General features: G+C 63.0%; 50 protein-coding genes and 1 pseudogene (1 of these 51 cut by a window edge). 31 read left to right on the top strand and 20 right to left on the bottom strand.

Translation table 11 applies throughout. The annotated features are described in order from the left end of the window. Positions 1-42: 42 nt before the first annotated feature. The 7 genes and pseudogenes from V7Q53_RS01025 to V7Q53_RS01055 all read right to left on the bottom strand — a co-directional run. Positions 43-1032 (bottom strand): TRAP transporter substrate-binding protein, encoded by a 990-nt coding sequence (locus V7Q53_RS01025; protein ID WP_333826502.1) that lies wholly within the window; start codon positions 1030-1032, stop codon positions 43-45. Positions 1033-1128: 96 nt separating this feature from the next. After that, entirely contained in the window at positions 1129-2220 is a 1092-nt protein-coding gene (locus V7Q53_RS01030) for a glycerol dehydrogenase (RefSeq protein ID WP_333826503.1), read from the bottom strand. Continuing rightward, positions 2220-3737, bottom strand: a complete 1518-nt coding sequence (locus V7Q53_RS01035; RefSeq protein WP_333826504.1) for a xylulokinase — start codon at positions 3735-3737, stop codon at positions 2220-2222. The genes V7Q53_RS01030 and V7Q53_RS01035 overlap by 1 nt, the downstream gene beginning before the upstream one ends. Before the next feature lie 123 nt (positions 3738-3860). Further along, entirely contained in the window at positions 3861-4628 is a 768-nt protein-coding gene (locus tag V7Q53_RS01040; RefSeq protein WP_333826505.1) for an SDR family NAD(P)-dependent oxidoreductase, read from the bottom strand. A gap of 15 nt (positions 4629-4643) precedes the next feature. Further along, on the bottom strand, positions 4644-6125 hold the full coding sequence (locus V7Q53_RS01045) for an FAD-binding oxidoreductase (protein ID WP_333826506.1): 1482 nt from the start codon (positions 6123-6125) through the stop codon (positions 4644-4646). 306 nt (positions 6126-6431) lie between these two features. Continuing rightward, positions 6432-7472 (bottom strand): LacI family DNA-binding transcriptional regulator, encoded by a 1041-nt coding sequence (locus V7Q53_RS01050; protein ID WP_333826507.1) that lies wholly within the window; start codon positions 7470-7472, stop codon positions 6432-6434. A gap of 227 nt (positions 7473-7699) precedes the next feature. After that, a pseudogene (locus V7Q53_RS01055) lies at positions 7700-7815 on the bottom strand (IS5/IS1182 family transposase); the annotation flags it as partial. Positions 7816-8169: 354 nt separating this feature from the next. Here V7Q53_RS01055 and V7Q53_RS01060 point away from each other — a divergent pair. Further along, positions 8170-8640 carry a hypothetical protein gene (locus V7Q53_RS01060; protein ID WP_333826508.1) on the top strand — a complete coding sequence of 157 codons (471 nt, stop codon included), beginning with the start codon at positions 8170-8172 and terminating at the stop codon, positions 8638-8640. 185 nt (positions 8641-8825) lie between these two features. Here the strand turns inward: V7Q53_RS01060 and V7Q53_RS01065 are convergent, their stop codons facing one another. Further along, a complete protein-coding gene (locus V7Q53_RS01065) occupies positions 8826-10184 on the bottom strand; it encodes a GntR family transcriptional regulator (RefSeq protein WP_333826509.1) in 1359 nt (452 codons plus the stop codon). Between the two features lie 185 nt (positions 10185-10369). On the opposite strand from V7Q53_RS01065, the gene dctP reads away from it, so the two are divergent. From dctP to V7Q53_RS01095, 6 genes are all read left to right on the top strand, one after another. After that, the gene (gene dctP / locus V7Q53_RS01070) at positions 10370-11365 is read left to right on the top strand and encodes a TRAP transporter substrate-binding protein DctP (RefSeq protein WP_333826510.1); all 996 of its coding nucleotides are present in this window, start codon (positions 10370-10372) and stop codon (positions 11363-11365) included. Positions 11366-11455: 90 nt separating this feature from the next. Next, entirely contained in the window at positions 11456-11971 is a 516-nt protein-coding gene (locus V7Q53_RS01075; RefSeq protein ID WP_333826511.1) for a TRAP transporter small permease, read from the top strand. Between the two features lies 1 nt (position 11972). Then, the gene (locus V7Q53_RS01080) at positions 11973-13265 is read left to right on the top strand and encodes a TRAP transporter large permease (RefSeq protein WP_333826512.1); all 1293 of its coding nucleotides are present in this window, start codon (positions 11973-11975) and stop codon (positions 13263-13265) included. A gap of 20 nt (positions 13266-13285) precedes the next feature. Continuing rightward, positions 13286-13720, top strand: a complete 435-nt coding sequence (locus V7Q53_RS01085) for a type II 3-dehydroquinate dehydratase (protein WP_333826513.1) — start codon at positions 13286-13288, stop codon at positions 13718-13720. Positions 13721-13723: 3 nt separating this feature from the next. Beyond that, entirely contained in the window at positions 13724-14560 is an 837-nt protein-coding gene (locus tag V7Q53_RS01090) for a shikimate dehydrogenase family protein (RefSeq protein ID WP_333826514.1), read from the top strand. Next, a complete protein-coding gene (locus tag V7Q53_RS01095) occupies positions 14557-16464 on the top strand; it encodes a bifunctional sugar phosphate isomerase/epimerase/4-hydroxyphenylpyruvate dioxygenase family protein (RefSeq protein ID WP_333826515.1) in 1908 nt (635 codons plus the stop codon). Before V7Q53_RS01090 ends, V7Q53_RS01095 begins: the two co-directional genes overlap by 4 nt. Positions 16465-16591: 127 nt before the next feature. On the opposite strand, the gene V7Q53_RS01100 is transcribed toward V7Q53_RS01095, so the two are convergent. Genes V7Q53_RS01100 through V7Q53_RS01115 form a run of 4 tightly spaced genes read right to left on the bottom strand, consistent with a single transcriptional unit; the run spans position 16592 to position 20808 of the window. Further along, the gene (locus V7Q53_RS01100; protein WP_333826516.1) at positions 16592-17563 is read right to left on the bottom strand and encodes a sugar-binding transcriptional regulator; all 972 of its coding nucleotides are present in this window, start codon (positions 17561-17563) and stop codon (positions 16592-16594) included. Between the two features lies 1 nt (position 17564). After that, entirely contained in the window at positions 17565-18230 is a 666-nt protein-coding gene (locus tag V7Q53_RS01105; protein ID WP_333826517.1) for a class II aldolase/adducin family protein, read from the bottom strand. Continuing rightward, positions 18230-19282 (bottom strand): zinc-binding dehydrogenase, encoded by a 1053-nt coding sequence (locus V7Q53_RS01110; protein ID WP_333826518.1) that lies wholly within the window; start codon positions 19280-19282, stop codon positions 18230-18232. Before V7Q53_RS01110 ends, V7Q53_RS01105 begins: the two co-directional genes overlap by 1 nt. Further along, on the bottom strand, positions 19279-20808 hold the full coding sequence (locus V7Q53_RS01115; protein ID WP_333826519.1) for an FGGY-family carbohydrate kinase: 1530 nt from the start codon (positions 20806-20808) through the stop codon (positions 19279-19281). The genes V7Q53_RS01110 and V7Q53_RS01115 overlap by 4 nt, the downstream gene beginning before the upstream one ends. A 102-nt stretch (positions 20809-20910) precedes the next feature. Between V7Q53_RS01115 and V7Q53_RS01120 the strand changes: the two genes are divergently transcribed. The 4 genes from V7Q53_RS01120 (at position 20911) to V7Q53_RS01135 (ending at position 25522) form a co-directional block, all read left to right on the top strand. Next, positions 20911-21885: a sugar ABC transporter substrate-binding protein gene (locus V7Q53_RS01120; RefSeq protein WP_333826520.1), complete on the top strand. Its 975-nt coding sequence runs from the start codon at positions 20911-20913 to the stop codon at positions 21883-21885. 165 nt (positions 21886-22050) lie between these two features. Next, entirely contained in the window at positions 22051-23574 is a 1524-nt protein-coding gene (locus V7Q53_RS01125; RefSeq protein WP_333826521.1) for a sugar ABC transporter ATP-binding protein, read from the top strand. Beyond that, positions 23571-24551, top strand: coding sequence for an ABC transporter permease (locus V7Q53_RS01130; RefSeq protein ID WP_333826522.1), 981 nt, complete (start codon positions 23571-23573; stop codon positions 24549-24551). Before V7Q53_RS01125 ends, V7Q53_RS01130 begins: the two co-directional genes overlap by 4 nt. Next, positions 24548-25522 (top strand): ABC transporter permease, encoded by a 975-nt coding sequence (locus V7Q53_RS01135; protein ID WP_333826523.1) that lies wholly within the window; start codon positions 24548-24550, stop codon positions 25520-25522. Before V7Q53_RS01130 ends, V7Q53_RS01135 begins: the two co-directional genes overlap by 4 nt. Before the next feature lie 86 nt (positions 25523-25608). Here V7Q53_RS01135 and V7Q53_RS01140 read toward each other — a convergent pair whose 3' ends face one another. Then, a complete protein-coding gene (locus V7Q53_RS01140) occupies positions 25609-27864 on the bottom strand; it encodes a molybdopterin-dependent oxidoreductase (RefSeq protein WP_333826524.1) in 2256 nt (751 codons plus the stop codon). Positions 27865-27908: 44 nt separating this feature from the next. Further along, entirely contained in the window at positions 27909-28964 is a 1056-nt protein-coding gene (locus tag V7Q53_RS01145) for a zinc-binding dehydrogenase (protein WP_333826525.1), read from the bottom strand. 114 nt (positions 28965-29078) lie between these two features. Here V7Q53_RS01145 and V7Q53_RS01150 point away from each other — a divergent pair, with 114 nt between their 5' ends. From V7Q53_RS01150 to V7Q53_RS01170, 5 genes are all read left to right on the top strand, one after another. Continuing rightward, positions 29079-30005, top strand: coding sequence for a transketolase (locus V7Q53_RS01150; RefSeq protein ID WP_333826526.1), 927 nt, complete (start codon positions 29079-29081; stop codon positions 30003-30005). Positions 30006-30029: 24 nt separating this feature from the next. Beyond that, positions 30030-31034: a transketolase family protein gene (locus tag V7Q53_RS01155; RefSeq protein WP_333826527.1), complete on the top strand. Its 1005-nt coding sequence runs from the start codon at positions 30030-30032 to the stop codon at positions 31032-31034. Between the two features lie 533 nt (positions 31035-31567). Then, positions 31568-32572, top strand: coding sequence for an AraC family transcriptional regulator (locus tag V7Q53_RS01160; RefSeq protein WP_333826528.1), 1005 nt, complete (start codon positions 31568-31570; stop codon positions 32570-32572). A 106-nt stretch (positions 32573-32678) separates the two neighbouring features. Next, positions 32679-33872 (top strand): serine hydrolase domain-containing protein, encoded by a 1194-nt coding sequence (locus V7Q53_RS01165; protein WP_333826529.1) that lies wholly within the window; start codon positions 32679-32681, stop codon positions 33870-33872. Positions 33873-33950: 78 nt separating this feature from the next. Then, positions 33951-34832, top strand: a complete 882-nt coding sequence (locus V7Q53_RS01170) for an AraC family transcriptional regulator (RefSeq protein WP_333826530.1) — start codon at positions 33951-33953, stop codon at positions 34830-34832. 49 nt (positions 34833-34881) lie between these two features. On the opposite strand, the gene V7Q53_RS01175 is transcribed toward V7Q53_RS01170, so the two are convergent. The 3 genes from V7Q53_RS01175 to V7Q53_RS01185 form a co-directional block, all read right to left on the bottom strand. Next, positions 34882-36531: a flavin-containing monooxygenase gene (locus V7Q53_RS01175; RefSeq protein WP_333826531.1), complete on the bottom strand. Its 1650-nt coding sequence runs from the start codon at positions 36529-36531 to the stop codon at positions 34882-34884. A 239-nt stretch (positions 36532-36770) separates the two neighbouring features. After that, the gene (locus tag V7Q53_RS01180) at positions 36771-38087 is read right to left on the bottom strand and encodes a glutamine synthetase family protein (RefSeq protein ID WP_333826532.1); all 1317 of its coding nucleotides are present in this window, start codon (positions 38085-38087) and stop codon (positions 36771-36773) included. 22 nt (positions 38088-38109) lie between these two features. Further along, a complete protein-coding gene (locus V7Q53_RS01185) occupies positions 38110-38973 on the bottom strand; it encodes a MurR/RpiR family transcriptional regulator (protein ID WP_333826533.1) in 864 nt (287 codons plus the stop codon). Between the two features lie 229 nt (positions 38974-39202). Here V7Q53_RS01185 and V7Q53_RS01190 point away from each other — a divergent pair, with 229 nt between their 5' ends. The 8 genes from V7Q53_RS01190 to V7Q53_RS01225 all read left to right on the top strand — a co-directional run bounded on the left by V7Q53_RS01190 (position 39203) and on the right by V7Q53_RS01225 (position 47178). Then, positions 39203-40012, top strand: a complete 810-nt coding sequence (locus V7Q53_RS01190; RefSeq protein ID WP_333826534.1) for an N-formylglutamate amidohydrolase — start codon at positions 39203-39205, stop codon at positions 40010-40012. Beyond that, positions 40009-40686, top strand: a complete 678-nt coding sequence (locus V7Q53_RS01195; RefSeq protein WP_333826535.1) for an isochorismatase family cysteine hydrolase — start codon at positions 40009-40011, stop codon at positions 40684-40686. The genes V7Q53_RS01190 and V7Q53_RS01195 overlap by 4 nt, the downstream gene beginning before the upstream one ends. A 399-nt stretch (positions 40687-41085) precedes the next feature. Further along, positions 41086-42531 (top strand): M20 family metallopeptidase, encoded by a 1446-nt coding sequence (locus V7Q53_RS01200; protein ID WP_333826536.1) that lies wholly within the window; start codon positions 41086-41088, stop codon positions 42529-42531. A gap of 48 nt (positions 42532-42579) precedes the next feature. After that, the gene (locus tag V7Q53_RS01205; protein ID WP_333826537.1) at positions 42580-43815 is read left to right on the top strand and encodes an ABC transporter substrate-binding protein; all 1236 of its coding nucleotides are present in this window, start codon (positions 42580-42582) and stop codon (positions 43813-43815) included. 51 nt (positions 43816-43866) lie between these two features. Continuing rightward, positions 43867-44598 carry an ABC transporter ATP-binding protein gene (locus V7Q53_RS01210; RefSeq protein ID WP_333826538.1) on the top strand — a complete coding sequence of 244 codons (732 nt, stop codon included), beginning with the start codon at positions 43867-43869 and terminating at the stop codon, positions 44596-44598. Then, on the top strand, positions 44595-45320 hold the full coding sequence (locus tag V7Q53_RS01215) for an ABC transporter ATP-binding protein (RefSeq protein WP_333826539.1): 726 nt from the start codon (positions 44595-44597) through the stop codon (positions 45318-45320). The genes V7Q53_RS01210 and V7Q53_RS01215 overlap by 4 nt, the downstream gene beginning before the upstream one ends. Beyond that, positions 45317-46189 (top strand): branched-chain amino acid ABC transporter permease, encoded by an 873-nt coding sequence (locus tag V7Q53_RS01220; RefSeq protein WP_333826540.1) that lies wholly within the window; start codon positions 45317-45319, stop codon positions 46187-46189. The genes V7Q53_RS01215 and V7Q53_RS01220 overlap by 4 nt, the downstream gene beginning before the upstream one ends. Further along, positions 46186-47178: a branched-chain amino acid ABC transporter permease gene (locus V7Q53_RS01225; RefSeq protein ID WP_333826541.1), complete on the top strand. Its 993-nt coding sequence runs from the start codon at positions 46186-46188 to the stop codon at positions 47176-47178. Before V7Q53_RS01220 ends, V7Q53_RS01225 begins: the two co-directional genes overlap by 4 nt. 78 nt (positions 47179-47256) lie before the next feature. On the opposite strand, the gene V7Q53_RS01230 is transcribed toward V7Q53_RS01225, so the two are convergent. Continuing rightward, positions 47257-48741 (bottom strand): MDR family MFS transporter, encoded by a 1485-nt coding sequence (locus tag V7Q53_RS01230; RefSeq protein ID WP_333826542.1) that lies wholly within the window; start codon positions 48739-48741, stop codon positions 47257-47259. A 179-nt stretch (positions 48742-48920) separates the two neighbouring features. Beyond that, positions 48921-49736: a cyclase family protein gene (locus V7Q53_RS01235; RefSeq protein WP_333826543.1), complete on the bottom strand. Its 816-nt coding sequence runs from the start codon at positions 49734-49736 to the stop codon at positions 48921-48923. A gap of 184 nt (positions 49737-49920) precedes the next feature. On the opposite strand from V7Q53_RS01235, the gene V7Q53_RS01240 reads away from it, so the two are divergent. Next, positions 49921-50931 carry an aminopeptidase gene (locus tag V7Q53_RS01240; protein WP_333826544.1) on the top strand — a complete coding sequence of 337 codons (1011 nt, stop codon included), beginning with the start codon at positions 49921-49923 and terminating at the stop codon, positions 50929-50931. Positions 50932-50935: 4 nt separating this feature from the next. Here V7Q53_RS01240 and V7Q53_RS01245 read toward each other — a convergent pair whose 3' ends face one another. Then, entirely contained in the window at positions 50936-52099 is a 1164-nt protein-coding gene (locus V7Q53_RS01245) for a CaiB/BaiF CoA transferase family protein (RefSeq protein WP_333826545.1), read from the bottom strand. A gap of 180 nt (positions 52100-52279) precedes the next feature. Between V7Q53_RS01245 and V7Q53_RS01250 the strand changes: the two genes are divergently transcribed. The 6 genes in view from V7Q53_RS01250 to V7Q53_RS01275 are tightly spaced (at most 19 nt apart) and all read left to right on the top strand, a layout consistent with a single transcriptional unit that may run on beyond the window. Beyond that, the gene (locus V7Q53_RS01250; protein WP_333826546.1) at positions 52280-53137 is read left to right on the top strand and encodes a MaoC/PaaZ C-terminal domain-containing protein; all 858 of its coding nucleotides are present in this window, start codon (positions 52280-52282) and stop codon (positions 53135-53137) included. 1 nt (position 53138) lies between these two features. Continuing rightward, entirely contained in the window at positions 53139-53552 is a 414-nt protein-coding gene (locus V7Q53_RS01255; RefSeq protein WP_333826547.1) for a Zn-ribbon domain-containing OB-fold protein, read from the top strand. After that, the gene (locus V7Q53_RS01260; protein WP_333826548.1) at positions 53549-54733 is read left to right on the top strand and encodes a thiolase C-terminal domain-containing protein; all 1185 of its coding nucleotides are present in this window, start codon (positions 53549-53551) and stop codon (positions 54731-54733) included. The genes V7Q53_RS01255 and V7Q53_RS01260 overlap by 4 nt, the downstream gene beginning before the upstream one ends. Next, positions 54726-56174, top strand: a complete 1449-nt coding sequence (locus V7Q53_RS01265) for an NAD-dependent succinate-semialdehyde dehydrogenase (protein WP_333826549.1) — start codon at positions 54726-54728, stop codon at positions 56172-56174. The genes V7Q53_RS01260 and V7Q53_RS01265 overlap by 8 nt, the downstream gene beginning before the upstream one ends. A gap of 19 nt (positions 56175-56193) precedes the next feature. Then, positions 56194-57120: an SDR family NAD(P)-dependent oxidoreductase gene (locus V7Q53_RS01270; protein WP_333826550.1), complete on the top strand. Its 927-nt coding sequence runs from the start codon at positions 56194-56196 to the stop codon at positions 57118-57120. 16 nt (positions 57121-57136) lie between these two features. Continuing rightward, positions 57137-57454, top strand: the 5' portion of a protein-coding gene (locus V7Q53_RS01275; protein ID WP_333826551.1) for an acyl-CoA dehydrogenase family protein. 822 nt of this gene lie beyond the right edge of the window; the window shows 318 of its 1140 coding nt (coding positions 1-318); the start codon lies at positions 57137-57139; the stop codon falls past the right edge of the window.

The raw sequence follows: 57454 nt of genomic DNA on the forward strand, positions 1-57454 counted from the left end.
CCCCGGTGGGCGCCGCCACAGGGCCGATTGCCGCCTTCGGCCTTATTTGCCCAGCTCCGACCGGATTCGCTGCACCCAGTCCGCGATCCCGCGCTGTTCGGCGTATGCTTGCGCCATGGCGGCATAGGTCGCGGCCAGTTCTTCGCGGTCCAGTTCAACGAAGGTGAAGCCGTGGTTCTCAATCAGGTATTGCCGCGCGTTGGCTTCGGCAGCTTCTCCGGTCTGCGGACGGAACCATGTTCCGGCCTCGCGGGCCGCCTCTATGAAAATCTCCTGGTGATCCTCCGGCAGTGACTGGAAGAAGCGGTCACTGATTTCCCATAGCGCGGACTGATAGAGATGTTCGGTAATGACACCAACATTCTCGATCTCGTAAAAGCGCATGGCGATGACGCCGGGCGTTTCCTGCTCATGGCCGGAGACAACGCCGGTGCGCACCCCGGTGTAGATTTCGTCAAAGCCCATCGGTGTGGGGTTCATTCCCAGCGCACGCAGCACGCTGATATAGAGAGGTGAGTCCGGCGAGCGAAGGCGCACACCCTCCAGATCGGCCATCGATTCTACCTGCACGTTATTGAGGAAGACATTGCGATAAGCCTGATCGATGAACCACAGGTTGCGCACGCCGGTGGTCGCGCGGAACTCCTCTGCCAGCGCTTCACCAATCTCGCCGTTGAGGATCTGGTGCACCTCGTCGAAGTCGCTCAGCAGGCCCGGCAGGCCGATCACCTCCATCGCTGGCAGCCAGTTGCCGCGGATGGCCGAATAGCCGAGCATCATCTGCAGGGTTCCGGCCTGAAGCTGCTCAAACATCGCGGTCTCGTTGCCGAGAGTGCTGTTGTAGAACATGCGGAAATCGTAGGCATTGTCGGTGCGCTCGTTCACGATTTCAAAGAACTTCTCCATGAAAGGGTTCATGTAGAAAGTCTCGGACTGGATGCTGCCGACCCGCACGACGGTCTGCGCGGCAACGGCGGTGGCGGTCGATCCGACCAGCGCGAGCGACAGCGCCACGCTTCTAAGAAATTTCATGACATTCTCCTCCCTTGTGTTGCACCGTCCTGAAGAGACGGCAGTTTGGGATGCCGCGGTTGGCAAACCAGGTAGTGTCTCAGGGCAGCGCACTCCTCAATGCGCCGTCCCGAAGAGGGTTTGCGCCTCTCGCAGGGCGGCCTCCAGCCGGTCCTGTGTGATCCTTGAGGCAAAGTTGTGGATGTAGGGTGCGCGCTCCATCGTTACCTGAGCAATCTGAGGGATTACCGGCGCGGGATCGCCCGGATAGCCCATATCGGTCAGCGACAGCGGCAGGCCCATCGCCCGATAGAGCGGCACCAATCGGTCAAGATACTTGGAATTACCGCCTTCGAGCAGCAAATGCACAATCAGGCCAAAGGCGACTTGTTCACCATGGAGGGCGCCGGACAGCTCCTGCACCGTCGCAAGACCACGCGTGAGCGAATGTGGCACAGAGAGCCCACCGCTTTCAAATGCCAGGCCGGACATCAGAATGGTGGCCTCGATCGTTCTCTCGAAGCTCTCATCGGCGCGCTGCGCGCGCACCGCAGCGAGTGCGGCCTCACCATGCGAGAGAATTGTCGCAAAACACTGCTCGGCAAGATGCAGCGCCAGCATTGGCGGGCGGAAGCCGTGGAAATTCAACCTGCCTGCATCAAAGCACTGAGCGGCCTCGAATTTCTTTGATAGCGCGTCGCCAATTCCAGCGGCAAAGAACCGGACCGGCGCCTGCACCAACACCTCGGTGTCGACCAGCACGACGGCGGGATTGGTCGTCATCTTGCGCACTTCGCTGGGGGCGTGATCGGCCGTGTAAATCACGCAAAGCCGGCTGGTGGGGGCATCGGTCGAGGCAATGGTGGGCACCACGATCAATGGCCTTCCGGTGGTGATCTGCACCCCCTTGGCCGCATCAATTGCCTTGCCCCCACCGATGCCGAGAATGACGTCGGCGGCGTCCTGGGCGTACTGTGCGACCAGCCGTTCGATTTCGGCTGCGGTGCATTCGCCGCCGAAGACCGCCATCGTCACGGAACAACCTGCACTGGCCAGTTGCGCCTCAACACTGGCACCAATGCGCTCGGCTGCTACCGGATCGATCACCACAAAGGCACGCCGTCCGAGGGGCGACATGACCTCAGCGAGCCGGTTCAAGGCGCCCGGTCCCTGCAGATACAGCCCCGGAAATCCGAATGCGCGCTGCATCAGTTACCCTCCGCGAGCTGACCAAGCCGGTGGCTGATCGGTTGCATGGCGCGTGCCGCGTCGCGATAGACAGCGTGCATCTCGGCATAGAATGCGCTGCGCGCGCGGTCGGGTTCATGTCGATATTCAATATGCACCGTGCGCCCCACTGCCTCGGTGGCATCGGCAAACACCCCCGCGCCGATGCCTGCCACCAGCGCCGCGCCGAAAGACGCATCGGCCACCCGTGGCACACAGATCGGCATGGCCAGCACGTCAGCCACGATCTGACGCCACAGAAGGCTTCTGGAGCCACCGCCGATGATCGTCGCCTCGCGCATGGTGAGCCCCTTGTCCTGCAATTGCCCAAGCACGTCGCGTAGCGAAAAGGCGACCCCCTCGTAGAGCGCGCGAACGAAATGACGCCGGTCATGGCCGAAGGTGATGCCGATAAAATCAGCCCGCAATCTGGGATCCCAGTGCGGTGATCGTTCGCCCTGCAGATAGGGGTGGAAAATCAGCCCGCTCGCCCCTGCCGGCACCTCGTCCGCCATCGCATCCATGACGGCGAACTGCTCAGACGCAGTGCCCGCGGCATCGGCGTAAAATGTCTCGGCCAGCCAGCGATGCGCAGAGGCACATGAATTGGTGGCCCCCATTGTGTACCACAGCTTGGGCACGGCGAAGGGGTAGTTAATGAGTGTAGCATCGATCAAGGGTGCCGTGCCGACGACGCTGACGGTCGCAGCTGTCGCCAGTTTGACGGTGCCATCGCCTGCATGGATTGCCCCTGCACCAAAGGTTTCGACCGAGGTGTCCGAACTGCCGCAGATCACTGGCGTGCCCTCGGCAAGTCCGGTGGCCTCGGCCGCATCGCGGCGCACGCGCCCGACGACGTCAGTCGGAAGCACCACCGGTGGCAGCAGCGCCATGTCGAGCCCGATCATTTCACAAAGCCGCGGAGACCAGGCACCCGCGCGACCGTCAAACAGCAGTGTACCCACCGCCTCGGTATGATCGGTCTCCCAGCTGCCGGTCAGGCGACCGCGCAGCCAGTCTTTGGCAACATACAGGCGGGCCGCTTTTTCCATTACCTCAGGTTCATGGCGCATCAGCCAGAGTAACTGGGATTGCGTCCAGGTCGGCTGTGGATGGTTCAGTCCGAGGCGCAAGATCTCCTCGCCGTGCCGGGACGCAAGTTCGGCGGCCTCGGCACCACTGCGCACGTCGCTCCACAGAATTGCCGGACGGAGCACCACGCCGGAACGATCGGTCAGCACCGGAGTGTGAGCACCGGCGCTGAAGGCGATACCGGCAATCTGGTCACTCCGGATACCGGCCTCACGCAGCGCGGCCGGGGCGGTTCTGCAAAGTGCGGCCCACCAGTCCTCGGGGTCTTGCTCGCTCCAGCCCGGCTTCGGCGCGTGCGTCCGCACCGGCCAGGCTGCCGTCCCACGGACATTGCCATCCGAGTCGATGATCGTAGTCTTCTGGCTGCCGGCGCCTACGTCAACGCCCATCAGGAAGCTTTCACTCATGATACCCTCTGCCCGCTGTTTCTGGCACTGCCATGCAGGATGCACTTCCGCCCCGGATTGTTGCGCCAAGACCGGCCGCGACTCGGCCCGCGATCACCGCTCCGATCCCTCCCCGCAGTGCGCTCAGCTCCAGTAGAAATCACGCCGCCCTCCGTCGATGCAAATGCATTCGCCATTGATAAAGGCCGCCTGCGCAGAACAAAGGAAGGTCACTGCGGCGGCGACCTCTTCAGGCGCGCACAGGCGCCCGATCGGATTCTGGGCGCACAAGAGCGCGCGTGTCGCCGCGTCGAACCCGGCGATCAGTTCGGTGGCAACATAGCCTGGCGCCACCGCGTTGACGGTGATCCCGTCGCGGCCGACTTCCTTGGCGAGGGTCTGTGTCATGCCGACGATCCCGGCCTTGGCGGCGGCGTAATGCGCCACGCCGACGCGGCCGCCGCCAGTGAAGTTCATGGAAGACATGCTGACAATGCGGCCAAATCCGTTGACGCGCATCGGCGCGATGACGCCCCGCGACCACAGGAAGGCGCTGCGCATATGAACATGGATCATCCGGTCCCACGCTTCAGCCGGCATTTCGGCGACGGGATACGCGGGTTTCACGCCGATGCCGGCGTTGTTGATAAGGATATCGATCCGGCCTTCGGTTTCGAGGACGCTCGCAATGGTGTCAGCCACTGTCTGCTCATCAGTGGCATCGCCGGGCAGGGCGATGGCGTGGACCCCAGCGTTGCGCAACGTTGCGGCCGCAGTGTTGCAGGCAGGGCCGTCGATGTCGGTGATCGCCACGCGCGCCCCCTCTGCACCGAGGGCGCGCGCGTGGGCAAGGCCGATGCCACGGGCCCCGCCAGTGATAATCGCGATGCGTCCCGTCAACCCGAGGTCCATTCGTCCGCTCCGTCACTAAAGTAGGTTGAGCTTTCCCGGGCAGAGCGTGTTCTGCGGATCGATGCCGCGCTTGATCGCCTGCAGAAGCCGCATGCCTTCCGGACCGAACTGGTCCGCCATGAAGGGGGCAAGCCGCATACCCACGCCATGGTGATCGTTGATCAACCCACCGGCCTTCAGTGCCGCCACCGATGCGGCACGTACGATGCTATCGTGCAGGGCCACGGCGGTTTCCAGGTCCGCTGGTCCGTTGGGGATGGTAATGCGGGGATAGATCATCGCGCCCCATTCGAACCAGTGTGACAAATGGGTCTTCAAGCCAAGCGACCACTCCGGACCCACCGCACCGCGTATCGCGTCAGTCACCCCGGTATAAAGTTGCTCGATATGTGCATAGTCAGCGACTGCATCCATCGTGCACCAGATCTGTGGGAGCGACGGTGCAAAGGGCGGGTGCGACAGTGCATAGCGGTTCGCCCACCAGGCTTCGCCGATAGCCGACCCCAGCGGGCGCCCTCCATGTGCCGCACAAACCTCGGCACAGAGGGCGGCTTCCAGATCGACAAGAGCGGCGTGGTCTCCGTCAGTCATGATGATCATCACCGGACCGGTCAGTTCGTTCTCGACCATCCGGGCCAGGCTGTGGTGTGTGGCGTCCTGATCATAGAGGCGCATAACCGGGGGTCTCAGACCGCTGACCATGATTTCGCGGCCAGCGGCGATGCCCTCTGACAGGGTTTCAAACGCGAATGCTGCAAAGGAGCGCTTGGCAGGCTGACGCCGGATCTTTACGCGGACCGCTGTGATGACACCCAGCGTGCCCTCGCTGCCGACGAAGAGCTGCGTCAGCTCGGGGCCGACACCATGCTTTGGCACCGCCGGAAGGCTGACGACGTCGCCGTCGGGCATCACCACCTCCAGCGACAGCACATGATCCTGGATGTTGCCGTATTTCGACGACAAAACGCCCGAGCCACGCGCCGCCACCGCACCTCCGACGCTCGCCCATTCCGCCGAAGCGGGGTCGTGAGTGAATGTCCAGCCGCGCTCCGTCAGCCAGCTTTCAAAGGTTCTGATGATCAGTCCTGCCTCGACTGTGCAGGTCTGCGAAAGCGGATCAAGATGGCGGATCCGGTCCATCCGCCGCAAATCGATCTGCAGGCCCCCGCAATTGGCGTTCGCGGCGCCCTGCACGCCCGACGCGCCGGCGATCGGCGTTACCGGCACCCCGGCCCGATGCGCCAGACGCATCACAGCGGCCACCTGCTCGGTCGAGGTTGGTGCGACAACGATATCGGGCCGGTTGAGCGGTCGGTCATGTGCTGCGAAAGCGATTGTCAGCCAGCTTTGGTCGCCGGGATAGCGCTGGCGTGCCGCAGCGCCGACCACGATCTGATCGGGCTTGAGGATGGCACCGAGATCCGCCACGAGCCGGTCGAGGCGATCGCTCGGAATCCCGGCATCAACAACGGGATAATTTGCGAAAAGCGCTTCCATGCTTTGCGTCGCCTCCATGTTGCCTTTGAAACGTCTTGCCCGGCGTCATTCGCCTGAAGCTTTCCACCGACATGTGAACAATCGATTGTTCAAGCCTATCCGACGCTAAATCGTCGTGTCAATACCCTGTTTTGCACGAAGTCAACTGAACCGCTTGAGCTTATGTAGCGCCGTAAGAAATTCATTTTTCAGGACTGCCTGCCGCTTGCTTCGCGGCGGGCAGGCAGTCCGGCGTCGCTACGTCAGAGCGTCACTCTAACGGGCAGAGCCTTTGATTTCCTGGCGGTGGATGCGTGGGGAATTCGGTCAGGCGTTCCCGAATCTGCCCCTGGGTGCTGCGGTCGAAGCGCGCAGCACCAGACCACGAGGGGGAAGCGGTGCAACCCGGGCGGGCGTATTTCCGGCAATGATCTCCAGCAGAATCTCCACGCCGATACGGCCCATGTCGTTGGTCGGCGTGGCCACCGTGGTCAGCGGCGGCTGCATGACATCGGCTACCGGTGTATCGTGGATGGCGACCAATGACATCTGCCCCGGCACCGAGATGCCGCGGCGATGAAGTTCACTCAGCGCGCCAGTGGCACTTACAAGGCTTGCCGCGAAGATTGCCGTGGGCTGAGAATTACCAGACCAGGACTGTTGCAGCAGCCGGTCCAATGCCATGATTCCGCCCGCGGCAGTGTAGCCGGCCGGCACCACCAGATCAGGATCAAAAGCTATCCCATGTGCCGCCAGCGCCTCGCGGTAGCCAAGAATCCGTTCGCCAGCATTGAACCCTGTCGGCCGACCGGCAAGATGCGCGATACGGCGATGCCCCAGCGATATCAGATGCTCGACCGCGATGTGCGCCGCTGTGCGGGTGTCCAGCGCCACCGAAAAGGCTGCGCCGGGCAAAGAGCGGTTCAGCACGACGCAGGGCACACCGGCCGCCTCGACCTCTTCAAGAACCCGCTCATTGGCATCGAGGCTGGCGACCAGAAGCCCTTCCAGCCGATGCGCGCGCGCCAGTTGCTTCAGCCCCCCGGGCGCCTCGCATTCCTCCGGCCGGTAAGAGATCAGCAGCGAAAACCCTGCCATGCGCGCGGCTTCCTCAGCACCACGGATCGCCTCGGAAAAGACGGGGTTGTCGATCTGAGGGATCGCGATGGCAAGGCTGTGGGTGCGCGCGGTGCGCAGCGCACGCGCGAGCGGATCTGGCGCATAGTCCAGTTCCTGCGCTGCCTGCAGGATGCGCGCGCGCATTTCGGGCCTGATACGCTGGCTTTGCTCGCCACGCAGCGCGCGCGAGACTGTCGAGACATCGACGCCTGCACGTCTGGCAACGTCGGCCAAGGTGATCTTGGTCATGATAGGAGCCAATCGTGCGTATGCTGTTTCAGGTGCCGCAGGATTCTCGCTTAAAATCGCGTAGAAATCAACATCGCGGCTTACACGCATCCCTACCTCAATGTGAGGCGGTGACCCAGCGGACCTGACGCCTGAACTCAAGTAACTTCACCTCCTGACCTGCGGTCATTAAGAAGCGGATCGGGCGGCGGTCGCGGTCTTTGGAACCGGCGCCTCGGAGGCCAGGATTTCATCCTCCGCGCGAAGACACCCTTGTCCCCCCATCGCTTCCGACGAGTGAAGAGCGTCTTCGGAGGGTCATGTTCCTTGAGATATCACACCTCCGCAAACCATTGCGGTTGATGTCAGACTATTAGAGATGCTCTGCGCGGTGCGGGCCGCGACGGCGACAACCCATAGGAAGAATGGGCCTACGCACTCGAGGATGTACGCGACCGAGCGGGGTTCGGGACGCTTGCACAGAACTGGAGGACCTGAGCGCACAGGTTCTTGATGAATGGCGGGCAATTCCTGCTCAACTGTCGGTCCGGGCCGAGCAAAGACCGAGGGACCGGAGCGGACAAATTCACTCCTTCCTCCTATCCACCCTTTTTCCGCCCCTATATGGACATGATTGATAAACAAAAGCTTGGCATATGATGAGCGATGCTTCCGTTGGTGCGCGCTTGGGTTTTAACGATGTCAGGGTGTATCAGTTTTGGTTATTTTGTTTCTATTGGCACTTCTTCTTGCATGGCCAACATTTGGCCTGTCCCTTGTCGCCTACATCATATTCGTGATGTTCCAGAGCCATCTGGCCGCCAGAAGCCGCATTCATTACGCCAACCAGCAATCCGCTTCCCGCGCCATCGCGGCCGGAGAAGAGCGCATGCCGTCATGGGCAAGGGACAGGAATGAAAGGGAAATATTTGTTAAAACCATTCATTATGGAGCAATGCGCAGCGGCGTTCCAAAAGAGTTCCTTGGGACATTTCTGACAGATGAAGACGCCTTTGGTGTGCTTGTACATTTTGCCGGTGCGATGGAACACCGGGGCGCGACGTTCATTGAGCAACAAGTTGCGGTGACCGAGAAGCTTGTAGAAATCTGGAAAAGTATTCAGGGTCAGGAAAGACCGATTGCCAAAAAGCACGCCCATTCGGATCCCGATGATGATATTCCTTGGTGAGTTCCGATCGTATTCTCCGGTTCTGCCGCTCTCGCAATAATGAGTTGCGGCCAAGGGGGTCAGGGTTTTTGAATATCGTGCAGCGCAGACCTTTGCCCTCGTGCAGCTGACAGGCTCCCTGCGCAATCGCCTCGCCTGAACAGAGCGTCAAGACCAACGCATCAGCGCCGTCGTGACATCGCCGGTCAGATGGTTTCGCTTTTCAGTGCATGTTCGACACCGCCCAGCAGATGCGCTTTCAGGATCCTGTTGGCCGAGTCGTGGTCGCGCTCCAGAGCGGCGTCGAGCAGTGCGCGATGCTCGGCGGCGGCAATGCGGCCCCTGAAGGAAAGCGCGATCATCTGGTATCGCAGATATTTGTCGAAGACCCCCCCATGCAGATGCATCAGGACATCCGAGCCGCAGGCGGAAATCAGCGCCTGATGGAAACCCCAGTCCCGGCGCTTCCACAGATCAATCTGCGAATGGTCGCCCCGGTCCATCTGCTCTTCCATCGCGGCCAGCTTGTGGTGGGCCGCGATCACGCGGGCCTCCCACTCGACATCGCCATTGCGGAAGGAATCGGCCAGCGCGCGTTCTTCCAGCAATAGGCGCAATTCGGCCAGCTCGCGCAGATTGTCGGGCGAGACCGGCGCCACCTCAAAGCCGCGCTGACCCTCTGCGATCACCAGACCCTCGGTCGCCAGCCGGTTCAGCACTTCGCGCAGAATACTGACGGAAGCGCCGTAATCGGTGCGCAGCCGTTCAAGTTTCAGCTTGCGGCCGGGTGCAAGCCTGCCGCTCAGGATATCGCCGCGCACTTGCTGCCAGGTTGTGGCCGAAACAGAGTCGCGTGCAGGGGAAAAGCTGGCCGCTGCATCGCCCCGGGCAAGCATCCCCCCGGCGGCTGTATGTTCAACGCAGGCCGCGATATGGCCCGAGAGAACCCGCGCCGCGCGCCCGGCGTCCCGCTCCACCGCGCAATCGCGCAGGAGCTGGTGTTCACAGGCGGCTTCCGCCCCGCGAAAGATCACCGCAATGATCTGGTAGCGCAGATAGCGGTCGAATACGCTGGCATGTGCCTTCAGCAGCTCGTCCGAGCCGCAGGCGGCGATCAGACGGTGATGGAACTCCTTGTCATAGTGCTTCCACAGCTCGGACTGGCTGTGCTCGCCCTGCAGCATCCGCGCTTCGATTCGCCCCAGCTTGTGATACGCGCCGACAACCTGGCCTTCCCACTCCAGATCACCTTTGTCGAAGGCTTGCTGAAGCGCATGCACCTCCAGCAGTTCACGCAGCGAGGCCAGATCACCAAATTCTTCCTGCGTGACAGGCGCGACCGCAAAGCCGCGCTGTCCCTCGGCCACCACCAGCCGCTCGCCCGTCAGCCGGTTCAGCACTTCGCGCAGTGTGCTGACGGATGCGCCATAGCTTTCTCGCAGGCGTTCAAGGCGCAGGCGTGCCGTCGGTTCAAGCTTTCCAAGAATGATATCCCGCCGCACTGCGCGATAGCAGGCTTCACTGGCGGTATCGATCATTGCGTCAACGACGGGTGCTTGCTCCATGGTTCTCTCTTGATAGTCAGTTCGACGGTTATCGGCAACGCGCCACTTATATATGAGATAACAAAAAGCATCATCTGAAATGTAAAAAATATGCTGAAAACGATAAACGGTGATGTAAGGTCAGCCGTGCAGTGCGCGGGGGGATGGAGCTTGCCGCGCCCGGGGACACGTTCAGGGAGGATAAGATGAGAAACGGAATTACGCGCCGCGGTCTTTTCGCGGCTGGTGCGGTTGCGCTCGCCATGGCGACGACGCCGTTGAGCGGCGCACTGGCGCAAGATACCACGAACCTGCGCTTTTCGGCGGTCTTCTCGGATCAGGATATCCGGGCGCGCATGATGGAGCGCCTTGCAGAGGCGGTCGCCGAGGATTTCACGCTGGAAGTGCATCACGGCGGCACCCTTTTCGGGCAGGGAACTGAGCTAGTCGCGCTCCAGCGCGGCAATCTGGAAATGGGTAATATCGCGCCGCAGGATATCTCAAACCAGATCCCGGCGTGGTCGATCCTTACCTCGGCCTACATCTTCCGCGATGCTGATCATCTTGCGGCCTTCTTTGCATCCGACGCGGGTGCCGAGATGAAGGCCCTGGCTGAAGAGCAGTTGGGCATTCACATTCTTGGCCCCACCTTCTTTGGCACCCGCTATGTCGGCCTGCGCCCTGACCGGCGCATCGATACCCCCGCCGACATGGCCGGCATCCGGCTGCGTATGCCGCCGGGCGAGTCATGGCAGTTTCTGGGTGAGGCGCTTGGCGCGAACCCGACAGCGATGGCCTATGCCGAAGTTTACACCGGCCTTCAGACCGGCGCGATCGATGGTCAGGACAACCCGCTGCCGAACGTGCAGAACATGAAATTCTATGAGGTGATGAGCCAGATCGTGCTGACCTCGCATCTGGTGGCGTTCGATCTGCTGACAATCTCGTCCAGCGCATGGAACGAAATGTCGCCCGAGCAGCAGGCAGAGTTTCAGGCAGCGGCGGATGACGCCATGGCCTGGAGCGCCGCTGAACATCAGAGCAGCGAAGCCGCGCTGGTTGAGTATTTCACCGGGCAGGGTGTCGAAATCTACACCCCGGATCTGGACGCCTTCCGCGCCTATGCGCAGGAGCGGTATCTGGCGTCGCCCCTGTCGGCGGATTGGCCTGAAGGCATGCTTGAGCGTATCAACGCCCTCTGACATGCCGGGCGCGGCGGCTATCGGGGTAGCCGCCGCGCTGTTTTCAACATTTTCCATTCGCAACAACGGGGAACGGGTCCGGTGCAGGCATTGCGCAAACTTGCCTTCTGGCTGAGCCGGGGCGCGGAGGCGTTGGCGGCACTGATGCTGGCGGTCATGTTCGGCGCCTTCCTCGTCACCATCCTGTTTCGCTATGTGCTCAACTGGCCTTCCGGCAGCGCCTCTGAGCTGAGCTCGGTCATGTGGGTCTGGCTGGTGCTGTTCGGCGCGGGTTTCGTGCTGCGCGAACGGGAAGAAATCCGCTTTGACATCGTCTATGGCTCGGTGCCGCCCTGGCTGCGCCGGATTTTTCTGGTGATCACGGCGGTGGGTATTGTGGGCTTGTTCCTGCTCTCGCTGCCTGCGGTCTGGGATTACGTCACCTTCATGAAGGTGCAGCGCACCGCCTATCTGCGCATCCGCTACGACTGGCTCTTCTCGGTTTATGTGCTTTTCGCGGTGGCGGTCATCTGTCGGTACCTCTGGCTCGCCGGACGCGCGATTGCGGGGCATGACCCGATGTCCCCGGAACCGGAAGAGCCGCAAACGCGCGCCAAAGGAGACTAGGATGGACCCTTTCACCGCCGCCCTTCTGGTGATCTGCGGCCTTGCCGTGCTGGGCTTGCCGATAGGGCTGTCGATGATCTCCGGCTCGGTGCTGTATCTCTACATGCGCGGGCAGGATATGGGGCTGGTGGCCGAACGCCTTCTGAACAGCATGTTCACGGGCTATGTCATCCTCGCCGTGCCGCTGTTCATTCTGGCGGCGGAACTGATGAACACGGGTTCCATGACCGACCGGCTTTTGCGGTTCTGCAATGCCTTTGTCGGGCGCTTCCGGGGCGGGCTGGCGCAGGTCAATGTGGTGCAATCGCTGATCTTTTCGGGCATGTCAGGCTCGGCCTTTGCCGATGCGGCGGGCACCGGAAGGATCATCGCCAACATGATGACCCGCGATGGCCGCTACACCAAAAGCTTCGCCGCCGCGCTGACCGCCAGTGCCGCCGTGATCGGGCCGATCATCCCGCCCTCAATCCCGATGGTGCTGTATGCGTTGGTCTCGAATGCATCTATCGGTTACCTGTTTCTGGCCGGTATCCTGCCCGGTGTCCTGATGGCGCTGGTGATGATGGTGCTTGTCGCCGTCCAGTCACGCCGCCTGAAATTCCCGGTCGAGCCGCCGGTCCCGGTGCGCGAGTTGCCGGGCATCACCTTCCGTGCCTTTCCCGCGCTGATGATGCCGGTGGTTCTGCTGGGCGGCATCTATTCCGGCGCGATGACTCCGACTGAGGCCGCCGCCGTCGCCGCCGCCTATGCGCTGCTGGTGTCGTCACTGCTTTACCGCTCCATTTCGGTGGGGCAGCTTTACCGTGCGCTTGTCTCGGGTGCGCGTTCGTCCACCTCCATCGGCATGCTGATCGCCGGTGCGCTGGTTTTCAACTATGTCGTCACCGCCGAGAACATACCCCAGACCCTGCGCATCTATCTGGCGGGCTGGGACCTGACGCCGCTTCAGTTCCTGATCCTCGTCAATATCGTGCTGCTGTTGGTCGGCGCGATGCTGGAGGGCACCGCGATCCTGCTGATCATCGTGCCTGTGTTCATCCCCACAGCCGTCGCGCTGGGGATCGACCCGGTGCATTTCGGCGTGGTGGCGGTGGTCAATATCATGATCGGGCTGGTGACGCCGCCCTATGGCCTGCTGATCTTCATCATGCAGTCGATCACCGGCGCCAAGCTGCGCCATATCATCCGCGATCTAGTGCCGTTCATCGGCGTGCTTCTGCTGGCACTGGCGGCGATCACTGCGTTCCCCGATTTTGTGCTCTGGCTGCCCCGGCAGTTTGGTTATCAGGGCTGACTTAAAGAAAGGTTTTCCACATGTCCGGCGCCATCCACGTTCTGAACGGTCCCAACCTCAACCGCCTCGGCACCCGCGAGCCAGAGATCTATGGCGCGACTACCTTGGCCGAGGTCGAAGCGATGGCGCGCGCCGCCGCCGGGTCGCGTGCGCTGGTGTTTCACCAGTCGAACGCTGAATACCAGCTGATCGACTGGATCCATCAGGCGATTGACGAAAGCGCTTGCGCCATCATCATCAACCCCGCCGGGCTGACCTTCACCTCGGTGCCGATCATGGACGCGCTCAAGATGTTCCCCGGCCCGGTGATCGAGCTGCACATCACCAACATTCACCGGCGTGAGGCGGTCTATCACCACTCGTTGGTGTCCAAGGTCGCCACGGCGGTGATCGCAGGGCTGGGGCCGCAGGGCTACCGCACCGCGGTCGAGGCGGCCTGCCGTATGGTGGGCTGAGAGATGACGCTGAAACTGGGGCTGATCGGTGACAATATCGGCGCCTCACGCGCGCCCCGGTTTCATGTGCTCGCGGGCCGTCAGAACGGACAGGAGGTGACCTATGACCGCCTTGTGCCGCAGGAGATGGGGCGCGATTTTGATACGCTGTTCGATCATGTGAAGGCGGCGGGCTATCGCGGGATCAACATCACCTATCCTTACAAGGAACGCGCCGCCGCCCGGGTGCGTATAGATGACCCCGGGGTGCGCGCGCTGGGGGCGGTGAATACCGTGCTGTTCGACGGTGACATGCCGCGCGGCTTCAACACCGATCATTCCGGCTTCATTGCGGCCTGGCGCAAGGCGCGAGGCGATGCGGTGCCCGGCGTGGTTCTGGTGATCGGCGCAGGCGGCGTCGGCCGCGCGATCGGCTTCGCCCTCGCCTCGCTCGACGCTGAAGAGATACGGCTTGCCGATACTGACCTGCACCGCGCCGACGCGCTGGCCACCGCCCTGCGCGCAAGCTTTTCAGGCCTGAGGTTGCGCACCGGAACCGATGTCGCGGAATTGGCCGCTGGTGCCACGGGCCTCGTGAACGCCACGCCGGTCGGCATGGTCGGCCATGACGGCACACCGCTGCCGCCCGCCATGATGCGCGGGGCGCAATGGGCGTTCGATGCGGTCTATACGCCCGTAGAGACCCGCTTTCTGCGCAACGCCCAAGCCGCCGGGCTGCAAACCATCTCGGGGTTCGAGCTGTTCATCGGGCAGGCCGTCGATGCCTGGCAGCTCTTCTCCGGCCTGCCGCTGGATGAGGCGCGCCTGCGTGCCGACCTTGCCGCCGAGGAAGTGACATGAAAACCTCGATCGCCACAGTCTCGGTCGCCGGAACGCTACAGGAAAAGCTGGAAGCCATCGCTGCGGCGGGTTTCGACGGCGTCGAGATATTCGAGCAGGATTTCATCGCCTCCGACATCGCCCCGGCAGATCTGGGGCGCATGGTGCGCGACCACGGGCTGGAAATAACCCTGTTCCAGCCCTTCCGCGATTTTGAAGGGCTGCCCGCGCCGTTGCGCGACCGCGCCTTCGCCCGCGCAAGGCGCAAGTTCGATCTGATGTGCGAGATTGGCGCGGATCTGGTGCTGGTCTGTTCCTCGGTGCATCCGGAATCCATGGGCGGCATTGACCGGCTGGCCGATGACTTCGCCGAGCTTGGCACGATTGCCGCCGCGCAGGGCCTGCGCGTGGGGTTCGAGGCGCTCGCCTGGGGCCGCCACATCAATGACCACCGCGATGCATGGGAGGTGGTGCGCCGCGCGGATCACCCCGCTGTCGGGCTGATCCTTGACAGCTTCCATACCCTTGGGCGCGGAATTGCCCCTGATACGATCCGCGCCATCCCCGGCGACCGCATCTTCTTTGTCCAGCTGGCCGATGCGCCGAAAATCGAGATGGACCTGCTCTACTGGTCCCGCCACTTCCGCAACATGCCCGGCGAGGGTGATCTGGACGTGACGGGCTTCATGCGGGCGGTTGCGGCGACGGGATACAAGGGGCCGCTCAGTCTGGAAGTGTTCAACGATGAATTCCGCGCGGGCCTGCCGCGGCTGGTAGCACTTGATGGCCACCGTTCGCTTGTCGCGCTGATGGACCGGGTGCGGCGCGCGGAACCCGCGCTGAGCGTCGATCTGCCCGCTTTTCCGCCGCCTGAGCCGGTCAAACGGGTGGCCTTTGTCGAATTCGCCACCTCCGCTGATGAGGCGCCCCAGCTTGCCACCTTGCTGGAAACGCTGGGCTTTGCCGAGGCAGGAAACCACCGCTCAAAGCCGGTGCGGCGGTTCCGGCAGGGGGATATCAACATTCTGATGAACACCGCCACCGACGGCTTTGCCCATACGGCCTATGTCAATCATGGCACCTGCGTCAGTGAAATCGCCCTTGCCGTGCCCGATGCCAAAGCGGTTTTCGCCCGTGGTGTGGCGCTGCGGGCTGACCCTTTCGGTGACGGGCCGGGGCCGGGTGAATTGTCCATCCCCGGGCTGCGCGGTGTCGGGGGAAGCCTGCTGCGCCTTGTCGATACCGGCGACAGCGCCGCCAGCCTGTGGAAGGTTGATTTTCTGACCGCCGGTCTCGTCGAGACAGAAGGCGAGGGGCCGATGGGTGCGGGTCTGACCGCCATCGACCATATCGCCCAGACCATGCCCTACGATGAGATGCTGAGCTGGACGCTTTTCTACAGCACGCTGTTTGAGGCCGAAAAGATGCCGATGCTTGATGTGGCAGACCCTGACGGGCTGGTGCGCAGTCAGGCCGTGCGTGCCGGGGCGCTGCGGGTCACGCTGAACGGTGCGCAGGGGCCGCGCACACTGGCCGGGCGCTTTCTGACCGACAGTTTCGGCGCCGCCACCCAGCATATCGCATTCGCCACCGATGACATTCTCGCCACCGCCGACCGGCTGGCCGAACTTGGCTTTGCAGCGCTGCCGATCGGCGCGAACTACTATGATGACCTTGCCGCCCGTTTTGGCCTGCCGCCCGAACGCATCGCAGCCCTGAAGGCCCGCAACATCCTCTATGACCGTGACGAGGCCGTGCCGGGCAGCGCGTTTTTCCAGCTCTACGGCCGCCCCTTCGCCGATGGCATGTTCTTCGAGATCGTCGAGCGGCGTGGCGGCTATGACGGATACGGCGCCGCGAATGCGCCGTTCCGGCTGGCCGCGCAACGCCGTCTCGCCCGGCCTTCCGGGTTTCCGCGCGTGTGACCAGAACGCCGGTTACTTCGGTGATTGCTGCCCGTTCCGGAACCTGCGGGCATCACATCGGCATAAAGCGTCTTCGACAACAGCGAAGCGGTCAATGCCGGTTGCGCGCAGTGCCGTCGGGGCTGCGTTATTGCTTCAGCAGGGCTTCACCAAGCGTGCGGTCAACGCACAGATGCGAGACATAGCCGCCGCGGATGGCGGCGCGCACCGCGTCGCGCCGGTCTGCGCCGCCGACCACCAGCAACCGGCGCGACGCGCGGCGGATGTTTTCCAGCTCGGTCGTGATCAGCCGCTCATCGGGGGCCATCCGCAGCACATGCCCTTCAGCGTCGATATAGCGGCAACACAGGATGCCGACGGCACCCGCCTTGCGCGCTGCGTCCAGCTCCGCCGGTGTAACCATATGCGCGCGGGCCAGATGGGTTTCGTCTGCCGTATTTCCGACCGAGGCCACGGCCATGTCCAGCTGCGCCAAGGCGTCCAGTTGTGCCCGGATCGTCGGTTCGGCGCGGAACAGCTTTGCGACCTGCGCGGTCGAGGCAATGGCGGGGGCGTGCAGGGTAAAACAGGTCGCGCCCAGCATGTTCGCAATTTCGATCGTACAGCCCTCCGATGTCGGCACACTTTCCGACATCATCGAGCCGATCATCTGAAAAACCTCTACGCCGGATGTTGCCACGCGCGGCACATGCTCGGACACGGCGCGGATGGTCTCCCCCCAGGCCACACCCAGACGATCATTCGGGCGGACCAGATCGGTCAGCGCCATGGCGCCGACGCGGCCCAGATGGCGCAGCATCTCCACCCGCGCGACGGTGCTGCCAGAGGCCGCGTTCTGCGCGACATAGACATCTTCCAGCCCATAGGCATCGCGGATTTCCATGCCAAGCGACGAGGCAGCCAGACTGCGGCCGTCAACGCGGATATCGACGATTCCGGCGTCGCGGGCTTCGCGCAGCATGTTGACGATGGTGGCACGGCTGACCTGCAGGCGCTTGGCGATGTCGCTTTGCGTCAGCCCTTCCCCGAAATACATAAGCGCCACATTCGCCAGAAGCGCGTGCTTGTCGGTTCTGGAGCTGAGCGGTTCATCCTGCATTCTATGAACTTACGGGCTTGGAACCGGACTGGCCATAGTTTTGGCGAAACCATGCATAGCAGCGGTCTATCTCTTGCTGTGACAGCTCTTCGACCGGGCCGCGCAGCATGGCCAGATGCGTGGTTTTCGCGGCCTCTTCCAGATACATGGCGATGGCGGTTGCCTCGGCTGCCGACTTGCCCATGGTGAAGACACCATGCGCGCGCACCAATGCGGCATAGCCCCCTGCCGCCGCCTCAAGGATAGCGGCGCCGGTATCAACCTCGCCGGGTGTGGCATAGCGCGAACAGGGCACGTCGCGGCCGATCATATGGGTGATCGGTGTCAGCACCGCAGGGATGCGTTCGCCCCGGGCGGCGAAGCTGGTGGCATAGGGTGAATGGGTATGCGCGATACCGGCGATATCGGGGCGGTGGCGGTAAAGATACAGATGAATGCCCGTATCGACCGAGGGTCGCAGGGTGCCCTCGACAACATTGCCGTCCAGATCGACGACAACCATCGTGTCAGGTGTGAGTTTGGCGAATTTCACTCCCGACGGCTTGATCACGACCAGCCCGGATTCCGGATCACGCCCGGAGACATTTCCCCCGGACCCCACCACAAGGCCCGCGCGGGGCAGTTCGTGGTTCTGGTCGCAGACCTCCTGTTTCAGCGCTTCAAGCATTACGCGACCTCCGGCAGGCCGTGGGGATAGACCACGATCTTGAGCGATTTCTCGGCTTCGACAAGCAGGCGGAAGGCTTCGGCTGACTGGTCAATGTCAAAGCGGTGCGAAATGGCCTGACCGGCGCTGATGCGTCCGGCCTCCAGCAGGCGGATGTAGCTGTAGGTGTCGGTATGGTCAGATGAATACCGTGAAGTGACGGTGATCTGGTCAAAATAGGCCTTGTGGCCGTCCTGCACCCAGTCTGTCCCCGGGGCAAGGGGCGCGCCCAGATGCAGGCAGCCGCCGACGCCGACGCATTGCAGCGCCGATTGCCACGCGGTCGCAAAGGGCGCGGTTACGATGACGGTATCGGCAAGGCGGCCGTTGTTCACCGCGCGCAGCGCCTCGGCGGCGTCGATGTCTTTGGGGTTGATGGTATGCGTTGCGCCGAAGCGCCGCGCCTGTTCCAGCCGCCAGTCCGAGAAATCCAGCGCAATCACCTTGCCCGCGCCGAACAGGGGGGCCATGTGAACAAAGCCCTGACCCATGAACCCCGCGCCCAGCACCGCGACCGTATCGCCGGGCTGGATGTGGCAGGTTTTCAGCCCGGACAAGACACAGGACCATGGCTCGATCGTTACTGCGGCGTCGGTGCTGATACTGTCGGGCAGTCTGTGCGCATCCATCGCCAGATGTTGCGCGGTGACGCGGTAATAGTCACAGACCCCGCCGGGATCCAGCTTCATCTGGCTGTAGAACGGGTCACGGGTGAAATGGCCGCGCCGCGACAGATGGCTGTCGATCCGCCCGACATGATGGTTGACGAAAACCCGGTCTCCGACCCTGAAATCGGTGACGCCCGCGCCCAGTTCGACCACCTCGCCAATCGGTTCGTGGCCCAGCACCTTTGGCTGTGCTTTCTTGTACCACGCCATCGCCTCGCCGCCGCACAGCCCGCAGGCGAGGGTTTTCAACAACATCTCCCCCGGGCCGATTTCGGGGACCGGCCGCTCTTCAATCCGGATATCGTCAATCGCGTGGTAAACAGCGGCTTTCATCATGTTGCTCATGGGTAATCCTCTGATTCAGCAATGCTGCGGGCGACGGCCCGGGCCGCGTGTGACAGGTGTTTGTAGCGGCGGAAAACCGGCCCATACTGCGCGGCATGCTCAGGGGAAGGGGCGAAGTGGATCAGGTCTTCGGCGCGCGCGGCCAGAGTTATGGCATCGCCTTCGCCCGCGGCGGCGGCACCAAGACATGCAGCGCCCCAAAGCCCATGGTCGGATGACTTTGCCACCGCAATCGGTGTGTCCACGACATCTGCGATGATCTGCGCCCAGACCGGATTGCGCGACCCGCCCCCCGCCAGCTTGACCGGGCCGCCGATGCCCTGCCGCTCATTCGTGCGCCCTTCGGCATCAAGGCAGTGGCGCAGGCTGAGCGCGGTGCCTTCCATGACGGCGCGGCCCATGTCAGCCTTTGTGCTGCGCGCGGTCAGCCCGTAAAAGCCTGCGGTCAGCTCCGGGGCAACGAAGGGTGCGCGCTCGCCGTTCAGATAGGGCAGGAAGGTCACGCCGTTTGCGCCCGGCGGAACGTCATGCACCAGCGCATTCAGCTTGTCGGCAACCTCGGCGGTATTGGCGCCACCAAGGCTGAGCGGGTGCAGTCCCGCGAACCAGTCAAACGCGCCGGTGCCCGTGGTCGGTGCAAAAATGCGGATGATCGCGCCCGAGGTCGGATGCAGCGCCGATGCGCCGACCGGCCGGTTGGTGGGTGTGACGTGATCGGTGAGAATGTTCACCACAGCGGTGGTGCCCATGATCAGCATGCTTTCGCCGGGGTCACGCAACCCCATGCCGACGATCATGGCGGCAAGGTCCAGCGTTCCCACGCAAACCGGCAGGCCCGCAGGCAGGCCGGTGATTCGCGCCACCTCGGGCATCAGGGTGCCCAGCAACGAATCGGCACGGCGCGGCGCTGACAGGAGGGGGCGCAGGCCTTCGCAGCCCAGTGCGGTCAGCGCGGCGTCGTCATAGGCGCGTGATGCGAAGTTGAGAAACGGAATCGAGGCATTGCTGAAATCGGTCGCAATCTGGCCGGTCAGCCGGTAACCCACCCAGTCGGCACAGGTCAGGGCGTGAGCCGCGCGGGCGGCGCGCTCAGGCTCATGGCGCTCGATCCAGCGCCAGATCGGCCCCGAGGTTCCGGGCCAGAGGGCGGTGTGGCAGGCCAGCGCCACGCTGTCGGATGCGCCACTGTCGTTCAGCGCGCTGACATCGCGGGCGGCGCGCGTATCGTTCCACAGAACAGCGTTGCCCAGAGGCGCACCGGCGCTGTCGGTCAGCCAGAGCCCGTCACCCTGACCACAAAGGCCCAGCGATGTGATGGTTGCATCTCCCAGTGCGTCCGTCAGGCTGCGCAGCGTGTCGGTCACGCCTTGCCACACCGCCTGCATGTCCTGTTCGCTTTTGCCGCCCGACTGTGTGATCGTGCGCGAAACCCGCTCGGCACGCGCCAGCAAACGGCCCTCCGGGTCGTAGGCGGCGGCCTTGATGGCGGTGGTTCCGATGTCGAGGCCCAGTCTGACGGCTGCCATTTTCTTTCCTCCTGAAAATACAAGTGCCAATAAATTTGACAAAAGTAAATAGCTGTGCTTCCACTGGAGCGGAGCAACGATGCAGCGTTCAGGGAGGGACAAATGCGTTACGGAAACATGTTTACCGGGGTTGTCGTGTCAGCCATGCTGGCTGGCGGCGCGATGGCCGATGAGCAGCTCAGTCTGGAAGGCCTCACCATTGGCGTTGCGGTGGTGGGAACGCAACACTTCTGGGACCGTGAAGCATTCACGGGGGCGGTTGAAACCATCGAATCGCTTGGCGGAACCGTCCGGGCGGTCGATGGCGGGCGGGACAATCAGGTCCATGCCGATAATCACGACATTCTGCGCACCGCAGGGGTGGATGCGGTCATCTCCATTCTGGGTGACGGTTCGGTGGAGCCGAAGCTTGCGGCCCTGCGCAGCGCCGGTATCCCGGTGTTCACCGTCGATCACCCCAGCCCGCATTCGATCAACAACACCACGTCAGACAATTACTACATGGGCACAACCATCGGCCGCTACATGGCCGATGCACTGGGCGGCGAGGGCAGGGTGGCTGTCTTCAATGCGTTCGAGAATGCCTTGCGCATCTGCGCGATCCGCACCCAGCTCTGGAGATATGTGTTGCAGGATTATCCGGGCATCGAGATCATCGAGCCGGAACTGGCGGAAGAATTTGCCAATGCCCCCGAAGATGCCCGCCGTCAGACGCTGGATCTGCTGAGCCAGTATCCCGTGGGCGAGCTGGACGCCATCCATGTCGGTTGCTGGGACCAGCCCGCCATTGGCATCGTTCAGGCGCTGGAAGAAACCGGGCGTGACGCCGATGTGATTGTCACCGCATTGGATGGCGGCCCCGACACCATGGAAATCATGGCTGAAGAGGGCAGCCCCTTCGTGGCCAATGTCGCCCAGCAACCGCGCCTGATCGGTTCGATCTCGGCGCAGAATGTCGCGCGCCATTTCGCCGGTGAGGCGTTGCAGACGCAAACCTATGTCGATGTCATTCCGGTTGCCGGGCGCGAAGGTGCTATCGCGGCCTATGAGGCGCTGGGTTACGGCACGCTGAACTGAGCGGTTCGCCGCCTTGGCGCCCGCACGGTTTCCGGCCGGTTCTGTATGCCGGCCGGAAACCCGGGTGTTCAGCCGTATGACTGATGCATTCCTTTGACATGGCGCATGTTGCCCGTGAAACCCGGCACCAGCCTTTGCAACCTGCCCTGACGGACCCGGATTGATATGACAGACCCAGTGCTTGACCTGAGCCGGATTGTTAAGGACTTTCCCGGCGTGCGTGCCCTGAACCACGCCAGCCTGCGCCTGAACGCGGGTGAGATACATGGGCTGGTGGGTGAGAACGGAGCAGGAAAATCCACGATCATCAAGGTTCTGGCAGGTGTTTATACGCCAGAGGAAGGCAGCCTGCACATTGGCGGGCGCCCGGTTGATCAGATAAGCCCGGCCAGCGTCCATGCGGCAGGGGTGCGGTTCATCCATCAGGAGCTGCATCTGGTTTCGCAATTCACCGTCGCGGAATCGGTTTTCATGGGGCAGGAACTGCAGGGGCGCTTCGGGCTGCGGACCCGTCTGATGCGCGAACGCGCCGAAGCATTCCTGCGGGACGTGCTGGGTGTCGCCATTCCGGGCAACAAACTGGTGCGCGATCTGGGAACGGCAGAGCGCAAGCTGGTGCAGATTGCGCGCGCCCTGATCGACGAACAGGCCCGGATTGTGGTTTTCGACGAGCCTACCGCGCCGCTGGCCAGCGAAGAGGTGCGCACGCTGATGGGCGCCATTGCACGGCTGAAGGCGCGGGGCATCACAATCCTCTATGTGTCGCATTACCTCAATGAAATCACCGACATCTGCGACCGGGTGACGGTTTTCCGCAACGGGAGCGATGTTGCCGTTTTTGACGATGTGCATGAAGGGCTTGGCCCGGCGATGATATCGGCCATGGTCGGGCGCAGCCTGAATGACATCTACCCCACCCGGGCCCGCAGGCGGGGTGCGGAGGTGCTGTCGCTTGAAGCGTTCAGCGGCAAGGGTTTTGACGCGGTGGACCTGAGGGTGCACAGGGGTGAGATACTGGGCGTTGCCGGGCTGATCGGTTCTGGCCGCGAAGAGCTGGTTGACACCCTTTACGGATTGCTGCGCGCAAGCGGTGGCCGGGTCCGGCTGCACGGGCGCAGCGTGACCCTGCGCAGCCCCGCCGACGCCATTTCGCAAGGTCTGGCGCTGGTGCCGCGCGACCGTCGGCATGACGGGCTGGTGCTGCCCATGACCTTGGGCGAGAACATAACCCTGGCCACGCTGGAGGCCGATGCGCGCATGGGCCTTGAAAACCGCGCCCGCGCCAATGCCCGCAGTGCCCAGAAAATCCGTGAGCTGGATATCCGCCCGGCGAACCCGCAAGCGATTGTGCGTTTTCTCAGCGGCGGGAACCAGCAAAAGGTGGTGCTGGCCCGATGGCTGGCGCGGCAGGCCGATGTGTTCATCCTTGATGAGCCGACAGTCGGGGTGGATATCGGCGCGCGCTCGGAAATTTACGGCGTGGTGGACCGGCTGGCGCAGGCGGGGGCGGGGGTGATTGTCTCCTCGTCTGATCCGGGTGAGCTGATCGGGCTGTGCGACAGCATTGTGGTGATGATGCGCGGCAAGGTTGTGGCACGGATCGACCCGGCGCAGAGCACGATAGATCAGCTGATCGCCCTGACCACAGGGGCGGTGACAACTGACCCGGAACATGAGGCCGCGATATGAGCATTGCAGCACCCCTGCCCGCCGGTCTGGCTGGCCGTGCCATCGGTGCGGCACCTGTCCTGATCTTTGCGGCGATGCTGATCTATATCGGCACCCAGTCTCCGAATTTCATCAGCCTGATCACGCTGAAGCTGGTGCTGGAGCAATCCTTGCCGGTGGTTCTGATCTGTATGGGCATGGCCGTGGTGGTGATGGCAGGCGGGGATGACGTGGTATCGGGGGGCATTGACCTGTCCGTCCCGGCCACGACCGTGTTGTGTGCCGGGATCATCGCGCATTGGCTGTCAGGGGGCGGTGGCCTTGGTGCGGCGGCCGTGCTGGGCCTTGGGGCGGCGCTTGTCGTGGGGGTGCTGAATGCGGGGCTGGTGACGCGGATCGGTGTCACCCCGCTGTTGACCACGCTTGCGATGTTCACCGCCGTGGTCGGGGTGAACAACATGGTCACCGGGCGGCGGCGGATCAATGTCGATGAGCCGCTCATCATCTGGCTGCGCGACGGCGATATTCTGGGCTTTGCGCCGGGGGTCTGGATTGTGGCGCTGGTGGTGCTGATCCTCTATCACCTGTTGCACCGCACCCGTTTCGGCCTGCATCTGCAAGCCGGAGGTGGAAACCGCGAGGCCGCCGAGATTTCGGGGATGAATGTCAGGCGCGGCTTTGCGCTGGCCTTTGTGCTGGCGGCATTGACCGGCTTTCTTGCCAGCTTCTTCGTTCTCGCACGCGGATCAGGCTCGTCGCCTGGGGTCGAGGACAACCTGATGCTGGAAATGGTGCTTGCAACCTATATGGGCGCCGCCTTTTCGCCGCGCCGGGTGGTTACGCTGTGGGGGGCGGTGCTGGGCGCGCTGCTGGTCGGCGCAATCACCATCGGTTTCAAATCCATGGGGGTGAATGTGTTCTGGCTGGGTTTCATCAAAGGCTCGCTGATCCTGACGGTCGTGGCCTTTGCCGCGCTGGCAAACAGGGGGCGGACATGACAGAGGCAACCGCACAGACGCGCACGCACTGGCTGAAAGGCCTGATCATCCGCTTCGGGTTTCTGTTCCTGTTTGCGGGTTTCGTGATCTTTTTCACATCATGGAACCCGGTTTTCCTTCAGGGGCAGAACATGCTCAACATTGTCGAAGGCTCGGCGGTGTTGCTGATCCTTGCACTGGGCATGACCCTGATTGTTGCAACCGGGGGGATTGATCTGTCGGTGGGCATCGCCATGGATTTCGGCGCCGCCTTCGCCATCGTTGCGATGAAAGAGTATGACGCGGGATGGCTGACCGCCGCCTGTGTGGGCGTGGGTGGCGGTGCGCTGGTGGGCATTCTGAATTCGGTGCTGATTGTCGGCCTGCGGGTCAGCCCGTTCATGGCAACGATCGGCACTTTTTTTATCGGCTCGTCGGTGCAGCGTATTTTCACCAACGGCGGCGGCCCGATTTCGCATCGCAGCATGCCTGAGGGCTTTCGCAACATCGCCATGGGCGATCTGGGTGGGGTGCCGAATGAGGTCATCATCGCGGGCGCGCTTGCGATTATCTACTACGTTATTCTGGAGCGCTCGATCTGGGGGCGGCGCATTCATGCGATGGGAATGCAGCGCTCTGCCGCGGTGGTTGCGGGCATCCGGGTCAACCGGCTGCTGATCCTGTCCTATATCGGCGTGGCGGCCACCTGTGCGGTCGCCGGGCTGATTGCGGCAGCCTCGATCCGGATGTTCACGCCATTGTCGGGGTTTTCCTACCTGCTGGACGCGATCGCGGCGGTGTTCATCGGTGCGGCGCTGCACCCGCGTGGCCGCCCGAACGTGCCCGGCACCATTGCGGGCGTGTTGTTTCTGGGCGTGGTGACGAACGGCCTGAACCTGATGGGGCTGAACTTCAACACCAAGGATGCGCTGTCAGGGATCATTCTGGTCTCGGCGCTGGCTCTTGCGGTTGCACAGCGCAAAATGCGCTAGCGCCTGTAGTGCGCAAAGGCCGTCCTGCCCCCCGGCAACACTGCCGGGGCAGTGCCGCGACGGTGCTGTCAGGAAAACGGGCGGTGCTACTCTTCCTGCCGCAGCACTGGCGGGCGGTCCACGCCCAGCGGCGGCAGGGGGCCTGACCAGGGTTCAATGAACACCAGCGTGGTATGCGCCGCGTTGCCCTGACTGAGCTGCGAACAGCCCTTGTCGCGGGTCAGCACATTGGGGTTGCCCGCACGGTCAAGCCCCGGCACCTGCGGGTCAGGGTCAAACCACGCCCCGGTGGGCAGCGAGACACAATCGGCGCGGATGGCAGGGGTCAGCCTTGCCCCGGCCAGGGTTGCGCCACGCGCGTTCCACAGGCGCACGATCATGCCGTCGGTGATGTTTCGCGCGGCAGCGGTTTCGGGGTGCAGATAGCATGCTTCGCGGCCCTCGATCTTGTCGGCCTGTGCCTCGGCACCGCGATCATTCTGCGAATGCAGGCGGGTGTCCGGCTGGCCGGAGATCAGGTGCAGCGCCTCGGGAACCGCATCAAGCAACGATTCGAACGGGCGCATCCAGCCGGGATGGGCGGGACAATCAGGTAGCCCCGCCGCTGCGATGGCCGGGCTATACAAGGTAATCCGCCCGCTTTCGGTGGCGAGCGGCTGGTTTTGCGGGTCGCGTGTGAAACCCTCCAGCAGGATGCGCCTTTGCGCGCTGTCGGGCATGTCAAACCGGCCCATAGCGCGGAAGCGGTCAAAACCGGGCAGCTCGATACCCTGCGCTTCGGCCGCGCGCATCGTGCCGTCCCACAGCCAGCGCAGCCATTCATCCGGCGATCTGCCCTCGGTGAAGGCGTCTTCAAAGCCCAGCTCAGCGCTGATCCGGCGCAGGATGTCGTGATCATCCAGCGCGGCGCCCATCGGCGCATAGCGCTGCGACATGTAGATCAGCGAGGGGTCGCGGCGGGAAAGCATCAGGTCGTTGCGTTCCAGCGGCGTGGTGGCGGGCAACACGATGTCGGCGCGCCGCGCGGTCGCTGTCCAGCTATGGTCCTGCACGATCACGGTTTCCGGGTTGCGCCACGCCCGTTCAAGGCGGAACAGATCCTGATGGTGGTGAAACGGGTTGCCGCCCGCCCACCACACCAGCCGGATGTCAGGATAGACCCGTTTTTGCAGGTTGTAAGCGTATGGCGCACCGGGGCTTTCCAGCATGTCGGTGATCCGCGCCACGGGTATGTAGTCTTTCACCGGGTTGCGGCCCTGCGGCAGCGAGGGCCAGTCATACAGTTTCGCAGGCCGCCCCACCGCCGTGGTGGAGCCGTAGCCAAAGCTGAAACCCGTTCCCGGCTGCCCGATCTGACCCAGCATTGCCGCCAGCGCCAGCCCGGCCCACAGCGGCTGTTCGCCATGATCGGCGCGCTGCATGCCCCAGTTCAGCGCGATCATGGTGCGCCCGGCGGCCATGTCCCGCGCCAGTTGGTGAACCCGCGTGGCGGGGATGTCGCACAGGGGCGCTGCCCATTCTGCCGATTTGGGCATGCCGTCGGTCTCGCCGGTCAGGTAGCTGCGAAACTGCGGCCAGCCGCTTGTGCAGCGCGACAGAAAGTCATCGTCGTGCAGACCCGCCGACCAGAGGCTGTGGGCCAGTGCCAGCAACAGGGCGGTGTCGGTGCCGGGGCGGATGGCCCACCACTCCGCCCCGGGGTAATCGCTTTGCTGCGGCGAGACATTGACCACCCGCGCCTGCAGTTGTTTCAGCCAGGGGACCACCTCATGCGTGGTGGTTCCGGCAGAGTTTATCTGCGCCGTCCGCCCGGAGATTCCGCCGAAAGCCACCAGCAAGGTGCAGTGACGGGCAACGAGTGGCCAGCTTGTCATACCATCCTGAACGGCGCGGTTGCTCAGGCCCAGAACATGGGGAAACAACACTTCGGCCGCCGCATGCGAATAGGTGTCACGCGCCCAGGTGAACCCGCCGGCAAGGTTCAGAAAGCGGCGCAACTGGCTTTGCGCGTGGTGAAACCGCCCGGCACTGGCCCAGCCGTAAGACCCTGCGAAAATGGCGCTGTTGCCATGCTCGCTGCTGACGCGGCTCAGTTCCTGCGCGCTGAGCGCGGCGGCACGTTCCCATGATACCTCAAGATATTCATCGCGCCCGCGATCCGCGCCGCGATCGCCCGCCAGCCAGCCCTTGCGCACGGCAGGCCGCAGAATGCGGCTGGCCGGATCGCGTGCCGCGCTGACCCAGCCACGCCCGATGCGCGAAGGCGCCGGGTCATCCGTGACAGGGGAAAGGGTGTCATCGTCGAATGTATATGCACCCCAATGGGCAGCCGTGTAGCGCATGTGCCAGAGCCTTGAGTTCGCCGCCGTAAGCTGGCCGCCGTGATTCACTGCCGCGGATTCAGCGCGACCTTGATCTGGACTTCACCTGTTTCGGGCTTGCGCGTCAATGCCTCTGCAAAAGCCTCCAGCGGAAGGACATGGGTCACGCAGGCATCGCCGTCAATCAGGCCGCGCGCCATAAGGTCCAGTGCGGTTGCATAGGTGAAGGGCGCAAGATGCCCGCCGAGAATGTTCAGCTCCTTGAACTCGCCAAAGATGTTGAGGTCAACGGCGACGGGCTGTTTATAGACCCCGAAAACCACCAGCGTGCCGCGCTTTCGCAGCAGCGTCAGACCCCGGGTAAAGGCGGCGGTCTGGCCAGAGGCTTCCAGATAGATATCCGCCCCGCGCCCATGGGTCAGATCGCGCACCGCCGCATCCAGTTGCGGATCATCCGGCGCAAAGGCCATGTCCGCACCCAGCCGCAAGCCAAGGTCGCGCTTGGCCGCGCCGGGATTGACAAGGATCAGCTTGCGCGGGGTTTTCAGCCGTGCCGCCTGAACCATGCCCATACCGATCGGCCCGGCCCCTGAGACGATGACAACATCATCGAACTGGATATTGGCGCGCTGCACCCCGTGGATCGCATTCGCCAGCGGCTCCGTGTAGCAGGCGGCCCGGTCGCTCAGGCTGTCGGGCACCTTATGGATGACGGCATTGGCCGGGTAGAGCATATATTCCGCCCAGCCCCCGTCCATCGTTGCGCCCAGCACATCCATCGTATCGGTCAGATGATAGAGGCCGCGCTGGCGATAGAAATCATTGCCATGGGTGATGTTCAGCTCCGCGATGGCGCGGTCGCCTTCGGCCAGCCCATGGCGTTCTGCAGCGCCTTGCCCCAGCGCGACGACGGTGCCGGTGAATTCATGGCCGGGGGTGAAAGGAAAGTTCAGTGCCCACGGGCCGGTTCCGTCATGCATGGCACGGTCAGCGGCGCAGATGCCTGTCAGATCTACCCGTACCAGAACCTCGCCCGGCCCCGGTTCAGGGACGGGCTGGTCTGTGACCAGTCGGTGCTGCCCGCCAAAGCCAAAGCATCTGACCGCGCGCATGAGTGTCATAGCACCTCCTCCGGGCGGTCTGGCCATATACCGGTGACAGAGCCGCTTGAAACTTGATCCTCGTTGCTTTACAAAAGACATAAAGTTATACAAATGTCAATCAAAGGGCACGCGATGCGCAACAGGAATGACACTGCGGAAGTAGCGCTCGGCATCCGGCGCAGAGTGTTCGAGCATACGATCCGCAACAATGGCGGCTATCTGAGTCAGGCATGTTCGTCAGCCGAGCAACTGGCATGGCTTTACAACGAAGCGCTGAATCTGGGTGCGCCGACATTGCCGATGATCCCCAAGCCGTTCGCGGGCGTTCCTTCGGCGACCAACCCCGATTATCACACCGGCGCAGGGTATAACGGCCCGGCCGAGCCGCAGTATGACCGCCTGTTCATCGCGCCCGCGCATTACGCGCTGGTGGCCTATGCGGCCCTGATCGAGGTGGGGCGCATGGCGCCCGAGGGGCTGGAGATGTTCAACAAGGATGGCTCATCGGTTGAGATGATCGGGGCTGAGCATTCGCCGGGCATGGAAGTGCATAACGGGACACTGGGAATCGGCCTTTCCACGGCTGCCGGTCTGGCCTGGGGCCGGAAAAAGCGCGGTGACACCGGGCGGACATGGGTGTTCATGTCCGACGGGGAGGTGCAGGAAGGCCAGACTTGGGAGGCGGTGCAGGCCGCCCGGTTCCACGGGATTGATCAGCTTTATGCGATCATGGATGTCAACGACCAGCAGTGCGACGGCGCCATGTCTTCGGTGATGGAGGTCGGCGATATCCGCCGCAAATTCATCGAATTCGGGGCCGCCTGTGTTGATATCGACGGCCATGACCTTTCGGCGATGCGCGATGCCCTGTCCGAACCCCACGAGGGGCGGCCCTTGGTGATTCTGGCCCATACATCGCCCTTCCATGCCATGCCGATCCTTGAGGAGCGCTTTCCGCGGCTGCACTATCTGCGTTTCAAGTCGGAAGATGAGCGCGCCCGCTTCAATGTGTCGATTGCCGAGGATCTTGGTGTCGCGCCTGTTGATTACACTCATTGATTCCACCCATCGACGGAGGCCGGAATGGTCGAAATGGTTAACCGCCCTTATGCCAGCGCCTTCGAGGCCTATGCAGCGGGCAATCCTGATATTCTGTGCCTGAGCGCCGATCTTACCTCGTCCTGCGAGGTGGATGGCTTCCGCGACCGTCACCCTGACCAGTTTCTGTCGCTGGGCATGGCCGAACAGAACATGATGAGCTTTGCAGGCGGGCTGGCGCTGGCCGGGTTTCGCCCGTTCATTCACACCTTTGGCGTGTTCATGTATCGCAGGCCCTATGATCAGCTCATGGCATCGGTCGCCTATCCCCGGCGCAAGGTGCGGCTGATGGGGTTTCTTCCGGGCGTGACCACGCCGGGCGGCATGACCCATCAGTCCATCGAGGATATTTCGGTCATGCGGTCAATTCCGAACATGACGATTCTGGAAACCGGCGACGCCACGGAAGTTGAATCAATCTGTGCGGCGGCTGACAGCATTGACGGCCCGGTCTGGTGCCGGGTTTTGCGGGGGGCGGTGCCCCGGCTGTTCGACACGCCGATAAAGGTAGGCGAGATGCGGGAGCTGAGCACGGGGGATGACATCCTGATCGTGACCTCCGGCATCTGCACCGAGGAAGCCATGCGCGCCCGTGCCGCATTCGCCCGGGCTGGTCTGTCGATCCGGCATCTTCATCTGCACACGATCAAGCCCTTTGATGCCCGTGCCTTGCTGGACCATATCGGTAGCGTGAAACATGGCGTGATCACGCTGGAAAACCACGTCACCGAAGGGGGTGTCGGAAGCCTTGTCGCAGAAACCATGGCGGATGCGGGGGTGGGCAAGCGCCTGATCCGGCTGGGCCTGAAGGATACCTATGCGCACGGCGGATCGCGGGCTTATCTGATGCGGTATTATGGGCTGGATGCGCTGGCATTGGTGCGCGGCATCGAGGATCTGATGGGGCAGGATTTCGGCATATCAGAAGACGACCTTTCCGCCGCGCGTGTCGAAGATGTGCATTCGCTGGTCAAGGCCGAAGCGCTGTAGGCAGGGTATCGGGGCGGCAGAGGTCGCGCAAAGAAAGACGGCTGAACGGCGCTGAAGGCGCGGTCCGGAAGGCAGTCCCATGCCAGATGACGAAAGGGCTGGGGCGGTCATGGGCCGGGCCTGACGGGTGAAAAAGGCGAGGCCAATCCACTGCCGGGTCGGTCTTGCGCCCCCGCCTGTATGCGGTGCCGGGATCTTCGGCGGGCAGGGCAACCGGGAAGCCACCGGAAGCAAAAGCCCCGGGGGCTGAGGCACGCCTCTGCTGACTTGCTCTCCATCTCGATCTGTCAACGCCCGTTGGCCTGTTCTTCGCCACGGTGTGGAACGGATCGCCAATGGTCCAGGAGACATTGGCTGACGACAAGCCCCCCGTTCGTTCCCCGACACCCGAAGGCTCGGCGTGCACAGGTGATGCGTCCAACCGCCTGGCGTGTCCACGTTGCGCGTTGATCACCGCGCATAGATTCTCCTTGGGCATTCGCCCCTGACCTGCAACTATGCTCCGGATAGCGGGCTATCGCGGAGGAGGAGACATGCACGACATGGACTTGCCGCTTTTGGCGGACCCGGACACCTCGGAAGGGTCGTCCACCGACTGGGACGAGGTGAATGAATTCTGTCGCCGGGTCTATATGCCCTACCGGGTCAGCACCTCGGGCCGGCTGATACGCCCGCAGGCCACGCTGCAAGGGGCCGAAGTGGCACGAATCAAGGTGACGCGCTTTGCCTACGGCGTTCCGGTGCATCTGGATCAGTTCGACCCGGAAGCGGGCAACATCCTGGTGCTGACGACCCTGAGCGGCGCGGTGCGCCACAAGGAAACCAACACGACAGCGGCGCATACCAGCGCGGGCAGCAGTTTCGTGGTCGATTGCAGCCGCACCGATTACTGGCTGGATGCTGACCGCGACCATCTGCAACTGAACCTGACGATCCCGCATCAGGTCATGGCTGAAACCGCGCACCGCTGGTTCGGCTTCGTGCCCGATGACCGGCTCTGGACCCGGCGCACGGGTTTTGGCGGGCCGGGCTCGCGCTGGCACATGTTGCTGAGCTATCTGACGCAGACCATCCGCTCAGGCGGGTCGCTTGGCGCCGGTGCGCCGCTGGCCCGGCATCTGGAAGAGATGCTTTGCATTGATCTCCTGCACCACTGGGCCGAGCGGGCGGGCGTATCGCTGGAAACCGGCGCGCGCGCGGCTGCGCCGCGTTATGTGCGTGAGGCCGAGATGCTTATGGAAAGCTTGGCGCAGGAAGCGCCGACCATCGGCGAGGTTGCGCGGCAGGTGGGTGTTTCGGCGCGCACGCTTTCGGAAGGGTTCCTGCGTTTCCGCGGCATCAACCCGCGCGATTTTCTGCGCGACCGGCGGCTTGAGGGGTTGCGCGCTGCCCTGCTTGCAGCCGGGCCACATGAGACTGTCACGTCGGTCGCCGGAATGTGGGGATATGTGAACTTCGGCGCCATGGCGGGGCGGTATCGGGCGCGGTTTGGTGAGCTGCCCTCGGCCACGCTCAAAAGGGCGCCCGGGCGCCGCTAACGGCCAAGCGCGCTGCCGATACGGGACAGGCACTGCCGAAACCGGATAGCGCCTGCATCTGCCAGGCCGCACTCTGACACTCCACCGTCTGCTTAGGGAGGAGAAGATGGCCAATCTGTCAACCGCACTGGATGCGGTACTCAAGCGTGTGACCGAAGGACAGGACCGGGTGCCGGGCGTTGTTGCCATGGTCACGGACCGTGAAAACACCCTTTGGCAGGGCGCTGCCGGTGATCGCCGTCTGGGTGACGGGGCGATGAGCCTCGACACCGTATTCGCGATCTTTTCGACCACAAAGGCTATCGCGGGCACCGCCGCGCTGCAATGCGTCGAGGAAGGGTTGCTGGATCTGGACGCGCCCGCAAAAGACTATGCCCCGGCGATCGGCAATCTGCAGGTGCTTGAGGGGTTCGACAGCGCCGGGCAACCAAAGCTGCGCGCGCCGAAATCCGAGATCACCACGCGGCAGCTGATGCTGCATACGGCGGGCTTCGGCTATGACTTCTTCAACGAATCCTACAAGCGGATGGCGGAAGAGCATGGCCAGCCCAGCGTGGTGACGTGCTCGCGCGCCAGCCTCGAGACGCCGCTGTTGCGCGATCCGGGCGAAGTCTGGGAATATGGCACCAATATCGACTGGGTGGGACAGGTGGTTGAGGGCATTCGCGGCAAGCGGCTGGGCGAGGTCTGCCGTGAGCGGATCTTTGATCCGCTCGGCATGCACGATATCGGCTTCACCCGCACCGCCTCGATGAAGGCACGCACGGCCACCATTCATGCGCGCGGCGCCGATGGCAGTCTGGCTCCGATGGACGGTTTCGCCCTGCCGGACGCGCCTGAGGTCGATTGCGGCGGGCATGGGCTGTACTCGACCGTCGGTGAATACATGAAGTTCATCCGCATGTGGCTGAATGACGGCGCCGGGCCGGGCGCGCGGATACTCAAGGCCGATACCGTGGCCTGGGCTGTAAAGAACGGGCTGGAGAGCCGTCACAAGGTTTCGATGCTGCCCGGGGTGATCCCGTCGCTGTCGAACGATGCCGAGTTCTTCCCGGGGGTGAAAAAGGGTTGGTCCTATACCTTCATGACCAACGAGGAAGAGGCCCCCACAGGGCGCCCGGCGGGGGCCATCGGCTGGGCGGGGCTTGCGAACCTGTTCTACTGGATCGACCGGAAAAATGGCATCGGTGGTTTCTGGGGCACGCAGATCCTGCCTTTCGGCGATGCCCCTTCATTCATCGGCTATCTTGAACTGGAAGCGGCGGTCTACGCCTCGATCCGGGCGGCCAAGGCTGCCTGACAACAGCCTGATCCTGATTTCACTGCCGGAACCGAGGCGTGCAAATCCGCCCTGGTTCCGGCAACACAGGGGGATGGAATGCAAGAAACCGTCACGCCTGACCGACTGCCGGAATGGGTGCCCGGCAAGGTGCTTCTTTCCAGCGACGGGCTGAACTGGCGCAACGTCAGCCTGCGCACTTATCACTATCAGGGGCAGGACGTGATCGTGCCCGCGCTGAGCGATTCCATGCTGGTCTCCTATCGCGGCGGCGTTACCCGCATGCGGCGGCGCTTTGAGGGGGCATGGAAGAAAGAAACGCTTGGCCCCGGTGCCACCTCGCTGCTGACCCGCGCGCAGCAGGCGCACTGGACCTGGGATGCGCCGCTGGTGGTGACCCATCTTTACCTCGCGCCCTCTCTGCTGACCGGCATCGCCGGCGAGGCGATGGATTGTCACGTCGCTTCGGTGGAGCTGGCCGATGTGCTGCGCGCCGACGACCCACTGCTGACAAGCATGGTTCAGGCAATTGCGTCTGAGGCCAGCCAGACCGCCATGGGCGGCGCGCTTTATGTGGAATCACTGTCGCGGGCGCTGGGTGTGCATCTTCTGCGCCGCTACGCCACGATCAGGCTGCCCGCGCCGCGCGCCGGTCAGCGCCTTAGCCCCGGCGAGATGCGGCGGATCGGCGACTATATTGAAGAGCAACTGGCCGAGCCCCTGACGCTGGAGGGGATGGCGGCGCGGATCGGCATGACCACCGATCTGTTCACCCGCCGGTTCCGCGCCAGCTTCGGCATGCCGCCCTACCGCTACGTGACCGCGCGGCGGGTGGCACGGGCGCGGCAACTGCTGATGCAGGGGCAGTTTGCGGTCAAGGAAGTGGCCGCCCTGTGCGGCTTTGCCGATCAGGCCCATCTGACGCGGATCTATTCGCGTGAAACCGGGGTGACACCGGCGGCCTTTCGCAAGTCAGGCTGAGCCGGGCACCGGACCTGCCGCCCCAACCAGGGGCGGCAGGTTGCGCATATCAGGCCATCGACAAGCCGGGATAGCCGCTGGCCGCCATCTCGTCACATTTCGCACGGTAGGTGCCGACGCCGCCGGTATAGGAGAGCACCCGGCGCGGCTTGCCTTCGATGTTCGCGCCGACATACCAGGAATTGGTGCGCGAGATCAGGTTGGCCGCTGCCGTCTCGTCATGGTGGCGGACCCATTCCTCTTCAAACGCGGCTGTGGGTTCAACCACCTGCTTGCCGTTCGCACCCATCCAGCTGATCAGACCGGCAATCCATTCCGTCTGCTGCTGAAGGCAGGTCGGCATGTTGCACAGCGCAGCCGAAGGCGCCAGCGGCGCGGCGGTGATCAGCAGGTTGGGATAGCCGTGCACCAGCATGCCCATTGTGGTGCGGATATCGCGGCGCCACTCGTCACGCAGCAAACGCCCGTCGCGGCCATGAATGTCGATCCGCGTCAGTGCCCCCGATCCGGCATCAAAGCCGGTGGCCAGAATGATCACATCCAGCTCATGCACCGTCCCGTCGGTCAACCTGATCCCTTCGGGCACCACCTCGGCAATCGGGTTTTCTTTGACACTGACCGCCGTGACATTCGGGCGGTGATACACCTCAAGATAGCGCGTCTCCAACGGAACACGATGGGTGCCGAACCCGTAGTCATCCGGGCCGGGAACCAGCGTGTCGATCAGTACCGGATCTTTCAGCCGCTCGCGCATCTTGCCACGCACGAACTCGGAAACCTCGGCGCTGACCGATTCGTCAAAGAACATCTCGGCATATGAGGCCAGCCAGAGCTTCAGCGAGCCGTCGGCATAGATATCTTCCAGCACCGCCAGCCGTTCTTCAGGCGACGCCTCGGCCCAGGAGTGTTTGAAGTCATACTCAAAGCCGGTGAAGGTGTTCGGCAGGTTCTGCCTCAGTTCCTCGAAGCGGGCCTTGTAGGCGACGGCCTCGGCAGGGCCGTATTTCGGGTTCTTCATCGGCAACGCATATTGCGGTGTGCGGATGAACACTTTGAGGGTGCCCACCTGATCGGCGATCGTCTGAACCACCTGAATGCCCGTCGCGCCATTGCCGACCACGCCCACCCGCTTGCCCGCCAGTTCAACCGGCTCCTGCGGCCAGCGCGCGGTGTGAAAAATCGGACCCTTGAAGGTTTCCTGCCCCGGAAAGCGGTTTTCCAGTGGCGCGGACAGCATGCCGCAGCAGCCGATCAGAAAGCGGGTCTCAAAAATGTCGCCCTGATCGGTCTTCACCGCCCAACGGCTGCGCGCCTCGTCCCAGCGCGCCTCGGTAATCGTTGTCGAGAAAACGATGTCGTCGCGCAGTTCCAGCCGGTCCGCGATGTAATGCATCCAGCGCTCGATTTCCGGCTGGGCGGGGAAGCGTTCGCTCCATGTCCAGTCCTTGTAGAGCGTTTCATCGAAAAGATACTGATAGATATAGCTTTCCGAGTCGAATCTGGCGCCGGGATAGCGGTTCCAGTGCCAGGTTCCGCCCACATCGGCGGCATTGTCCACGGCAAGCACCTTCAGCCCCTGCGTCCGTAGCTGGTGCAGCTGATAAAGCCCGGCAACCCCCGCCCCGATGATCAGCGCATCCAGCACGACAGGCGATTTTGCCACGGGCCGTGACCGGCCCACGTAAACAGCAACATTCATTGATTTTCCTCCCGTTTGACCGCAAAGACCTCCCTCTTCGCAGCTGAAAGCTTTCGCTTCTCAGAACAGGAATGCTATCGAATGGCCGTGTGGGGGTCTTGAAGGATCCCGGAGCGATTCTTGAATGATCCGGGCTGGTCGCGGGCCCGGTCGCCTCAAGGGGCGGCCAGGGCCAGCGGAAAAGCCTGAATCAGGCGCGGTCAGTGCCGTCCGGCACCCGGGCGCAGACAAATTTACAGTCAGTAGACCAACGCATAGGCGCGGTGGGTTTCCTCGTCCGAACTGTCTGCAAGAAAGCCCATCTCGCCCTGCTTGTGCAGGCGATACACCTCAACAAAATCTGCGCCGAACCAGTCACGGATATGCGTGCTGGCCCCGAATTTCTCCAGCGCTTCGGGCAGGCTGGTGGGCAGCCGGTGCAGCCCGCGCGCGGCCAGTGCGTCAGGCGAAAGGCTGGCAAGGTCTTCCTCGGTGGCGTCGGGCGCGGTCAGCCTTTCTTCGATGCCCTGACAACCCGCATGGACCAATGCCGCCAGTTGCAGATAGGGGCTGGCGCAGGCGTCGGCGGCGCGGAATTCGAGGTTGAACTGGCGGGCGGTGTCGATGTCGGACATGGAGGAGACCGGGCAGATCCGCAGCGTCGCCTCACGGTCCTGCACGCCCAGATTGTTGAACGCCGCACTCCAGCGATGCGGGGTCAGCCGACCGTAGGAGACCACGCTGGGGGCCAGGATCGCCATGATCTCATCGACATGGCGCAGCACCCCGGCGGCAAAGGCCGAAGCCTGCGCGCTCATACTGTGTTTGCCCTTGGGGTCATAGGTGGCGGGGGTGCCGTTTTCATCCAGAAAGCTGAAATGGATATGCAGCCCGTTGCCGATGCCCGCCGGGTCTTGCAGCGGGGTGAAGGTGGCGGCATGGCCGCAGCTTTCGGCCACCGCATAGACCAGCTGGCGCAGGATTACTGAGTGATCCGCCGCCGTGACGCCCTGCGCGGGGTCCATCGTCACCTCGAACTGATCGGTGCCGTATTCCTTCATGATGGTATCGGGTTCCAGCCCGGCCGCACGCATCGCCCCCATCAGCCGCTCGGCAAACACCCGGTTGGGGCGGAAGGCCTGCAGGGCATAGGCGGTGCCCCGGCCCGTACCGGCGCCGCGGAACTGGAATTCATGCTCAAAACTGGCGACCAGCGACAGCCCGGCGACGCGCTTGAGCCGCGCCAGAGCCGCTTTCAGGATCGAGCGCGGGCAAAGCGCCCAGGGCTTGCCGTCGGTGGTGTAGAGATCGCCCAGAACGAAATCTTCGGACAGGCCCATTTCGGGCGCGCGCAGGGTAACGCGGGTGGCGGCATCCGGGATCAGAACCCGGTCGCCCAGTGCGCCAAAGGGGCTGGGGGCGATGGCGTCAAAACAGGTGATCTGCGTGTTGGTGGGTGCCCAGCCGATGCCGCGTTTGAGGCGCTTTTCCATATCCACCGCCGGGAACCCCTTGCCCCGGACCTTGCCGGCGAAATCACAGGTGCAGGCGTAAACGACGTCTTCGCTTTTCAACATTTGGGGCGGTCCTTTTCGGAAGCTAGGGAGTTTTCGGCGGGGTGTCGGACAGCATGCGCAGCCTGTCCCATGCCTCAAGGCGTTTGCTGGTGGCGGCCCAATCGGCCTCGGACACGCGCACGATCAGCGCCTCAATGAGTGTGACAAGGCTGACATGCGTGTCCCATGCGGTGCCAAGGTCGATCGGCAGCGGGAAAGCGTGGCTGGCATGCGCGGCGATCGGCGAGAGCCAGGTATCGGAGACCAGCACGATGACCGACTGACGCTCGCGCGCGATCTGCGCGGCCAGATGGGCCAGCCTTGGATCATAGCGGCGCACATCGAACAGCACCACGACATCCTGTTTGCGCATCCGCAGCAGGTATTCGGGCCATGCCTCGGGGTCATCGGGCAGGTGCTGCACCTTGTCGCGGATCTGGCGCAGATGCACGGAAAGCAGGCGCGCCAGCGTGTCCGTCACCCGCCCGCCGCGCAGGAATATCTGGCGCGAGGGGTCAGCCAGCAGGTCAGACACCATCTCAAGCTGCGCATCGGGCACGGCTTCGACCAGCGTTGCTAGGGTGCGCGACATCCGGTGCGCGTAATCAAGGAAAAAAGGCGCACCTTCGGGCGGCGGCACCTCGGTCAGCTTCAACTCACGCGGGGATAATTCGCGTTCCTGCAACTCGCTGATCAGACGGCGCTGAAAATCCTGATATCCTGCATAACCCAGTTTGATGACGAAACGTGTCGTCGAAGCCGGGCTGACGCGGGCGTTTGCAGCGAGTTCCTGAATTGGCAGAAGGCCAGCATAGGGATAGTTGGCCAACAGAACATTTGCGATCTTGCGTTCACTCGTTGTGAGTTGCGCAATTTGCTGGTTGAGCGTTTCCTTAACCGTCGACACTGGCATGTCCTCCCTGGCGGTGCTTGCCAAGCGCTGTGGGGCACACAATCCGTCACCGTCAAGAGAACAAGATCATCAGCGTTTGAAAAAATCAATACAAAAACTAAAAATGACTTGACTATGGTAATATTTTTTCTTCATCTGTGCGGCGAGAGATGCCGATACTTCAGTGGTCGGCAACCTTGAGATATTTCCGGCGCTGCATGGGCGCCCCTTTCAGAGGTCCTTGATGCATGAAGTTGATGCACAGGCCGGCACCATCGTGCTGCTGTCCCCGGCAGACCCACCGCCCTGTGAGATTGTGAACCCGAACGGGCAGGGCAGGGTGGTGCTGATCTGTGAACATGGGGGGCGGCGCGTGCCGCAGGCGCTGGGTGATCTGGGCCTGCCGCCAGAAGTATTCGAGCGGCATATCGCGTGGGATATTGGTGCGGCAGGGGTCGCGCGGGCCATGGCCGGAATGCTGGATGCGCCCCTTCTCCTGCAGCGCTACAGCCGCCTTGTGATTGATTGCAATCGCTCCCTCCAGTCGCCGGACCTTGTTCCTGAGGTGTCAGACGGCACACTGGTTCCGGGAAATTGCGGTCTGACCCCGGCGCAGAGGCAGGCGCGCCACGATGCTATTCTGGTGCCCTATCATGACGCCGTCACCGAGGTGCTGGACAGTCGCACGGACCCACAGCGCACGATCATTCTGATGATCCACAGCTTCACGCCGCGTCTGCAGTCGCAAGGCGTGGAGCGCCCGATGCATCTGGGCTTTCTGTTTAACCGTGACCCAAGACTGGGGCGGGCAATGGTCACCGCGGTGCGCGCAGGCAACCCCGATCTGATCGTGGCCGAGAACGCACCATACCATTGCAGCGACCTGACCGATTACGCTGTTCCCGTCCATGCCGAGCCGCGCGGGCTGCTGCATGCGCTGGTTGAAATCCGCAACGATCTGATCGCCACGCCTGACGCGCAGGCGGCATGGGCGGCAATTCTGACCCGCGCGCTTGAGCAGGCACTGAACACCCTGGAGGAAGCTGAACAATGACCGTCCCCAAAGATCCCTTTGCCATTGCTACCGCCGGTCTTACGCGCGAGGTGCCGCTTGTGCCCGCGCTGTCGGCGCTTTTGTTCATCGACGTGCAGAACTTCTCCGTGCGCCGCGAGGGTGGAGAGTTCAAAGGCCAGACGCCGGAGGAGATCGAATCGAAATACGGGCCCTTCTTTGCCCATCTGGAAGCCTCGGTCATCCCCGCCATGCAGCGCCTGCAAGCGGCCTTCCGGCGCGCACAGATTGAGGTGATGTATACCAATATCGAAAGCCTCACGCGCGACGGCCGCGACCGCAGCCTTGATTACAAGGTGACAGGATTTCATGTGCCCAAGGGCTCGTGGGACGACAAGGTGATCGACGAATTGTCCCCCGGCGACGACGAGATTGTGCTGCCGAAAGGCTCCTCCTCGGTTTTTGTCTCCACGCATATTGATTACATACTGCGCAATCTGGGCGTGAAGCAGCTGGTGCTTGCCGGGCTTCTGACCGATCAATGCGTGGAATCAGCGGTGCGGGATGCCTGCGATCTTGGATATCTGGTCACTCTGGTCACCGATGCCTGCGCCACGATGACGCCTGAGCGGCACGAAAATTCTTTGCGCACCATCAAGGGATACTGTCGCCAGATCACAACCGACGCGCTGATCCGCGAAATCGGTCAGGGCTGAGCAGGGCAAGGAAAGCGCAAACTCTGCGATGACGCCTTCCGCAACGGCGGATTTGTCGGACCCCATGCACTGCCGGTGACGTGTGGAATCCCGGGTATCAACGCAATGGGCGGCGATTGCCCCGGAAAGACCGGGATATTCCTGCGCGAAACACGCCGATCATGGGCGCAAGGCAGTCGCCCAGAGTTTCATCGCTTCCTGTCAGAAGTTCGACATCAGGCATGGGGGAGCACGCCAAGGAATGGTAAAAAATTACCAGAAATTGATAAATCAATTGACTATTAAAACAAAACGTCAAAACTGGCCGAAGAGGAAATGCAACAAGACCCCTGATTCCTGACGAAGCCAGCAAGACGCGAGGATGGTGGTCGCGGCCCCGGCGCACCTGCCGGATTCGCAATGCCCGGCCTGAGCCAGGATCGTTTGCAATCGCTCATGACAGGGGGGCGGGCTGTGGACTGCGCCGGGAAATCCACAATCACGATCATCAGTGAGCGTCGGAACGCCAACAAAGAGATTGAAGGAGAACAGAGGATGAAGGACGCAATCGAGGCCGTTTGGGCCGCAATCGATGCTGACCCGGATTATGTGACCGAGATGACGCGGGATCTGGTGCGCATTCCGTCAGTCAATCCGAAGTTCGAAACGGGCGACGGGATCAACCGCGAGGCTGATGTCCAGAATTACCTTGAAGCCCGGCTTCGGGAAGAAGGGCTGCAGACCTCTCAGCATGAGGCATTGCCCGGGCGGCCCAATCTGATCGCCGACCAGCCCGGCAGCGAAGACCGAAGCCTGATCCTGTGCGGCCACATTGACACCGTGCCGGTTGGCAACCTTGGTAACTGGCATCGTGATCCGTTCGGTGGCGAGGTGAGCGACGGGCGCCTGCACGGGCGCGGTGCCGTGGACATGAAATCAGGCGTCGCGGCATGCGTCGCAGTTGCGCACTTTTTGCGAAAGGCGGGTGTAAAGCTGGACGGGCGCTTGTCGATCCATGCCGTCGTAGACGAAGAGGCCGGTGGTTTTGGCGCCATGGAGGCGGTTCGCCGCGGGTTTCTTGCCCGAGGGGCGATCATTACCGAACCGACCTGGAACAAAGTGATTCCGGCTGAAGGCGGTCTGGAATGGGTGCGGGTCACGATCACCGGTCGGTCCGGCCATGCGGGTTTTCGCTACAACGACATCTTTCCGCAACCCGATGTCACGGGGCGTCTGCAACCCGCCATCAACGCGATCGAGCTTGCCAATCGCTTCCTCAATCTTCTGCGCGATTTTGAACAGTCGCGCTGCCGGAACAACGCGCATCCACTCTGCCCGCCGGGCCTTGCCACGATCAATCCTGGTGTGATTCACGGCGGGGTCGGGCTGGGGGAAGACGGGCTGCCGTTGATCCGCACAAACCCGGCGATGACCCCCGACAAGGTGGTGATCGACCTTGATTACAAATTCCTGCCACATGAAAAAAGTGCCGATGTGCGCGCCGAGTTCGAGGCGTTTGTAAAAGCCTTTGCTGAAACTGACCCGTGGTTGCGCAGCCATCCGCCAGAGGTGAAGTGGGAACTTGGCGGGCTTCATTTCCCGCCGATGGACACTTCAGTGGATCATCCGCTGGTGCAAGCCCTGGTCCAGGGCCACGCCGTTCTCGCGTCTGAGCCGCCAGTGGTTACCGGCTTCGACGCCGTGACGGATGCGGCCCACTACGCCGGAGCCGGGGTGGACGCCGTGATCTATGGCCCTTCGGGGGACGGGTTCCATGGCGACAACGAGTATGTCGATCTCGCCTCTCTCCACCGCACGGTCAAAGTGGTTGCGGCGGCGGCAATAACACACTGCGGGTTGAAGTGACCCGCGCGCGAACACCAAGCAACGAAACCAACAGATGAGGAAGAAATCATGACGACGCGCAGAACTTTACTTGCCGCTACCATGGCGCTTATGGGCGCGACATCGCTTCCCGCTCTCGCAAGCGCAGATGTTGTCAAGATCGGCGTTCTTGCGCCGCTGTCGGGCGCAGCCGCAGCCGACGGGCAGGAGTATGTCAATGGTGTGCAGCTTGCCGTCGATGAGCTGAATGCTCAGGGTGGTGTCGCCGGACACACCTTCGAGGTGGTGGTTGGTGACGTCGGCGATGCCAGTGCAGATGCCGTTGCTACCGCCACGCGCCGACTGCTTTCTGATCGCGACATGGGCGCCATCCTGACCGGCTACGCCTCCAACTCGAACTTCGAGATCGAGATGATGGCCGAGCAGGAAATGGTCTATCTGCTTTCGGCAAACTCCGCACAGACCGAGGCGATCATTGCTGAAGACCCGGAGTTTTTCAGAACAGTGTGGTCATTCACCCCTTCCTACGATGCGTATGAAACCGGCGTGCTCCCGGTGATTGAGCGGCTGGAGTCAGAGGGGAACCTGACGCTGCCGAACCGCAAGATCGCGATTGTCTCTTCCGACAATCCCTACTCCAGGACCATTGCTGAAGGATTGACAGCGAGCTTCGAAGCGGGCGGATGGGAAATCACCCAGAACCAACTCCTTCCTTTCGGAGAGATCAATGACTGGCGCGGCTTCCTGGCACAGGTTCGCCAGGATCCGCCCGCGCTTCTGGTCAACACCGACTACCTGCCCGGCAATGCCGCGACCTTCATGTCGCAGTTCATGGAGAACCCGACGAACAGCCTTGTATTCATCCAATATGCGCCGTCCGTTCCTGAGTTCCTGGAACTGACGCGCGGGGTCAGTAATGGTGTCGTCTACAACCTCCTCGGCGGCACGCTGAACACCCCGACAAATCCTCGTGCACAAGAAGTGGTCGACAGGTATCTCGAAGCCTATGGGAACGAACCCGGCGTGTACGGCATCGCCCTCTATGAACAAATGATGTTCTATGCGGATGCACTGGAAGCTGTGGGCGACCCTGCCGACCGGCTGGCAATAGGCGAATGGATCGGCTCTGCCAACAAACAGACTGCCATGGGCCGGATTCACTTTGATCAGGAAACGCATCTGGCGGTTCAGGGCGATGACGGTATCCCGCTCCAGTTCTTCCAGATCGTTGAGGGCGAACGCATCCTTTTCAGCCCGGATGAGTATGCGACCGGCAGCTTCATGACGCCGCCGTGGATGGAGTGACGCCTCATGCCCTCTGACCTTCGTGTCGGGGGGCAAACCAAGGAATTCATGATGGGTAAAGCACTTCTCGACATCCGTAGCGTATCCAAGAACTTTGGCGGCCTGCGCGCCGTGGACAATGTAAGCTTCAGCGTTGCAGAAGGTGAGCTGCTTGGTATCGCCGGACCGAACGGTTCGGGGAAGAGCACGTTGTTCAATTGCATTACCGGCATTCCATTCGGGCCCAGCTCTGGCGAAATCCGGTTTCGGAACGAGCGTATCGACCGTTGGGCGCCGCAACGCATTGCGCGCGCGGGTCTTACACGAACCTTCCAGATTGACGCCGAATTTCCCGATCTGTCAGCGCGAGACACTGTCCGGCTTGGGGCGCATTACGCAGGGAAGCTCTCGGGCAAGGAGGCTGTCCTGCAGACCGACGCCACCTTGGAGAGGGTCCATCTTGACCTTAAGCGCGCAGATATGCCGACATCCGAATTGTCCGTCTATGAGAAAAAGCAACTCATGATCGCCTCGGCCTTGGTGGCCCAGCCTGCCGTGTTGATGCTTGACGAACCTGCGTCTGGCCTGACCAGACCCGAAATAACGGCGCTTGATGACCTGCTGCGCGAGCTGAACACCGCCGGCGTCACCGTTTTGTTGATCGAACATGTGCTAAGCCTGCTGCTTTCCGTTTCACAGCGCCTCATCGTTCTGAATCAGGGAAGCTTGCTGGCTGAGGGAGACCCGCAGTCGGTGATCCGCGAACCGGCGGTAATCGAAGCATATCTGGGAGGCCGCAAATGAGCGAACGACTTCTGGACATAGATGCGTTGCGGGCAGGCTACGGAACTCATCCTGTTTTGCATGACGCTTCGCTTCATGTGGCACGCGGGGAGGCGGTAGGCCTGTTTGGTCCCAATGGGCATGGAAAAACCACACTCCTGAGGACGATTTCAGGATTGCTCAAGCCGGTTTCCGGAAAGATCCGCTTCGATGGGCACGACATAACGGATGCCGCACCGTCGACGATCGTTGGCCTGGGCCTTGTGCACGCACAACAGGGGAACAAGCTCTTTGGCGACATGGCGGTCGCGGAAACGCTGGAGCTTTCGGCGTTCACAACACGCGCCAGGCCGAAGCGCAGAGAAACGCTCAAACGGGTCTTTGCGCTTTTCCCGAGGCTGGCCGAACGTAAACGCCAGCTGGCCCGAACGCTTTCGGGCGGGGAGCGACAAATGCTTTCCATTGGCTGTGCACTGATGTGTCAGCCCCGTCTTCTGATGCTGGACGAACCCACGCTCGGGCTTTCTCCGAAGCTCAAAGAGGAGCTTGCCGTTGCAATCGGGGAAATAGCGCAAACCGGCATACCATTGGTTGTGGTGGAGCAGGATGTCGAGTTTCTGCTTTCACTCACGCAGCGGCTCTACCTGATCGAGCATGGTGAGGTGGCGCGCGAAATCGACCGGGCGCATGCGCCCGATCACCAGGAAATCATGGACATGTATTTCGGGACGGCAAAAACATGATGGAAACACTCATTGCGACGCTGGTCTCCGGCCTTTTGCTCGGCGCGCTTTACGCCCTTATGGCGAGTGGCCTCAGTCTTGTATGGACCACGTTGGGCGTGTTCAACTTCGCGCACGGGGCGCTGATGACTTTGGGCGCGTTCGTGGGATGGACCGTCTCGGAGCAGCTCGGATATGGTCTCGGCGCCGGAATGCTCGCTGGCGTGGCCGCGGCTGCTGTCGCCGGCGTGCTGATTGAGCGTTTCCTTGTCAGGCCGTTCTATGGCAACCGAAACATGCTGCTGATCACGGTGATGACAACGCTCGCGGCGATGATCATCATTCAGTCAGGATCCCGGTATATATGGGGCTCGCGGCTGAAGCAGTTGCCACCGCTGGTCCAGGGTGATGCCTCAATATTCGGGGCATCGGTGTCAGCCCATGAAGCGCTGATCATCGTTCTGGCTCCGGTGATCCTGCTGGCGATCTGGCTGTTTGCCACACATACCCGGGTTGGCCGGTCGATGCGCGCAGTCGGGCAAAACCCGGATGCGGCATCGCTGATCGGCATCAACGTATCAACCGCGTTCGCGCTGGCCTTCGGGTTGTCGGCTGCATTGGCGGGGCTTACCGGGGTGCTGTTGGGAAGCATTCGCTTCATCACGCCCACACTTGGCGTGGAGCCCCTTCTCAAGGCGATGATTGTGGTGATTTTTGGTGGTCTGGGTAGCCTTGGCGCGACAGCGGGCGCAGCCCTTGTCATCGGCCTGGTCGAAGCCTTCCTCATTCTCGTGCTTGGCCTCTACTGGACACCTTCTGTGTTGTTTGTGCTTCTTATCCTCGTTCTGGTCCTGAGACCCAACGGGCTTTTCGGGAGGGCCGCGGCATGAGCCGCCGGAATACCCTGCTGTTGGGCATCGGTGCGATGATGTTGTTGCTGCTTCCGCTCTTCGTAACCGATTCCTACATCCGCCATCTGTTCATCATCGCGTTTATCTTCGCGATAATCGCGTCGAACTGGGACCTGAGCCTTGGATACGCCGGGCTTTTCAACTTCGGGCACCTCGCGTTCTTCGGGGTTGGCGCCTACACGGCAGCGATTGTTTCCCGCGTTCTGGAGTGGTCACCCTGGCTTGGTATCCTGCTCGCCGGTGCCACGGCGGCGGTGGCCGCTGCCGTTATCGCCGCGCCTGTCGCGCGCTTGCGCGGGATCTATGTGGTGCTCGTCACCTTTGCTTTCGGGCAGCTTTGCCTGCAACTCGTATTGAGTCAGAGCCAGATCACCGGCGGTGCCGAGGGGATGGTGCGGATTCCGGCGCTGACTTTGGGCGATTACAGATTCAACCGTGATTTCAACCTCGCATATTACTATACCGGGCTCGGACTGCTGGCGATTTCGACCTTGTTCCTGCTGGCGGTGACGCACTCGACTTTCGGAAAGTCTTTGCGAGCAGTGCGCGATAACCCTGACTATGCTGCTGCGCGGGGCATTTCTGTCGCGCGCCAGCGCGTGCTTGCGCTGACGATGTCAGCCGTCTTCACGGGCATGGCCGGTGGTTTCTACGCTGTCTATCTTCGCGTGGCCTCACCGGATGTTTTCGGATTTGCAACGCTTTCCCTGGCGCTTTCAATGCTTTTGATCGGCGGTGTCGGTTCGGTGATTGGCCCCATACTTGCCGCGCTCGCCCTCACATTCGTCAATGAATCGCTCGCCGGCATCCGAGGGCTGGAGGATTTGCGGTTCGTTCTGGTGGCTGTCGCGATGATCATCGTCTTGCGGATCGCACCGGGAGGGTCGATGGAAATGCTCTCCCGCCTGATGCCGAACAACGGTGCCGTTCGGAAAGCCCGGACGCCGAAAGATGATGTTCCACGATGAACAGGCGTTGACCGGAGCAACCGGCACATTCCGTTTCACTGTGCGGCTTCTTTCAGCGGCAGCCTGGTATGTGAGCGATTACGCTGGCTGGCCGGGTGCGTTCGCGGAGGGGCGCCGCACAAAGAAGGCGGCGAAGATCATGAAAAGCGAAACCGATGCGCCGCAGATGAACGCGATGCGCAGACCGGCCGCTGTGGCTGCCAGCACATCGGCCCCCCCGGCGAGCGTCGAGGCGGTGCGCAGGGACATGATGGAGACAAAGAGCGCGATACCCGCCGCCCCTGCGATCTGCTGCGCGGTGCCGATAACCGCGCTGCCGTGGGCATAAAGCTCCCGGGGGAGCGATCCGAGGCTGGACGCGAAGAGCGGCGTGAACAGCAGCGCCAGACCGATGCTGAGCGTCATATGCGCAAGCAGCACCGGCCACAGCGGGCTGACCTGTCCAAGCATCGCCATCTGCCACAGTGCCGCGCTTACCAGCGCCGCGCCCGGTATCACCAGCTTGCGCGCGCCGAACCGGTCAAACAGCCGCCCCACCACCGGCGCCAGCAAGCCCATCATCAACCCGCCAGGCAACAGCAACAACCCGGCCTGCAGCGGCGCCATGCCCAGCACGTTCTGCATATAAAGGGGCAGCAGGATGATGATGCCGAACAGCGACATCATTGCGAAGGCCATCATGATGACCGCAACGGTAAACACACGGACACGGAAGGTGCGCAGATCAAGCAGGGCGCGGTCTTTGGGGCCAAGGCTGAGCTGGCGCCAGACGAAGACACCCAGAGCCGTGCCGCCGATCAGCAGCGTTGCCCAGAGCGGAACCGGGCCGCCCTCGCCATGGCCTTCGCCGATGCTGGACAAGCCATAAACCACGCCGCCAAAGCCGATGGCAGACAGCACAACCGAAGGCAGATCCAGCGGCACTTTGCGGGGTGTGGTCACGTTGACCAGCCGCGCGTATCCCAGCGCCAGCGCGCCAAGCCCGATCGGCAGCACCAGCCCGAAGATCCAGCGCCAGTCGAGAACGCTCAGGATGATCCCCGAGAGCGTCGGCCCGATGGCGGGCGCGACGGAAATGACGATCGAGATGTTGCCCATCGTCTTGCCGCGTTTTTCGGGCGGCACCAGCGTGACAATCGTTGTCATCAGCAGGGGCATCATGATCGCGGTGCCGATGGCCTGAACGATTCGCCCGCCGATGAGCACCGGCAGACCGGGTGCGGTGGCGCAGATCAATGTGCCCAGGCTGAAGAAAGACATGGCCGCCAGAAAGACGGTGCGGGTGTGAAACCGCTGCAGCAGGAAGCCGGTGACCGGAATGACCACCGCCATGGTGAGCAGAAACGCGGTGGTGAGCCACTGCGCGGCACTGGCGGTCGCGTTCAGATCAACCATCAGGCGCGGCAGGGCCACGCTCATGACGGTTTCGTTGAGGATGACGGTGAAGGCCGAAACCAGAAGCAGGCCGATCACCAGCCGGTCACGGCGGGCCTCGGATTCTGCGATTGCGGGCGCAGCGGTTTGCAGCGTCGGAGCATCAATGGGGACAGGCGCGGACGTCAAGGGCTGTCCTCCGATGGCTTTGCTGGGAATGAGCAGCGGAGGTGGCGTGTGGCGCGGCTGAAGTCAAGGTACAACGGACAGAAGGTGCGCGGGCGGGCAGCAGCTATGATGAAAGTGCAGGGCGGGAAGGGCTCTGCTTGACAGCGGCTCGGCGGCTCCCGGCTATTGGCCCCCGCGCCCTAGATGATCGCCACCGGCCGCAACGGCGACGCTGTGGCGCTACACGCCCTCAGGGGCAGAGCGGCGAAAAAGAAGGTGGCGGCACCTGTCATCGCCAGCGCGTCCAGCGCCAGATTTTCCATGATCGGAATCCGGTGCTCCAGCAGCAACAGCCGGTGCACGGGTGCGGCATCGGTGACGGGGCCTTTTTCGAACACGGCGGTATCGCTGCCGACCAGCGCCACCCCCCGGTCTGCAAGCCACATCCCGCCCTCAGCCCCCGGGCCCGGCGTTTCCGGTGCGTTGTATTCGGGCGCCCCCCAGTGCCGCGACCAGCCGGTTCGGATCAGCGCGACATCACCGGCCACCAGTGTCACGCCCGCCGCCTGTTCGGCGCGCTCGAAATCGCCCGGCATCAGCACCCGGTCGCCGGGCAGACAAGCGACCCCATCCAGCCGTGCCATATCGAACAAAACCCCCCGGCGCAGCACCGGCGCCAGCGATGCGGCGTCGAGCGGGCTGGCACCGCGCTCGATCCGGTCGTTATCGGCAACCGTTCCGTCTGCCAGCATCCCTTCCTGAGAGACGTGGCACAGCGCATCGACATGGGTTCCGGTATGCCCGCCAAATGACCAATGACAACTGGCCGAGCTGGCGCCATCGGCGCGCACCCGGTCGCCGTGCCGACGATGCAGCGAAATGCTGAAATCCGGGTGCGTGGGGTAGTGCGGCATCCCGGCATGGAAAATCTGGCCCAGTTCGATCAAGCGCCCTTCGCGCACCGCATCGACGCCGCTGCGCCAGGCGCTCAGGTCCAGGGTTGCAGGGTCTGCCATATCGCCTCGCATGTCTTTGTGTCGGAAAGCCAATGCCTACCAGTAAGTATGATGAAATGCAATCCAGAGTGCCCGTATGAGTGAAATTTGCGACATAAACGTGCCTGATGCCCGTTTCTCTGTAGGCTTGTGTTGATTGAACCTACTTTCAGGTATAAATAGACCGCCAACACAGGAGAAAATCATGCCCGAATCCGAGGCCGAAAAGGTCCGCCGCCTGACGATGATTGTCGTCGATGAGCTTTTGGCCACGCGCCCGGGCGAAAAGGTTCTGGTCGTCACCGACCGGGCCGGAATGTCGGAGAACGGCGATATCGTTCGTCAGATCGTTGACCGGAGCCGCGATATTGGTGCCGAAACCTTGCTGGTCGAGATGAACGACAACCCCGGCAAGGGCGGCGAATACCTGCCCGAAGCCGTGCAACGCATGATGCCGGGGCAGGATATCCTGATCAGCCTGACGCGCACCACCTCGGCCCCTCTGCCGCATCACAAGGTGCCCATCGGCCTGATCCGAAGCCAGCAGGCGCGCGGGGTTTTCATGGTCAAGCGCAGCCGCGCCGACCTGCTGGATATCTGCGTGCTGGAGGCCGACTACCCCGCCATGTCACGGGTCGCGGATTACTGGCAGACCGCATTCGAGGCGGGCAATGCCGTCCGGCTGACCACGCAGCTGGGTACCGACCTGACCGCCAGTATAAAGGGCCAGCCGTCTCATCGGTCAAACTTCGCGCACACGCCGGGGCGCATGTCACCGATCAATTGGGGCGAGGTCTATCAGGGCCCGGTGGTGGGCACGACCAACGGGCGCGCGGTCATCGACGGCCCGGTGCTGGGGTTCGGCTGGCCAAAGGAGCCTCTGGTGCTGGAGATCAGCGACGGGCTGGTCACCGGGATCAGCGGCGATGCGGACGTGTCTGCCGCGCTGTGGAAACTGATCTGTGAGACCGAGAACGGTGCGAATATTGCGGAAATCGCCCTGGGGATCAACGCAAAGGCCAACGCGCCCGGCTGCAACACGTTCAAGAAGGGGCTGGGCCGCGCGCATATCGCGGTCGGAAACGGGCTGGTTTACAATCAGACGGTGGATTCCGACATTCATGTCGATCTGATCATGTTGAACCCGACGGTCGAGATTGATGGTCAGGTCATCGTGCGCGACGGCATGTCAACGCAGGACGCTGGCAGCGGCTGAGCGTTCAGGCCCGGTCCGGCGGGGTCGCGTGGTGGATGAGACCGCGCGCCTCAAGCGTAGCGATCTCGGCGGCAGAAAACCCGGCCTCGGCCATCAGTTCGCGGGTATGCTCGCCGACCAGAGGTGCAGGGCCGGGCAGCGCCGTTGGTGTGCGGTCAAAGCGCGGCGCGGGTGCAGGCTGTGCCCGCCCGCCCGGCGCCACGAACATCTGCCGGGCAATCGCATGCGGCTCGCTCGTGGCGGCGTTGAAATCCAGTACCGGGGTCAGGCAGGCATCGGTTCCGGCGCAGAGCGCGCACCACTCATCCCGTGTGCGGGTCAGAAAGATCGCCGCCAGGCGGTTGCACAGTTCAGGCCATTGCGCCCGGTCCTTGCGGCTGTTGCGCAGCAGCGGGTCGTCGATCCCGGCAAGGTCCAGAAACAGCGTCCAGAACTGATCCTCGATCGCCCCCAGCGCGACAAAGCCGCCATCGGCACAGCGATAAGTCCGGTAAAAGGGCGCGCCACCGTCAAACAGATTGGCCTCGCGCCTGGCCTCCCACAGCCCCTTGTTGTGATAGGCCCAGATCATGGCAGACAGCAGCGCCCCACCCTCGGCCATGGCGGCATCGACAACCTGCCCCCGGCCCGAGGTGGCGCGCTCTACCAGCGCGGCCAGAACCCCGGCGATCAGCAACATGCCGCCGCCGCCGAAATCTCCGATCAGGTTCAGCGGCGGCACCGGGCGCTCTGCAGGGCCGATGGCAGACAGGATGCCGCTGCTGGCGATATAGTTCAGGTCATGCCCGGCCTCTTGCGCGCGCGGGCCGGTCTGGCCCCAGCCGGTGATGCGGCCATAGACCAGCCGCGGGTTGCGCGCGTGGCAGACCGCCGGCCCCAGCCCCAAACGCTCCATCACCCCGGGGCGAAACCCTTCAAGCAGCACATCCGCGCCGTCCACAAGGCGCAGCGCGACTTCGGCGGCGCCTTCCTGCTTCAGGTTCAGCGCCAGTGACCGGCGGCCCCGGTTCAGCACGTCGTCGCGTGTCTGGTTCCAGCGCTGGCCGGGCCGGTCGATGCGGAAAACCGTTGCGCCCATATCCGCAAGCCACATCGCGGCAAAGGGGCCGGGGCCGACCCCTACGAATTCGACGACCCTGAGGTCTGAGAGTGGTCCGATTCCCTGCATTTTCAGCACCTGAATATACCCGTAGGTATGCATTAGAGCGTTCTGAACCGCAACTGACAAGCGGAATTTGCCATAATTCAGGAATTTTGCGCAAGCTGCCCCTTAGTGTCTTGACCAGAAATATACTCGCTGGTAGTTTCATCGCAACGATACAGAAACACCGACAACGGGGCGGGGCGCATGCTCGATTATCAAGCCGTGATGAACTGGTCCTTCGATGATGTGCGCCAGGACTACAGCGCCCGCGATACCATCCTCTATGCGCTGGGTCTGGGGTATGGCCACGATCCGATGAATGCAGACGCGCTGCGCTTCCTGCTTGAAGACCGGCTGCTGGCCGTACCGACGTTTTCAGTGGTTCTGGGTGGGCCGGGGCCATGGATGGCCGATCCGCGCACCGGCATTGATTGGATCCGCAGCCTGCATGGTGAGCAGGGGTTGCGGATATACAAGCCCTTGCCGGTGGCTGGCACGGTGATCGGGCGCAACCGGGTGACCAATGTTATCGACAAGGGGCCGGGAAAAGGCGCGCTTCTGATGATGGAGCGCGACATCATCGATGCCGACACCGGCGCGCTGCTGGCCACGCGGACCTCGACATCGTTTCTGCGCGGGGATGGTGGCTGCGGCGCGCCCGCGCAAACCCAGCCCACCCCCCATGCCCTGCCGGACCGCGCGCCTGATCTGACCCATTCCATGCCCACCCGCCCGGAAGCGGCGCTGATCTACCGCCTGTCCGGCGACTGGAACCCTATCCATGCCGATCCGGCAAAGGCCGCCAAGGCCGGGTTTGACCGGCCGATCCTGCACGGGCTCTGCACATTCGGCATGATCGGTCGGGCACTGATCGCCACCGCCTGCCAGCACGACCCCGCGCGCCTGCGCGAGATGGGCGGGCGGTTCAGCGCACCGTGCTTTCCGGGTGAGACCATCGCGCTGGACCTGTGGGATGAGGGGGGCGGCGCCTTCGGCTTTCAGGCGCGGGCGGTTGAGCGCGATCTGGTGATTTTCCGCAACGGACTGGCGCGGGTGGATTGAGATGAGCGAGCCATACCTTGGCGCTCTGCCGCGCCCCACCCCTGAGACGCTGCCATTCTGGGAAGGCGCGCGCCAGTACCGGCTGATGCTGCCATGGTGCACCGCCTGCGATCGGCCGCATTTCTATCCGCGTGCCTTCTGCCCCTTCTGCCTGTCCGATGCACTGGAATGGCGGCAGGCCAGCGGGCGCGGGCGGCTGCACACCTATGCGATCAATCACCGACCGGCAAAGGGGTTCACCGCCCCCTATGTCATCGCCGTTATCGAACTGGACGAGGGGCCGCGGATGCTGTCGAACCTGATAACCCCCGGTGAACCCCGGCCAGAGGATCTGCGCATCGACATGCCCGTGGAGGTGATGTTCGACAATGTGACCGAAACCGTCACCCTGCCAAAATTCAGGCCGCTGGCATGACCGGGAAACTCAGCCGCACAGCCGCCATTGTGGGCGCAGCCGAGACTGACCGGATCGGCAAGCTGCCGGGCATGTCGCGGCTGGCGCTGCATGCGCAGGCCGCGCGCAATGCGCTGGCCGATGCCGGGCTGACTCTGGCCGATGTGGACGGATTGTTCTGCACCCCCGCCGGGCCGAACGAGCTGTCGGAATATCTGGGGATCGTGCCGCGCTATGTGGACGGGACCGGGGTGGGCGGTTGTTCCTACATGATTTTCGTGCGCCATGCGGTTGCGGCTATCGCGGCGGGCTATTGCGATGTGGCCTTGATCGTGCATGGCGAAAGCGGGCGAAGCTGGGTTGATATGGAAAGCGCCGCTGGCCCCCCCTCGGGGCCGAACGGGCAGTTCGAGGCGCCTTTCGGCACTGCGGGTGCGCCCACAACCTATTCGCTGCCGGTGCTGCGCCATTTCCATGAGTTCGGTACAACCAAGCGGCAGATGAGCCATGTTCCCGCCGCGACGCGGGAATGGGCGCTGCTGAACCCGCGCGCGATCATGCACGCCGCCGGGCCCATCACACCCGCCGATGTCGAGGCCTCGCCCATGGTCTGTTATCCGTTCAACCGGCTTGATTGCTGTCTGGTGGCCGATGGCGGCGGCGCGCTGGTTGTCACTTCGATGGCGCGGGCGCGCGATCTGCGCAAGAAGCCGGTTCCGATTCTGGGCACGGGCGAGGCCACGGCGCACCGGATGGTCGCCATGATGCGTGATTTCACCACGTCAGATTCGGCCGTGCTGGCCGGGCAGCAAGCCTTTGCCGAGGCCGGGCTGTCGCCCGCCGATATCGACCACCTGATGCTCTATGACGCCTTCAGCTTTACCCCGATGCTGTTTCTGGAGGATCTGGGTTTTGTGCCGCGCGGTGAAAGCGGGCCCTGGCTGTCTGAGACCCGCGCCGGCGCGGATGGTCGCGTGATCTACAAAACCGGCCCCGGGGGTGATCTGCCGATGAACACCAATGGCGGCGGGCTGAGCTACTGCCACTCCGGCCGCTACGGGATGTTCGCCCTTATCGAATCTGTGCTGCAATTGCGTGGCGAGGCCGGGGCGCGGCAGGTCGCGGGGCTGCAAACCAGTCTTGTCCATGGACCAGGGCGGCAGTTCGCCGCCGCAGGAACGGTGATTTTGTCCAATGTCTGAAATACCTTATCCGCAGTTGCGCATGCTCATTGACGGTGAATGGACGCAGGGAACCGGTTCTGAGACGCTGGCGGTGGAGAACCCCGCCACCGGCAACGAGCTGGCGCGGCTGCCTGTGGCGACCAAAGCTGACATTGACCGCGCCATTGCTGCCGCCAGCCGCGCCTTTGCGTCGTGGCGCCTCACCGCGCCCCGCAAACGCGCCGCGATCCTGCACCGCGCGGCGGCGCTGGTGCGTGCGCGCTCAGACACCCTGTCACGCCTGATGGCGCTGGAACTGGGCAAACCCGTCGCGCAAGGCCCGGCTGAGGTGGCGCGCGCGGCGGAGCTGTTTGAGTGGCATGCCGAACAGGCGCTGCGGGTGGTGGGCGAGGTTATTGCCAGCCCGTCTGGCCTGTCGCAGACCGCGCTGCGCTTTCCCGTCGGCCCGGTCGCCGCCTTTACGCCGTGGAATGGCCCCGGTGCCTCACCCGCGCGCAAGATGAGTGCGGCGCTGGCGTCCGGTTGCACCATCGTGCTGAAACCGGCTGAAGAGACCCCGGCAACCGCCATCGCGCTTGCCGAATGCTTGTGCGAGGCCGGTGTGCCCGCTGGGGTGCTCAACCTTGTGTTCGGCCATCCGGCGCAGATATCGGAGCAACTGATATCGGACCCGGCAATCCGCATGCTGACCTTTACCGGCTCGGTCCCGGTGGGGCGGCATCTGGGGCAGCTGGCGGGCCGGTATCTGAAGCCCGCCATACTGGAGCTGGGCGGGCATTCGCCGGTGATCATCGCCGCCGGGGCTGACCCGGAGGCTGCGGCGGCGCTGGCGGTGATTGCCAAGTTCCGCAATTCCGGACAGATCTGTATTTCGCCCACGCGCTTTTTTGTCCACGCATCGCATGGCGAGCGGTTCACCGAGGCGCTGGTCAGCGGGGCCGAGGCCCTGCGCCTGGGCGATCCGCTGGACCCGTCGGTCGATATGGGCCCGATGATCCATGCCCGCAGGCTGGAAGCCGTGGATGCGCTGGTGCGGGATGCCGTGGCGCGGGGCGCGCGGCTGTGCACCGGGGGGCAGCGGCTGAACCGTCCGGGGCATTTCTACGCGCCGACTGTGCTGAGCGATGTCCCCGACGATGCCGCGATCCTGCACGAGGAGCCTTTCGGCCCGGTGGCCATCATCCGCCCCTATGACGATCTGTCCGACGCGATCACCCGCGCCAACGCCACCGATTTCGGGCTGGCCGCCTATGCCTTTACCCCTTCGTCCCTTGACGCCGCAGAAATCACCGCCGGGGTTGAGACGGGCATCCTGTCGATCAACCATTTCGGTGGCGCTTCGCCCGAAATCCCGTTTGGCGGAGTGAAGGACAGCGGCTTTGGCCGTGAGGGCGGTGCGCAATGCTTTGACGGCTATTTGACGACAAAATCTGTCTCGCATCTGACGCGGCGGGCCTGACCACATGAAGGAGACCCCTATGCTATTTGAGAACAGGGCAGCAATTGTTACCGGCGGGGCGCGGGGCATCGGCCGGGCCATTGCCGAAGATCTGGCGCGACAGGGCGCGCGGGTGGTCATCATGGACCCCGGTACCTCAAAAGACGGCGCCCGCACCGAGGGGGCCTCACCCGCCGAAGAGGCCGCAGAGGCGATCCGCGCGGCGGGCGGCACCGCAATCATTGCGAGTGAGAGCGTCTCGGACCATGACGCCTGCGGGCGAACAGTAGCGCTGTGCATGGAAAACTTCGGCTCGGTCGATATTCTGGTCAACAACGCCGGGGTGCTGCGCCCGAAAATGATCTGGAACATGCCAGTCGAAAGCTGGGACGTGGTCGTCAACACCCATCTGCGCGGCCAGTATTCGATGATCCACCACGCCGCGCCGCATATGCGCGCGCAGCGTTGGGGACGGATCATCAACATGGGGTCCGAGGCATGGCGCGGCACGGTGGGCGGGGCGAATTATGGCGCGGCCAAGGGTGGGGTTTTTTCGCTGACCCGGGCCATGGCGCGCGAGCTGGGCAAATATGGGGTCACTGCCAACACGGTCTGCCCTGCCGCCGCCACCCGGCTGACCCTGGACGCGGCGGTGAAAGAGGGGTTCCGCAAACGGCTGGAGGCCGGGCTGGTCACGCAGGAACGCTATGACGCGGTGGTCAATATGGGCGGGCCGGAACATATCGTGCCGCTGATCGCCTGGCTGTGCTCGGACGCGGCGGCGGATGTGAACGGTCAGGCCTTCCGCGCCGAGGCCGGGCGCGTGGGCATCTATAATGACCCCGAGATCAGGGCCAGTCTGGTCAAGGCGGGCAAGGACGTGTTCACCTTTGACGAACTCTCGGCGCTGCTGCCGTCGGCGCTGCTGCAGGGCTATGTAAACCCGGCCCCGGCCGAGACTGACTAAACAGGGGATTGAGCAGATGATGGAAAACCGCGCGATCTATGGTCCTGAATACGAGGAACTGCGCCGCAATGTCCGGCGCTTCTTCGCCACCGAACTGCTGCCCAATATCGACCAGTGGGAGGAGGACGGAATCATCCCGAAATCGCTGTGGCTGAAGGCCGGTGAAATGGGGCTGCTGTGCCCCACGGTCGCGCCGGAATATGGCGGGGCGGGGGGTGACTTTCTGCATCTGTCGATCATCGACGAGGAGCTGGGCTATACCGGGCAGGGCAGTTTCACCATCCAGACCCATACCGATATCGTCGCCGCCTATGTCGAGGCGCTTGGCAGCGAA

Origin of the sequence: Pararhodobacter sp. (assembly GCF_036802785.1) — a bacterium.
GTDB lineage: Bacteria > Pseudomonadota > Alphaproteobacteria > Rhodobacterales > Rhodobacteraceae > Pararhodobacter.

Bases quoted from the DNA above. Each gene is read 5' to 3' on its own strand.
- V7Q53_RS01180 (WP_333826532.1), bottom strand. From the start codon at position 38,087: ATGTTGAAAAGCGAAGACGTCGTTTACGCCTGCACCTGTGATTTCGCC.
- V7Q53_RS01110 (WP_333826518.1), bottom strand. From the start codon at position 19,282: ATGAGCAACATGATGAAAGCCGCTGTTTACCACGCGATTGACGATATC.
- V7Q53_RS01090 (WP_333826514.1), top strand. From the start codon at position 13,724: ATGACGCTGAAACTGGGGCTGATCGGTGACAATATCGGCGCCTCACGC.
- V7Q53_RS01030 (WP_333826503.1), bottom strand. From the start codon at position 2,220: ATGCAGCGCGCATTCGGATTTCCGGGGCTGTATCTGCAGGGACCGGGC.
- V7Q53_RS01120 (WP_333826520.1), top strand. From the start codon at position 20,911: ATGCGTTACGGAAACATGTTTACCGGGGTTGTCGTGTCAGCCATGCTG.
- V7Q53_RS01205 (WP_333826537.1), top strand. From the start codon at position 42,580: ATGACGACGCGCAGAACTTTACTTGCCGCTACCATGGCGCTTATGGGC.
- V7Q53_RS01100 (WP_333826516.1), bottom strand. From the start codon at position 17,563: ATGCAGGATGAACCGCTCAGCTCCAGAACCGACAAGCACGCGCTTCTG.
- V7Q53_RS01210 (WP_333826538.1), top strand. From the start codon at position 43,867: ATGGGTAAAGCACTTCTCGACATCCGTAGCGTATCCAAGAACTTTGGC.
- V7Q53_RS01190 (WP_333826534.1), top strand. From the start codon at position 39,203: ATGCATGAAGTTGATGCACAGGCCGGCACCATCGTGCTGCTGTCCCCG.
- V7Q53_RS01085 (WP_333826513.1), top strand. From the start codon at position 13,286: ATGTCCGGCGCCATCCACGTTCTGAACGGTCCCAACCTCAACCGCCTC.
- V7Q53_RS01025 (WP_333826502.1), bottom strand. From the start codon at position 1,032: ATGAAATTTCTTAGAAGCGTGGCGCTGTCGCTCGCGCTGGTCGGATCG.
- V7Q53_RS01245 (WP_333826545.1), bottom strand. From the start codon at position 52,099: ATGCAGGGAATCGGACCACTCTCAGACCTCAGGGTCGTCGAATTCGTA.
- V7Q53_RS01255 (WP_333826547.1), top strand. From the start codon at position 53,139: ATGAGCGAGCCATACCTTGGCGCTCTGCCGCGCCCCACCCCTGAGACG.
- V7Q53_RS01265 (WP_333826549.1), top strand. From the start codon at position 54,726: ATGTCTGAAATACCTTATCCGCAGTTGCGCATGCTCATTGACGGTGAA.
- V7Q53_RS01095 (WP_333826515.1), top strand. From the start codon at position 14,557: ATGAAAACCTCGATCGCCACAGTCTCGGTCGCCGGAACGCTACAGGAA.
- dctP (WP_333826510.1), top strand. From the start codon at position 10,370: ATGAGAAACGGAATTACGCGCCGCGGTCTTTTCGCGGCTGGTGCGGTT.
- V7Q53_RS01125 (WP_333826521.1), top strand. From the start codon at position 22,051: ATGACAGACCCAGTGCTTGACCTGAGCCGGATTGTTAAGGACTTTCCC.
- V7Q53_RS01050 (WP_333826507.1), bottom strand. From the start codon at position 7,472: ATGACCAAGATCACCTTGGCCGACGTTGCCAGACGTGCAGGCGTCGAT.
- V7Q53_RS01065 (WP_333826509.1), bottom strand. From the start codon at position 10,184: ATGGAGCAAGCACCCGTCGTTGACGCAATGATCGATACCGCCAGTGAA.
- V7Q53_RS01250 (WP_333826546.1), top strand. From the start codon at position 52,280: ATGCTCGATTATCAAGCCGTGATGAACTGGTCCTTCGATGATGTGCGC.
- V7Q53_RS01115 (WP_333826519.1), bottom strand. From the start codon at position 20,808: ATGGCAGCCGTCAGACTGGGCCTCGACATCGGAACCACCGCCATCAAG.
- V7Q53_RS01225 (WP_333826541.1), top strand. From the start codon at position 46,186: ATGAGCCGCCGGAATACCCTGCTGTTGGGCATCGGTGCGATGATGTTG.
- V7Q53_RS01155 (WP_333826527.1), top strand. From the start codon at position 30,030: ATGGTCGAAATGGTTAACCGCCCTTATGCCAGCGCCTTCGAGGCCTAT.
- V7Q53_RS01195 (WP_333826535.1), top strand. From the start codon at position 40,009: ATGACCGTCCCCAAAGATCCCTTTGCCATTGCTACCGCCGGTCTTACG.
- V7Q53_RS01160 (WP_333826528.1), top strand. From the start codon at position 31,568: ATGCACGACATGGACTTGCCGCTTTTGGCGGACCCGGACACCTCGGAA.
- V7Q53_RS01220 (WP_333826540.1), top strand. From the start codon at position 45,317: ATGATGGAAACACTCATTGCGACGCTGGTCTCCGGCCTTTTGCTCGGC.
- V7Q53_RS01145 (WP_333826525.1), bottom strand. From the start codon at position 28,964: ATGACACTCATGCGCGCGGTCAGATGCTTTGGCTTTGGCGGGCAGCAC.
- V7Q53_RS01215 (WP_333826539.1), top strand. From the start codon at position 44,595: ATGAGCGAACGACTTCTGGACATAGATGCGTTGCGGGCAGGCTACGGA.
- V7Q53_RS01165 (WP_333826529.1), top strand. From the start codon at position 32,679: ATGGCCAATCTGTCAACCGCACTGGATGCGGTACTCAAGCGTGTGACC.
- V7Q53_RS01105 (WP_333826517.1), bottom strand. From the start codon at position 18,230: ATGCTTGAAGCGCTGAAACAGGAGGTCTGCGACCAGAACCACGAACTG.
- V7Q53_RS01045 (WP_333826506.1), bottom strand. From the start codon at position 6,125: ATGGAAGCGCTTTTCGCAAATTATCCCGTTGTTGATGCCGGGATTCCG.
- V7Q53_RS01200 (WP_333826536.1), top strand. From the start codon at position 41,086: ATGCCCGGCCTGAGCCAGGATCGTTTGCAATCGCTCATGACAGGGGGG.
- V7Q53_RS01235 (WP_333826543.1), bottom strand. From the start codon at position 49,736: ATGGCAGACCCTGCAACCCTGGACCTGAGCGCCTGGCGCAGCGGCGTC.
- V7Q53_RS01270 (WP_333826550.1), top strand. From the start codon at position 56,194: ATGCTATTTGAGAACAGGGCAGCAATTGTTACCGGCGGGGCGCGGGGC.
- V7Q53_RS01130 (WP_333826522.1), top strand. From the start codon at position 23,571: ATGAGCATTGCAGCACCCCTGCCCGCCGGTCTGGCTGGCCGTGCCATC.
- V7Q53_RS01140 (WP_333826524.1), bottom strand. From the start codon at position 27,864: ATGCGCTACACGGCTGCCCATTGGGGTGCATATACATTCGACGATGAC.
- V7Q53_RS01135 (WP_333826523.1), top strand. From the start codon at position 24,548: ATGACAGAGGCAACCGCACAGACGCGCACGCACTGGCTGAAAGGCCTG.
- V7Q53_RS01240 (WP_333826544.1), top strand. From the start codon at position 49,921: ATGCCCGAATCCGAGGCCGAAAAGGTCCGCCGCCTGACGATGATTGTC.
- V7Q53_RS01175 (WP_333826531.1), bottom strand. From the start codon at position 36,531: ATGAATGTTGCTGTTTACGTGGGCCGGTCACGGCCCGTGGCAAAATCG.
- V7Q53_RS01040 (WP_333826505.1), bottom strand. From the start codon at position 4,628: ATGGACCTCGGGTTGACGGGACGCATCGCGATTATCACTGGCGGGGCC.
- V7Q53_RS01150 (WP_333826526.1), top strand. From the start codon at position 29,079: ATGCGCAACAGGAATGACACTGCGGAAGTAGCGCTCGGCATCCGGCGC.
- V7Q53_RS01080 (WP_333826512.1), top strand. From the start codon at position 11,973: ATGGACCCTTTCACCGCCGCCCTTCTGGTGATCTGCGGCCTTGCCGTG.
- V7Q53_RS01260 (WP_333826548.1), top strand. From the start codon at position 53,549: ATGACCGGGAAACTCAGCCGCACAGCCGCCATTGTGGGCGCAGCCGAG.
- V7Q53_RS01170 (WP_333826530.1), top strand. From the start codon at position 33,951: ATGCAAGAAACCGTCACGCCTGACCGACTGCCGGAATGGGTGCCCGGC.
- V7Q53_RS01035 (WP_333826504.1), bottom strand. From the start codon at position 3,737: ATGAGTGAAAGCTTCCTGATGGGCGTTGACGTAGGCGCCGGCAGCCAG.